The organism is Streptomyces prunicolor NBRC 13075, assembly GCF_000367365.1.
GTDB classification, from domain to species: domain Bacteria; phylum Actinomycetota; class Actinomycetes; order Streptomycetales; family Streptomycetaceae; genus Streptomyces; species Streptomyces prunicolor.
Genome location: NZ_BARF01000019.1, coordinates 1 through 42,420 on the forward strand (window position 1 = coordinate 1; position 42,420 = coordinate 42,420).

Annotated in this window: 33 protein-coding genes and 1 pseudogene; 19 read left to right on the plus strand and 15 right to left on the minus strand. The window is 69.4% G+C overall.

Going from position 1 to position 42,420, the window contains the following annotated elements; translation table 11 throughout:
* Both SPR02S_RS08655 and SPR02S_RS08660 read right to left on the minus strand, forming a co-directional pair.
* Window positions 1-1,054 (minus strand): esterase-like activity of phytase family protein (locus SPR02S_RS08655; RefSeq protein WP_019056552.1); only part of this gene is annotated, 1,054 nt, incomplete at its 3' end.
* Between the two features lie 70 nt (window positions 1,055-1,124).
* On the minus strand, window positions 1,125-1,976 hold the full coding sequence (locus SPR02S_RS08660; RefSeq protein ID WP_043258175.1) for a serine hydrolase: 852 nt from the start codon (window positions 1,974-1,976) through the stop codon (window positions 1,125-1,127).
* 145 nt (window positions 1,977-2,121) lie between these two features.
* On the opposite strand from SPR02S_RS08660, the gene SPR02S_RS08665 reads away from it, so the two are divergent.
* The 4 genes from SPR02S_RS08665 to SPR02S_RS08680 all read left to right on the plus strand — a co-directional run bounded on the left by SPR02S_RS08665 (window position 2,122) and on the right by SPR02S_RS08680 (window position 8,501).
* A complete protein-coding gene (locus SPR02S_RS08665; RefSeq protein WP_019056554.1) occupies window positions 2,122-4,440 on the plus strand; it encodes a mannosyltransferase YkcB-related protein in 2,319 nt (772 codons plus the stop codon).
* Between the two features lie 230 nt (window positions 4,441-4,670).
* Complete coding sequence (locus SPR02S_RS08670) at window positions 4,671-5,477, plus strand: endonuclease I family protein (RefSeq protein ID WP_026150351.1); 807 nt, start codon at window positions 4,671-4,673, stop codon at window positions 5,475-5,477.
* Window positions 5,478-5,621: 144 nt separating this feature from the next.
* Window positions 5,622-7,118 (plus strand): hypothetical protein, encoded by a 1,497-nt coding sequence (locus tag SPR02S_RS08675; protein ID WP_086021599.1) that lies wholly within the window; start codon window positions 5,622-5,624, stop codon window positions 7,116-7,118.
* Between the two features lie 594 nt (window positions 7,119-7,712).
* Window positions 7,713-8,501 (plus strand): VOC family protein, encoded by a 789-nt coding sequence (locus SPR02S_RS08680; protein WP_019056556.1) that lies wholly within the window; start codon window positions 7,713-7,715, stop codon window positions 8,499-8,501.
* Between the two features lie 25 nt (window positions 8,502-8,526).
* Here SPR02S_RS08680 and SPR02S_RS08685 read toward each other — a convergent pair.
* From SPR02S_RS08685 to SPR02S_RS08705, 5 genes and pseudogenes are all read right to left on the minus strand, one after another.
* Window positions 8,527-9,143: pseudogene (locus SPR02S_RS08685) on the minus strand (GntR family transcriptional regulator); the annotation flags it as partial.
* Window positions 9,144-9,308: 165 nt separating this feature from the next.
* Window positions 9,309-10,085 (minus strand): DUF6461 domain-containing protein, encoded by a 777-nt coding sequence (locus SPR02S_RS08690; protein WP_026150353.1) that lies wholly within the window; start codon window positions 10,083-10,085, stop codon window positions 9,309-9,311.
* Between the two features lie 50 nt (window positions 10,086-10,135).
* Window positions 10,136-11,821, minus strand: a complete 1,686-nt coding sequence (locus SPR02S_RS08695; RefSeq protein ID WP_019056559.1) for a thiamine pyrophosphate-binding protein — start codon at window positions 11,819-11,821, stop codon at window positions 10,136-10,138.
* The gene (gene speB / locus SPR02S_RS08700) at window positions 11,818-12,786 is read right to left on the minus strand and encodes an agmatinase (protein WP_019056560.1); all 969 of its coding nucleotides are present in this window, start codon (window positions 12,784-12,786) and stop codon (window positions 11,818-11,820) included. Before speB ends, SPR02S_RS08695 begins: the two co-directional genes overlap by 4 nt.
* Window positions 12,787-12,864: 78 nt before the next feature.
* Window positions 12,865-14,334: a sodium:solute symporter family protein gene (locus tag SPR02S_RS08705; protein ID WP_019056561.1), complete on the minus strand. Its 1,470-nt coding sequence runs from the start codon at window positions 14,332-14,334 to the stop codon at window positions 12,865-12,867.
* A gap of 156 nt (window positions 14,335-14,490) precedes the next feature.
* Here SPR02S_RS08705 and SPR02S_RS08710 point away from each other — a divergent pair, with 156 nt between their 5' ends.
* Both SPR02S_RS08710 and SPR02S_RS08715 read left to right on the plus strand, forming a co-directional pair.
* A complete protein-coding gene (locus SPR02S_RS08710) occupies window positions 14,491-16,047 on the plus strand; it encodes a PucR family transcriptional regulator (RefSeq protein WP_019056562.1) in 1,557 nt (518 codons plus the stop codon).
* 80 nt (window positions 16,048-16,127) lie between these two features.
* Window positions 16,128-16,919, plus strand: a complete 792-nt coding sequence (locus SPR02S_RS08715; protein ID WP_019056563.1) for a phosphatase — start codon at window positions 16,128-16,130, stop codon at window positions 16,917-16,919.
* 22 nt (window positions 16,920-16,941) lie between these two features.
* Here SPR02S_RS08715 and SPR02S_RS08720 read toward each other — a convergent pair whose 3' ends face one another.
* From SPR02S_RS08720 to SPR02S_RS08735, 4 genes are all read right to left on the minus strand, one after another.
* Window positions 16,942-17,913: a cation diffusion facilitator family transporter gene (locus SPR02S_RS08720; RefSeq protein WP_019056564.1), complete on the minus strand. Its 972-nt coding sequence runs from the start codon at window positions 17,911-17,913 to the stop codon at window positions 16,942-16,944.
* Window positions 17,914-17,917: 4 nt separating this feature from the next.
* Window positions 17,918-18,799: an acyl-CoA thioesterase gene (locus SPR02S_RS08725; RefSeq protein WP_019056565.1), complete on the minus strand. Its 882-nt coding sequence runs from the start codon at window positions 18,797-18,799 to the stop codon at window positions 17,918-17,920.
* Between the two features lie 35 nt (window positions 18,800-18,834).
* Complete coding sequence (locus tag SPR02S_RS08730; protein WP_019056566.1) at window positions 18,835-19,992, minus strand: acyl-CoA dehydrogenase family protein; 1,158 nt, start codon at window positions 19,990-19,992, stop codon at window positions 18,835-18,837.
* Window positions 19,993-20,101: 109 nt separating this feature from the next.
* On the minus strand, window positions 20,102-20,698 hold the full coding sequence (locus SPR02S_RS08735) for an SACE_7040 family transcriptional regulator (protein ID WP_019056567.1): 597 nt from the start codon (window positions 20,696-20,698) through the stop codon (window positions 20,102-20,104).
* A gap of 106 nt (window positions 20,699-20,804) precedes the next feature.
* Here SPR02S_RS08735 and SPR02S_RS08740 point away from each other — a divergent pair, with 106 nt between their 5' ends.
* From SPR02S_RS08740 to SPR02S_RS08755, 4 genes are all read left to right on the plus strand, one after another.
* Window positions 20,805-22,421, plus strand: coding sequence for a carboxyl transferase domain-containing protein (locus SPR02S_RS08740; RefSeq protein ID WP_019056568.1), 1,617 nt, complete (start codon window positions 20,805-20,807; stop codon window positions 22,419-22,421).
* A 77-nt stretch (window positions 22,422-22,498) separates the two neighbouring features.
* On the plus strand, window positions 22,499-24,427 hold the full coding sequence (locus tag SPR02S_RS08745; RefSeq protein WP_026150354.1) for an acetyl/propionyl/methylcrotonyl-CoA carboxylase subunit alpha: 1,929 nt from the start codon (window positions 22,499-22,501) through the stop codon (window positions 24,425-24,427).
* A gap of 38 nt (window positions 24,428-24,465) precedes the next feature.
* Entirely contained in the window at window positions 24,466-25,404 is a 939-nt protein-coding gene (locus tag SPR02S_RS08750) for a hydroxymethylglutaryl-CoA lyase (protein ID WP_019056570.1), read from the plus strand.
* Window positions 25,405-25,409: 5 nt separating this feature from the next.
* A complete protein-coding gene (locus tag SPR02S_RS08755; RefSeq protein WP_020684166.1) occupies window positions 25,410-26,570 on the plus strand; it encodes an acyl-CoA dehydrogenase family protein in 1,161 nt (386 codons plus the stop codon).
* 11 nt (window positions 26,571-26,581) lie between these two features.
* On the opposite strand, the gene SPR02S_RS08760 is transcribed toward SPR02S_RS08755, so the two are convergent.
* Together SPR02S_RS08760 and SPR02S_RS08765 are read right to left on the minus strand one after the other, a co-directional pair.
* Window positions 26,582-27,217, minus strand: coding sequence for a biliverdin-producing heme oxygenase (locus SPR02S_RS08760; RefSeq protein WP_019056572.1), 636 nt, complete (start codon window positions 27,215-27,217; stop codon window positions 26,582-26,584).
* Complete coding sequence (locus SPR02S_RS08765) at window positions 27,214-28,353, minus strand: polyprenyl synthetase family protein (RefSeq protein ID WP_245607529.1); 1,140 nt, start codon at window positions 28,351-28,353, stop codon at window positions 27,214-27,216. Before SPR02S_RS08765 ends, SPR02S_RS08760 begins: the two co-directional genes overlap by 4 nt.
* A 244-nt stretch (window positions 28,354-28,597) precedes the next feature.
* On the opposite strand from SPR02S_RS08765, the gene SPR02S_RS08770 reads away from it, so the two are divergent.
* From SPR02S_RS08770 to SPR02S_RS08795, 6 genes are all read left to right on the plus strand, one after another.
* Complete coding sequence (locus tag SPR02S_RS08770; protein ID WP_019056574.1) at window positions 28,598-29,647, plus strand: ABC transporter substrate-binding protein; 1,050 nt, start codon at window positions 28,598-28,600, stop codon at window positions 29,645-29,647.
* 135 nt (window positions 29,648-29,782) lie between these two features.
* On the plus strand, window positions 29,783-30,628 hold the full coding sequence (locus SPR02S_RS08775) for a siderophore-interacting protein (RefSeq protein WP_019056575.1): 846 nt from the start codon (window positions 29,783-29,785) through the stop codon (window positions 30,626-30,628).
* Between the two features lie 140 nt (window positions 30,629-30,768).
* Window positions 30,769-32,211, plus strand: a complete 1,443-nt coding sequence (desA, locus tag SPR02S_RS08780) for a lysine decarboxylase DesA (RefSeq protein ID WP_019056576.1) — start codon at window positions 30,769-30,771, stop codon at window positions 32,209-32,211.
* Window positions 32,195-33,478: a lysine N(6)-hydroxylase/L-ornithine N(5)-oxygenase family protein gene (locus SPR02S_RS08785; RefSeq protein WP_019056577.1), complete on the plus strand. Its 1,284-nt coding sequence runs from the start codon at window positions 32,195-32,197 to the stop codon at window positions 33,476-33,478. The genes desA and SPR02S_RS08785 overlap by 17 nt, the downstream gene beginning before the upstream one ends.
* A complete protein-coding gene (locus SPR02S_RS08790; RefSeq protein WP_019056578.1) occupies window positions 33,475-34,041 on the plus strand; it encodes a GNAT family N-acetyltransferase in 567 nt (188 codons plus the stop codon). Before SPR02S_RS08785 ends, SPR02S_RS08790 begins: the two co-directional genes overlap by 4 nt.
* Window positions 34,038-35,816 carry an IucA/IucC family protein gene (locus SPR02S_RS08795; RefSeq protein ID WP_019056579.1) on the plus strand — a complete coding sequence of 593 codons (1,779 nt, stop codon included), beginning with the start codon at window positions 34,038-34,040 and terminating at the stop codon, window positions 35,814-35,816. Before SPR02S_RS08790 ends, SPR02S_RS08795 begins: the two co-directional genes overlap by 4 nt.
* Before the next feature lie 82 nt (window positions 35,817-35,898).
* Here the strand turns inward: SPR02S_RS08795 and SPR02S_RS08800 are convergent, their stop codons facing one another.
* On the minus strand, window positions 35,899-37,488 hold the full coding sequence (locus SPR02S_RS08800; protein ID WP_019056580.1) for a beta-N-acetylhexosaminidase: 1,590 nt from the start codon (window positions 37,486-37,488) through the stop codon (window positions 35,899-35,901).
* Between the two features lie 95 nt (window positions 37,489-37,583).
* On the opposite strand from SPR02S_RS08800, the gene SPR02S_RS08805 reads away from it, so the two are divergent.
* Window positions 37,584-38,462 (plus strand): DUF4429 domain-containing protein, encoded by an 879-nt coding sequence (locus SPR02S_RS08805; RefSeq protein ID WP_019056581.1) that lies wholly within the window; start codon window positions 37,584-37,586, stop codon window positions 38,460-38,462.
* 71 nt (window positions 38,463-38,533) lie between these two features.
* On the opposite strand, the gene SPR02S_RS08810 is transcribed toward SPR02S_RS08805, so the two are convergent.
* Window positions 38,534-40,111: a purple acid phosphatase family protein gene (locus tag SPR02S_RS08810; RefSeq protein WP_019056582.1), complete on the minus strand. Its 1,578-nt coding sequence runs from the start codon at window positions 40,109-40,111 to the stop codon at window positions 38,534-38,536.
* Window positions 40,112-40,276: 165 nt separating this feature from the next.
* Between SPR02S_RS08810 and SPR02S_RS08815 the strand changes: the two genes are divergently transcribed.
* Entirely contained in the window at window positions 40,277-40,534 is a 258-nt protein-coding gene (locus SPR02S_RS08815) for a hypothetical protein (RefSeq protein WP_019056583.1), read from the plus strand.
* 14 nt (window positions 40,535-40,548) lie between these two features.
* Window positions 40,549-42,366: a glutamine--fructose-6-phosphate transaminase (isomerizing) gene (gene glmS / locus SPR02S_RS08820; protein WP_019056584.1), complete on the plus strand. Its 1,818-nt coding sequence runs from the start codon at window positions 40,549-40,551 to the stop codon at window positions 42,364-42,366.
* The last annotated feature ends 54 nt before the right edge of the window (window positions 42,367-42,420 follow it).

Below are 42,420 nucleotides of genomic sequence, written 5' to 3' on the forward strand. Positions count from 1 at the left end.
AGGGGGTTACTCGTACCCGGAGGTAATAGAAGCGGGTTGTCTGGACCTCGTTCTGGTTGTCGTCGCTGACCAGCAGCACCTTGTAGCGGCCCTTCTCCCTCCCCGTGATCACCATGCCCTCGATGTTGTCGAGGAGGGGGTTCGGCTGGGGTTGCTTCGCCGTCGCGCCCAGGGTCGGGCAGTCGGCGATGTCGGCCAGCAGGGTCTTTTTGATCAGGTGGACTCCGGGCTGGCCGGTGAGGGTGTCGATGCCGCTGGTGTTCGTCGCGTGGCGGGGGTCGGCCAGGTAGAGGCGGACGGTGTTGCCGACGCCGCTGGTGAAGCCGCGTTCCAGGACGAGGAGGCGGCCGTCGGGAAGGGCCTGCACCTCGGGGACGCCGAGGAACGTGGCGTCGGGCTTGTACGCGTACTGCGCGGCGAGCTTGAAGTGGTCGCCCTTGGTCCGGGTCCAGGTCTGGAAGCGGACAGCGCCCGAGGTGTCCCCGGCGATCGGGTACTCCATCGACGCGAGGAGGGTGTGGCCGCCGGGCAGCAGGGTCAGGCCCTCGAAGGTCTGGTTGGAGACGGCCCGGCCGGCCGGGGCGACCAGGAGCGAGGACGGGACCGGGAGTCGGTCGAGGATCTTGCCGTCGGCGGAGTAGCGGCGGATCGACGGCTCGGTCTCGGAGGTGATCAGGCGCGTGCCGTCGCGGTCGATGGCGAGGCCCTCGGAGTCGAGCGCGGCGCCGTTCTCGTCGGCGAGCGGGACGACGCGCTTCGGCTGGAGCGTCTTCGCGTTCAGGTCGAACAGCGAGGAGCGGTCCTCCAGGGCGGCGATCGAACCGTCCTTGTCCACGGCGAGCGCGGAGAAGTTGCCGACGAACGTGCCGTCGTACGTCGTCTTGTCGAGCGCGTCGGAGAAGCGGTCGATCGAGACGGAGGGCGAACAGGCGTTGGCGGTAAGGGAGTTGGTGGTGCCGGTGGTGCTGACGGCGGTCGCGGGCCCGGCGGCGGTGAGGCAGGTGGCCGCCGCCAGGCCGGCGGTCGTGGTCGCGAGTACGGTTCTCAGGCGCATGGGCGTCACCGTAGGACGGGTGGATGACGTGCGGGAGACCGCGTAGTAAAGCGCTTCCCCAGGACAGGACCTACGCGAGGTCCTTGTGGATCGCCTTCGCGACACCCTGGATCGTCGTGATGCCGTAGCTCATCGTGCTGTTGTCCTGGGTGAGCACGGACATCATGTAGTCGTGGCCGCCGCCGTTGAAGGTGCCCAGGCTGTGCACGCGCCAGCCGTGCGTGGAGCGCTGGAGCCAGCCGTTCTTGACGTGGACGGTGACACCGGAGGGGGCGCCGGACGGGGTTCCCCAGCGCTGGCTGGAGATGACCTGGTTCATCAACTTCAGGATGTACGCACGGGAGTTGTCGCTCAGCACCGTGTTCTTGGCGGTGACCAGCTTGAGCAGTTTCTGCTCGTCGGTCACGGTCTCCTGGGTCAGGCCCCAGTAGTTGTTCGCGCCGGGCTTGGTCTGGGTCATGCCGGCTGCGGACAGGAAGCCCTTGATCTTCGTCAGGCCCAGCTGCTTCCACAGGGTGGAGGTCGCGGTGTTGTCCGACTTGGTGATCATGGCCTTGGCGAGGGTCGACTCGCGCGTCGTCAGCGTGCGGTTGTGCTTCTTCGCGTCCCACAGCAGCGTGGCGAGGACGGTCACCTTGACGGTGCTGGCCGAGTCGTAGGCGCTCGTCGCCCGCAGGGTGCAGGTGGTCTTGGTGGTGCGGTCGTAGAGGCCGACGGCGACGGTCCCCTTGCGGTTCGCGAGCGCCGCGGTGATGTCCTTCTTCAGCTTGGCGGCGAGGCCGGCCTTGGCGGACGTACAGCTGACCGTCGGGGTGGCCGCGGCAGCGGGTGTCGCGGCGGCCAGCACGGGTATCAGGAGGCCGGCGCCCACGCCGACGGCCACCACTCTGGCTCGGCGGGATGTCCAATGAGACTGAGTCATGCATGAGTTGACTCACAGGAAGGCGTGAAAGGTTGTACGGGTTGGGGAACGGTTGTACGACGCGTTACCCGCCCCTTTGCGAATTCACAGCCGGTGGCAAGGTACGGCACAGCACTCTCCCACCCTGCCTTCGCACGATGCGTGGGTGACATCTGCCACCGATCCGTACCCCCACACCGACCCCGCGTCCGCCGACTGGCCGCCGCCGGCCCCACCCGTCGACGCGCCACCCGAGAAGGCGCCCCGCTGGTCGCTGCCCGCGCTCGTCGCGATCCTGGTCCTGGCGGCCGTGCTGTACTCCTGGAACCTCTCCGGCTCCAGCCTGAACAGCTTCTACAGCAGCGCCATCTACAGCGGCACGCAGAGCTGGAAGGCCTGGTTCTTCGGCTCGCTGGACGCGGGCAACTTCATCACGGTCGACAAGCCGCCCTTCGCCCTGATGGTGATGGGCCTGTCGTGCCGGATCTTCGGCTTCGGCACCTGGCAGATGATGCTGCCGGAGGTCGCCGCCGCGCTCGGCACGATCTGGATCCTGCACACCTCCGTGAAGCGGTACTTCGGGCACGTGGCCGCGACGATCGCCGCGCTGGTCATCGCCCTGACGCCGATCACGGTCGCCATCAACCGCGACAACAACCCCGACACCCTCCTCGTCCTGCTGATGGTGGGCGCCGCGGCCCTCGGCCTGCGCGCCGTGCGCACCGAGCGGCTGCTGCCGCTGATCGGCTCCGCGGTCTGCTTCGGCTTCGCCTTCAACACCAAGATGCTCCAGGGCTACATCGCCCTGCCGGCCGTCTTCGCCGTGTACGTGATCGCGTCGAAGCTGGGCTGGAAGAAGAAGCTCGTCCAACTCGCCCTGGCCACGGTCGCGTTGGCCGTCTCCAGCTTCTGGTGGGCCACGGCCGTCTCGCTCGTCCCCGCGGACGACCGCCCGTACATCGGCGGTTCGACCGACGGCAGCGCCTGGAACCTGATCATGGGCTACAACGGCCTGGGCCGGGTCCTCGGCGGCGAGGGCAACGGCGGAGGCGGCGGGGGTGGCGGAGGCGGCACGTTCGCCGGTACCGCGGGCCTCGGCCGGATGTTCAACGACATCCTCGGCGGCCAGATCTCCTGGCTGATCCCCTTCGCGGGCATCGCCCTGGTGGCCGGACTGGTCCTGGCCGGCCGCGCCCCGCGCACCGACCCGACGCGCGCCGCGCTGCTCATGTGGGGCGGCTGGCTCGTGCTGCACTACCTGACCTTCGCCATGGCCGAAGGCACCATGCACCCGTACTACACGACCGCGCTCGCCCCCGGCATCGCGGCCCTGTGCGGTGGCGGCGGCGTCATGCTGTGGCGCGCCTTCCGCAGCGGTGACGCCCGCTGGTCCTGGGTCCTGCCGGCCGGCCTCGCGGTCACCGGGATCTGGGCGATCGTCGTACTCCGCCGGGCCTCCGGCTGGAACACCTGGCTGTGGCCGACGATCGGCGTCCTCATGGTCCTCGCGATCGTGGGCCTGTTCGTGTTCCGCTCCGGCTCCGGCAACCGGGCCCGGCTGCTGACCGCGTCCATCGTGGCGGCGATCATCGCCGCGCTCGCCGGTCCGACGGCGTACGCCGTGACTCCGGCCGCGTCCAGCGGTACGGGCGGCGGCATGGGCGGCACCAACCCGACGGCCGGTCCGTCGACCGGCGGCGGCTTCGGCGGCGGCGGTATGGGCGGCGGCGGCAACCGGGGCGGCTTCGGCGGCCAGCGGGGCGGCGAGATGCCCGGCGGCACCCAGCAGGGTGGCGGCCAGGCGAGCGGGGAGGTGCCCGGTGAGATGACTCCGGGTGGCGGCGGCACGGGTGAGGTGCCGCAGGGCGGTGGCGCACCGAGTGGGGCGCCGACCGGCGGGACCGGCGGCACGTCCGGTGGTCAACAGGGCGGTACCAACAGGGAGTTCCCCGGCGGCGGTACGGCTCCTGGCGGCACCGGAACCGGCAGCGGTACGGCTCCGGGTGGCGGCACCGGCGGTACGCGCGGCGCCGGCGGTATGGGCGGCGGGGGCGGCATGGGCGGCACCACGTCCAGCGCGCTGATCTCGTACCTGGAGAAGCACCAGGACGGCGCCAAGTGGCTGCTCGCGGTGTCCAATTCGCAGGGCGCGGGCCAGCTGATCCTCAGCACCCACAAGCCCGTCATCTCCATGTGGGGCTTCACCGGCTCCGACAAGGCGATGACCCTCGCCAAGCTCAAGGAGCTGGTGAAGAAGGGCGAGTTGCACTACATCCAGCTCGGTGGCGGCGGGATGGGCGGCAACAGCACGCTCAACACCGCGATCACCGCGTGGGTGCAGAAGAACGCGACGGCGGTGAAGGAGAGCGCGTACGACAAGAGCGCGTCGACGGAGAAGAGTTCGAGCTCTTCGTCCTCCACGACCGGCACCTCGACGACCAACACGTCGACGATCTACCGGCTGGACCCGTCGGACGTGAAGTGACACCGACGTAGGTGACACGGACGTAGGTGACGACACCGACGTAGCCGAACGGCCAACGGCCCCCGACCTCACGGTCGGGGGTCGTTTTGGTACGTCAACTCGCGTAGACACGAGGCAAATTGTCGCGTCCGGTCACCTGATCGACACGTCTCGTTTATTTACAGGACCGCATGTGCATGTCACGCTCCCGATTGCCGCCCCATTCAACCCGCGTAGATGGGACACTCTTTATGCTTGGGACACGGATGCACCGCTGGAAATCGGTGGCGTTGGCCACCGCGGCCGTCCTGGTCGGCCTCACCGCGCCGACCCTGACCGCGACCCCGGCGTCGGCCACGACCACGGCGTACGACGCGACGTACTACAAGAACGCGGTCGGCAAGACGGGCACCAGCCTCAAGTCCTCGCTGCACACGATCATCAGCACCAACGTCACGAAGATCTCGTACGCGGCGGTCTGGAACGCCCTCATGGCCACCGACCAGGACCCGAACAACAGCAGCAACGTGATCCTGCTGTACAGCGGTGTCTCCCGCGCCAAGTCCCTCAACGGCGGCGACGTCGGCGACTGGAACCGTGAGCACACCTGGGCCAAGTCCCACGGCGACTTCGGCGAGGCGATCGGCCCCGGCACGGACCTGCACCACCTGCGTCCGGCCGACGTCCAGGTCAACAGCATCCGCGGCAACCTGGACTTCGACAACGGCGGCAGCGCGGTCACCAACGGCGGCGGCAGCACCGTCGACTCCGACTCCTTCGCGCCCCGCGCGGCGGACCGGGGCGATGTGGCCCGCATGATCCTCTACATGGCCGTGCGCTACGAGGGCGACGACGGCTTCGCCGACCTGGAGCCCAACGAGAAGGTCGGCAACGGCAGCAACCCCTACATGGGCAAGCTCTCCGTCCTCAAGGCCTGGAGCGAGGCGGACCCGCCGAGCGCCTTCGAGGAGAAGCGCAACCAGGTCATCTACGACACCTACCAGCACAACCGGAACCCGTTCATCGACCACCCGGAGTGGGTCGAGGCGATCTGGTAGGCAGCAGTGCCGGGTCGGGCTCCTCGCGATCCGCGGGGAGCCCGACCGTCGATACGTCTGTAGCGCCTCCCGCGCCGACGGCGACAACTGCCGTGCGGCAGGGCCGAGATGATGGCCGTCGACGCCCGCTGGCATAGTGCCCGCATGCTTCGACGGGTACTGATCACCAGACGCCTTTCCGCCCTGACGGCCTGCCTCGTCGCCGTTCTCGCCTCGGTGGCGACGCCCGCGATCCCCGCGGCGGCCGACGACTCCGGCCGGGTCTCCCTGCGGCCCGAAGTCCCGGCGGCCTTCCGGATGTACAGCGCCGACGAGGGTGCCAAGGCCGCGAACAGCGACTTCGGCGTCCCGGTCGCCGTGGAACGCAGTGACGCGGGTCCGGCCCGCAACGTCAGGGTCAGCGTGGACACCTCGGGGTTGGACGGCGTCGCCCGGGTGAGCAAGGGCAGCGGCGGGAACTGCACCCAGGACGGCCCGGTGTTCACCTGCGTCTACGGCGACGTGCAGAACGGTGACGGCGAGTCCAACAACCCCTTCACCCTCAACGGCGTGGACGGCGTCGAGCCGGGCGACAGCGGGACCTTGACGTACACCGTCGTCGCGGACAACGCGGCACCGGTGACCGGAACCACCCGGATGACCGTGGGCGGACCTTCGCTCCACACCCCGGCGCACGACGAGTCGGTGAAGGCGGTGGCACCGGGCACGTCCCGGAAAACGACGCCCCGGTTCGCGAACCACAGCCGTTTCACGGCGGAAAAGGGTGTCGCGCTCCATATCTCCGCGGACGACGGGCTGCTGCTGACCTCGCGCCCCGACAACTGCTACTTCGACACCTCCGCCACCTCGGCGTGGTGCGAGTTCTCCACCGAGGCGGCACCTCACACGGCCTACCGCACCAGTGCCCCGGTCCGCTACACGGCCGCCGCCGGAAAGCTGCTGGGCACCCTCTCCTACACCTGGTCGTCCGAACCCGAGCGCCCCGCCGAACTCACGGTGCGCGGCACCGAACCCCCGCTGACCCTGACCAGGACGGCGGACCGCGGCCTCACCGGCGACACCGGGTACGTCAAGGCCACGACCACCGTGCAGGTCGACTACCAGCCGGTGACCGCGACCGTCCGGGGCCGGGTCGGCCGCACGGTGACGGTCCAGCTGGGGGTGCGCGACAACGGACCCGGACGGCCGTTGAGCGCGGAGACCCTGGGCCGCTTCGAGGTGGTGCCGCCGGAAGGCACCACGGTGACCTCCATCCCGTACACCTTCGAGGACGACGGCGGCGACTGGGCGTGCACACGGCCGAAGAAGCGAGGCGGGGCGTTCGTCTGTGAGATCGGCTACGACGGGTTCTCCGAGGTACGGCACGAAGGAGGGACGACCGTCATCGGGTTCAAGATCCGCATCGACCGCCGGGTCCCCGGCGCGAAGGGCACCATACGCACGTCCAACCCGTTCGACCGGACCCCCGGGAACGACCAGGCGGTCATCCCGCTGGCCGCGTCCCCCGCGCTGCTGCCCCAACTGGCCCACGACAGCACGGCGATCTGGACCGCCGTGTCCGCCGCGGGGATCGCCGTGCTCGTCACCCTGGCGATCGTCCTCCGGCGCCGCCGCGACAGCGCCGCCGACGCGAACTCCTGACAGCGCCACACACCGTCCACGCCGACCTGCGCCGTACAGATCCGCTACTTGTCCTCGCTCCTGGGCAGCCGGGTCTCCGGCACCAGAACCCACTACGACCGCGGACCGAACAGCGCGCTCTCCGCCCTGACGCCAACATCCGCAGTACCGCGGGGAGTTCAACCACTCCGACCGATTCGGGACACCGTCCGCCCCGGCGCACCAACTGCCGCGCCACCACATGCGTCCCGACCGTGGCCGCCGCAGCAAGCGCCGGCCCCGTTGCCACATCACGCGGTCGCGCGGCACGCAGAACACCGGCCCGCCGCAACCGGCCCCGGGCCCAACCCGGCATCGCGGCCACCTCCTCCAGATCGTGCACGGCCCACGCGGCCAACAGCCCGAAGGTCACACCGACTTCGACCGCCCGGCCGCCCTCGCCCACCTCGTGTCCACCCATGGCGGGAAGTCTGTCAGCGCGTGCGGCGCCGGCACTGGCGAACGTTCGGCCGTTCGGTGGAAACCGGAGTCCTGTCAGTGCTCGTGCGCGGACGGTGCCGGTCGGGACGGCATCGTGGCTCCCGTCCCAACCCGCACCCCGCCCAGGAGGACTTCATGCTCGGCACCGACTTCACCACCGGATCGCCCAACTGGCTCGACCTCGGCAGCCCCGACACCGACGCGGCCGCCGCGTTCTACGGCGCCGTCCTCGACTGGCGGTTCGTCTCCGCCGGTCCCGACACCGGCGGATACGGCTTCTTCCAGGTGGACGGGAAGACCGTCGCCGCCCTCGGACCGCTCACCGAGGAAGGGGCGAACTCCGCCTGGATGATCCACTTCAAGACCGGCGACATCGCGGCCACCGTCCAGGCCGTCACGGCCGGCGGCGGAACCGTCCGCCTGGAGCCCCTGGACGTCATGGGCGAGGGCATGCTGGCCCAGGCCACCGACCCGCAGGGCGCCCAGTTCGCGCTCTGGCAGCCCGGCCGGACCGCGGGCCTGGAACTCACGTCCGCCCCGAACGCCCTGCTCTGGGCGGAACTGCACGCCCCCGACCCGGAGGCGGACATCGCCTTCTACCAGGGCCTGTTCGGCTGGCGCAGCCAGGAGATGCAGGCGCCCGGTATGACGTACCGGGTACTGAGCACCGCCGAAGGCGACCAGCAGGACGCTTCCTTCGGCGGGGTCGCACCGCTGAGCGACGGCGCGGGCACGGGCGAACTCCCGCGCTGGGTACCGTACTTCCACTCGACGGACGTCGACGCCACGATCACGGCGGCACAGTCCAACGGCGGTTCCGTACTGATGCCGGCGACGGATGTACCGGAGGTCGGCCGGATGGCGTGGCTCGGGGACCCGTCCGGAGCGGTGTTCGCGCTGCTGACGCCGGATCCGCGGATGTGACGCCGACCGCGGGAGGAGCTCCGGATCAGGCGTCGAAGGCGAACTCCAGCACATACGCGGACGAGTCCAGCACCATGTTGTTCGCCTCGACGGCAACGCCCGTGGCGTCAAAGGCAGTTCGCGCGATCAACATGACCGGCACACCCGTCGGCAACGCCAGTCGCTCGGCCTCGTCGCCGCTCGGCATACGGGAACGGACCTCTTCCCGGAAGTGGACCGACTTTCGCCCGAGTTCCCCCAGCCTCGCGTAGATGCCGCCGGGACCGGTGTCGGGTCGAGCGACAGCTGCACCCGACACCAGGTCCGCCGCGAGGAACGAGGCGGCCGGCAACACCGGCTTGCCGTCAAGAACGTACCGGCGACGACGCACACAGACCCGTGCCCCTTCGTCGCTCAGGCCCAGCACTCCCGCGATCGCGGGCGGGGCGTCCTCCTCGCCCACCTCCACCGACTCCACGACGAGTTCGCGGTCCCCGGCATCGGTCGCCCAGATGGAACGCCCCTCGCCCCACTGCGCGTGCGCGAGGCGTTCGAGCCCGCGCCGCCGGATCGACTTGAAGTCCCGGACGAACACGCCGCGCCCTTGCGTGCCTCGACGAGCCCCTCAGCCTGCAGCACACCAAGGGCTTGCCTGGCAGTCATACTGTTCTTGATGGCGACGACCGTGACGTGTCCGGTCACCGGATGTGAATGCAGGCCGACGGCATACCCACAGCGCGGGAACCCGCCCACGAGCCCACCCCGGCATCGCGGCCACCTCCTCCAGATCGTGCACCGCCCACGCGGCCAACAACCCGAAGGTCACGCCTACTCAGGACGCGGGACGTTCGCCCGAGCGCGGGCCGAAGCGTCCTCGACCTCTTCGCGGGTGACTTCCTTGTAGAGACGTTCCCCGTGCGCGTCGGTGATGTCGATGACGATGCCGGTCCACTCCTCCGCGGGCTCCTCGGGGACAAACCCGAGTTGGTATTCGGCGTCCTGGAGCAGTTCCTCCGTCACCCGAACCCCGGTCAGGCGCTCGGCGAGGGCGAAGGCCGCCGCCTTCGTGTCGACACGCTCGCTCGTCTCGCCCTCGTCGTCCGACAGTACGTAACCGACTTCACGCATCGCCGAGTTGAGGGCATCGGGAGTGCTGCCGCTCCTGGTGGTGTGCCACTCGAAGGTGGTCCGGAGTTCCCCGTCCTCGTACCAATGGAAGAAGTGCATGGGCTTGCCGCCGTTGCTGGAGTGCACCACGGCGCGCCCGCCGTCCGACAGGGCTTCCAGGAAGCGCGGCTGCATCCCCATGCCTCCCTCTCCGACGTGCAGGACGAGCGTCCAGTCACCGCCGTCGCCCGGGACGGTGAACGCTCCCGCGATGAAGGACGCGTCCGAGTAGTCCTCCGGGTCGCGCAGTTCGTCCTGCTGCTCGATCAACTCGTCCGTCCCCACGCACGTGCCCTGCGGGTCCGCCTCCATCACCCGCAGCACCTCGCTCGGGGCGACGCCCCGCACCAGGGTCAGGGTGTACCCGACCCCCAGCGCGTAGCGGAACAACCGAGCGGAACGTATCCAGGCATAGTCATGTGCGGTCACCGAAGTCATGCGGCACAGTCTGCCCGCCGCCACTGACAACGCGGTCGACTGACGGACCGTCACCCCAAGTGCGTAGCCGCGAACATCCGCAACACAGCCGGGAGTACGACCACAGAAGGTCCGGGTTCCGTCAACGCCTTCGCCAGGTCCGACTCCAGCGCCTCCGGCGAAGTCCGCACCCCCCGCACCCCGAACGACTCCGCCAACGCCACGTAATCCGGCCGGGTCAGTTCAGTCGCCGTCGCCTCCCCGAACGCGTCCGTCATGTACTCGCGGAGGATGCCGTAGCCGCCGTCGTCGACGATGAGCCAAGTGACGTTCAGGTCGTACTGCTTGGCCGTCGCCAGCTCCGCGATCGAGTACAGCGCACCCCCGTCCCCCGACACCGCCAGCACCGGACGCGTCGGGTCCGCGGCGGCCGCGCCGAGCGCCGCCGGGAAGCCGTAGCCGAGGCCGCCCGCGCCCTGGGCGGAGTGGAGATGATTGGGGCCCTTCGCGTCGAAGGCGGACCAGGCCCAGTACGCAAGGATCGTCATGTCCCAGAAGGACGGGGAGTTGGCCGGTAGCGCCCTTCGTACCGACTCCAACACGCCCTGTTCCAGGGTCAGTTCCTGCGAGTCGATACGCTCCCGCACCCGGCCGAGCAGCTCGGCCACCCGTCCCTCCGCCGTCTCGTCCGCCCGCTCCGTCACCGTCTCCAGCAGCGCCTGAAGCCCGTGCCACGCATCCGCGTGGATGCCCAACGCCGGGTGGTTCGACTCCAGTTTGCCGAGGTCCGCCTCGATCTGGATGACTCGGCCGCGCGGAGCGAACGTGTGGTAGTTCGAGGACAGTTCGCCCAATCCCGAACCCACCACCAGTACTACGTCCGCGTCCTCCAGGAAGTCGGTCGTATAGCGGTCCTCCAGCCAGGACTGGAGGGAGAGCGGGTGCGTCCACGGGAACGCGCCCTTGCCGCCCGGCGTCGTCACCACCGGTGCCCGGAGTTTCTCCGCCAGTTGCCGCAGCTTCTTCGACGCGTCCGCCCGTACGACTCCCCCGCCCGCGATGATCGCCGTGCGGGCCGCGTTCGACAGCAAGTGGGCTGCTACGGCGGTCAGTTCGGGGCGTGGCAGGACGTCCTCCGGGGTCGCGTCCACCGCCGTCACCACCGGGAGGAGGGTCTCGGCCAGTAGTACGTCCTGGGGGATCTCCACCCACACCGGGCCGTGCGGAGCCGTCAGCGCCGACTTCCAGGCCTCCGCGATCGCGGACGGGATCTGCGACTGGGTGCGGACGGTGTGGACCGACTTCACCACGCCCCTGAACGAGGCGGACTGGTCGGGCAGTTCATGCAAATACCCGTGCCTGCCACCACCCAGGCCCGCGGTCGGGATCTGGCTGCTGATCGCCAACACCGGGGCCGAAGCCGCCCGCGCCTCCTGGAGCGCGGCCAGTGACGTCAGCGCCCCGGGGCCCGTCGACAGCAGCAGCGGAGCCGCCTCGCCCGTGATGCGGCCGTACGCGTCCGCCGCGAACCCGGCGTTGTTCTCCACCCGTAGGCCGATGTAGCGGAGGTCGGAGCGGCGCAGCGCGTCGAACATGCCGAGCGCGTGCTGGCCCGGCAGGCCGAACACCGTCGTCGCGCCGAGGCCCGCCAGGGTCTCCACGACCAGGTCACCGCCGTTGCGGCCGGGGGGAGGATTCAGCGCGGCCTCCGTCTGAGCCGCCGTCGGACGGAGTTCCAGGTCGTGGTCGTGGGTCACTTCGAACGAGCCTCGGCAATCTGACGGGACATGATCGTGATCAGGTCGTACGCGGTGTGCGACGCGGCCACCGACGTGATCTCGGCGTGGTCGTACGCCGGCGCCACCTCGACGACGTCCGCCGACACCAGGTTGCAGGATGCCAGGCCGCGCAGGATCTCCAGAAGTTCGCGGGAGGTCAGGCCGCCGGCCTCGGGCGTGCCGGTGCCGGGCGCGTGGGCCGGGTCGAGGCAGTCGATGTCGATGGAGATGTAGAGGGGACGGTCGCCGATGCGCTGGCGCAGCTGGTCGGCGACCTCGTCGGCGCCCCGGCGGTACACGTCCGCCGACGTGACGATGCCGAAGCCCATCTTCTCGTCGTCCTTGAGGTCCTGCTTGCCGTACAGCGGACCGCGGATGCCGACGTGCGAGAGCGCCTCCGTGTCGAGGATGCCCTCCTCGACTGCCCTGCGGAACGGCGTCCCGTGCGTGTACTCGGCGCCGAAGTACGTGTCCCAGGTGTCGAGATGGGCGTCGAAGTGCAGCAGCGCCACCGGGCCGTGCTTCTTCGCCACGGACCGGAGTAGCGGCAGCGCGATGGTGTGGTCGCCGCCCAGGGTCATCAACCGCGCGCCGGTGCCCAGGAGTTGGTCCGCGGCCTCCTCGATCGTCTCGACGGCCTCGTTGATGTTGAACGGGTTCGCCGCGATGTCACCGGCGTCCGCGACCTGCGCCAGCGCGAACGGGGACGCGTCCTGTGCCGGGTTGTAGGGGCGCAGCAGGCGGGACGCCTCGCGGATCGCGTTGCCGCCGAAGCGAGCGCCCGGCCGGTACGAGACCCCGGCGTCGAACGGCACCCCGACCACCGCCACGTCCGCGGTGCCGACCTCGTCCAGGCGCGGCAGCCGGGCGTAGGTCGCGGGTCCGGCGTACCGCGGGGTGCGGGAGGAGTCGACCGGGCCGCGGGGCGTCTCGTTGCTGGTCATGGGCACTGCCTTCTTTCCTACGCTTCATCGCGTATGGGTTTTTCCTGCGGTTTTGTACGCCTGACTACGACTTTGACTTTACTGGGGAGCCGCCACCGGCTCGGACACTCGTTCGGGTGCGCCGCGCCCCGCCAGCCGGTCCCGCCACGCGGCGAGTACGGCCGCGTCGGTCGCGGGCGTCGCGAGAGAGACGGTCACATAGGCGGCCAGAGACGACAACAGGCCGTAGTACACAGGCTCGTTGGCGAGGATGCCGTAGGTCGCCATCAGGCCGACGACCGCGAGGCCGCCGACGATCACCGAGGCGAGCGCGCCCTGTGCGGTGCCGCGTTTCCACAGCAGACCGCCGAGGATCGGGACGAGCAGGCCGCCGACGAGGAGGTTGTAGGCGACTGTCAACGCCTCCACGACGTTGTTCAGCGCGATCGCCGTGCCGATCACCGCGACGCCCATGACGAGGATGAAGGCGCGGTTGCCCCGGACCTCGTCATGCTCCTCCTCGTCGTCCTCCCGTCGTACGGCGCCGCGCAGCTTCGACCAGATGTCGTTGTTGGCGACCGTGGCGCAGGCGATCAGCGCGCCGGAGGATGTGGACATGACGGCGGCGAGGGCGGCGGCCAGCACCAACCCCCGTACGCCGACCGGGAGTTCGTCCTTGACTATGGTCGCGAAGGCGTCGTCCGGGCTGCCCAGGTTCGGGTAGAGGACCTTGGCCGCGGTGCCGATGACGGCGCCGGCGAGGGCGTAGACGAGGCAGTAGGTGCCCGCGACCGTGCCGCCCCACTTGGCCGTCTTGTCGCTGCCCGCCGTGAACACCCGCTGCCAGATGTCCTGGCCGATGAGCATGCCGAACGTGTAGATCAGGACGTAGGTGAAGATCGTCTCGCCGCCGATGCCCAGCGGGTCGAAGTACCCGGTGGGCAGCTTCGCCTTCATCTCGCTGAAGCCGCCGGCCTTGACGACCGCGATGGGCAGCAGGAGCAGGAGTACGCCGATCGTCTTCACCACGAACTGCACCATGTCCGTCAGCGTGATCGACCACATGCCGCCGAGCGTCGAGTACGCGACGACGATCGAGCCGCCGAGGACGATCGCGAGGGTGCGGTTCATGTCGAAGAGGACGTCGAAGATCGTGGCGTAGGCGATCGTCGAGGTGACGGCCAGCATCAGGGTGTAGGCCCACATGACTACGCCGGAGATGACGCCCGCCCGGCCGCCATACCTGAGATCGAGCATCTCCGACACCGTGTACACCTTGAGGCGGGCGATGCGGGCGGAGAAGAAGACGGAGAGGGCGAGCAGGCCGAGGCCGATGGTGAAGACCATCCAGGCGCCGGACAGGCCGTACTGGTAGCCCAGGCCCACCCCACCGATGGTGGACGCGCCGCCGAGGACGATCGCGGCCATGGTGCCGGAGTACATGACGGGGCCCAGGCGGCGGCCCGCGACCAGGAAGTCGCTCTTCGACTTGGCGCGGCGCATGCCCCACCAGCCCATGGCCAGCATGCCGGCCAGGTAGACGACGATGACGGTGTAGTCGACGGCCATACGGGGGCCTCCTTACGCACGTGCTCGGAGTCTCGGGGAGTCCCGGGGAGTCTCGGGGGACGGCTTGCGCCGCGACCGACCCTAGGTGGCCGGAAAGCGGCTGCGAAGTGTACGTTTCATCCATCCGAGCCCGAGGTGATGGAGGAAACGTCCACCATGCCGGACCTCACGGTTCCGCCCACTCCACCCGTGTATCTCTCCGCCCTCCTGGCCCGCGAGGACCTGGGGCTGCGGCAGATCGCCGGGCCGTCCGACCCCGACACCGCGATCCACTGGGCGCATGTGTCGGAGATGCCGGACCCGTATCCGTATCTGCTGGGCGGCGAGCTGCTGTTGACGGCCGGCGTCCACATCCCGGAGGCGGCCGGCTCCGGCACGTACTTCGCCGACTACGTCTCCCGGATCGTCGAGGCGGGCGGCGTGGCCCTCGGCTTCGGCGTCGCGCCCGTCCACGACACCGTGCCGAGAGCCCTGGTCGCGGCCTGCGACGACTACGACCTCCCCCTCCTGGAGGTCCCGCCCCCGACCCCGTTCACCCGGGTGGCCCGCGCGGTCTGGCAGCTGATGGCGCAGGCCCGCCTCGCCGAACTCCGCCGCGTCACCGAGGCCCAGCAGAGCCTGGCCGCAGCGGCCTCCCGCCCCGACCCGGTCCCTTCGGTCCTACGCCAACTCGCCCAGCGGGTAAGCGGTCGCGCGGTGCTGTACGGACCCGACGGCACGGAGATCGCGGCGGCGGGGCGGGGAGCGTCGGGGGTGGAGACGCGGGAGACACGGGAGGCGTTGGCGGGGCTGGCGCGGGTGGTACGACCGCCCGCGGCTTCGGCCTCATCCCCTACGCCCCCTAGTTCCTCTACGTCTGCATCCCCTACATCCCCTACATCCCCTACGTCCCCCACCTCCGCCACGGACACCGTCCCCGGCGCCCATCTCGCCGCGTACGCCCTCGGTACCGGTCAGGGTTTCGTCCTAGGGGTCGCCGCCCCGGACCGCGCCCCCGGCGACCACACCATCGCCTCGGTCGCCGCCGTACTCCTCTCCCTCCTCACCGGCGAACACCAGAGCCGCACGGGAGCGGACCGGTCCTCGGCACTCGTACGGCTGCTGCTGGGCGCCCCTCCGGAAGACGTCGCGTCGCTGCTCGGCGGCGACCGGTGGCTCGTCGTGCACGCGACGCCCGGCACTGGGACAACCACCGCCCCCGACCCCGTCGCCGCGTCCGCGCTGGGCGCCGCCCTCGGCTCCGCGCTGATCGACCTGGCGCCGGAGGTCGTACGGGTACTGGTCCCCGCCGATCGCGAACCAGCCCCGCAACCCGGCTGGACCCTAGGGGTCAGCGCCGCCGTCACCCCCGAGGACTGGCCCGCCGCCGACACCCACGCGGCCCGCGCCCTGGCCCGCGCCCGCGCGACCCGTACCCCGCTGGTACGACACGGTTCCTCGGGCCGCGCCGGTCTCGCCGAACTGCTCCCCCACGACGAGGCCGAGGCACACGCCCGTACCCTCCTCGCGCCGCTCGCCGCCCACCCCGCGCTCGTCGAGACGCTGCGCACCTGGCTCTCCCTGCACGGGAGTTGGGACCGTACGGCGGTTGCCCTCGCCGTGCACCGCAACACCGTGCGGCAGCGGATCGCCCGGTGCGCGGCACTGCTGGAGACGGACCTGGACGATCCGGACGTACGGATGGAGCTCTGGTTCGGCCTGCGTCACCTGTGAACGGCCAGGTACGAGTGATCCACATCCCAGCGGGCGGGACGCCGGGCACGCGCACAGTCCTCTGCTCCACAATGGGGAGCATGCCGATATCCGGGACCCTCAGCCGCGCCGAGCTCGTCGATCACCTTGTGAAGACCCGTATCGCGGGCGACGTAGCCACCCCCCGCGAGAACAACCTCTCCCACTACCGCAAGCTCGCGAACGGCGACCGCCACTACTGGTTCGGCCTGGAGCTCGGCAGCCGTTGGACCGACGAGCAGGACGTGCTCGCCGTGATGGCGGAGCGGGTGGGTGTGAACGACGATCCCCAGTACCGCTACGGCCAGGACACCATCGACCCGGAGCTGACCGTCGAGGGGCTCGACCGGCTGGCGGCGCGGCTGCGCAAGGCGGCCGACGGGCAGCAGCGGGTGCTCTTCGCGACCGGTCACCCGGGCGGTCTGCTCGATGTGCACCGTGCCACGGCCGCCGCCCTGCGCACGGCCGGCTGCGAGATCCTCGTGATCCCGGAGGGGCTGCAGACGGAGGAGGGGTACGTCATGCAGTTCGCGGACGTGGCCGTCCTGGAGCACGGGGCGACGCTGTGGCACACGCACTCCGGTGAGCCGATGAAGGCGATCCTCACCGCCCTGGAGCGCGAGGGCCGCCCGCTGCCCGACCTGGTCGTCGCCGACCACGGCTGGGCGGGCTACGCGGGGCGGCACGGGGTCGACTCCGTCGGGTACGCCGACTCGAACGACCCGGCGCTCTTCCTCGCCGAGTCCGAGGGGACCGTACAGGTCGCGGTCCCCCTCGATGACCATGTCGTCAGCCCCAGGTACTACGACCCGATGACGGCGTATCTGCTGGCGGAGGCCGGACTGTCGTCCTGAACGGCCGGGCTCAACTCCCCTGTCACGGCCAGGGGTTGAGCCCCTCCGCCCGGCGCTGCGCGTACCCCGGTGTCGGGTCCAGATAGACCCGGTTCACCGAGGGGAACGCCTCCCGCAGCCGCTGCTCGGCCTGTTCGCAGGCCCACTCGATCTGCGCGGCGCTCGACCGGTCCCGGAAGTCGATCTTCGCGGCGACCAGCGCCTCGCGCGGACCCTGCACGAGGGTCGTCAACTCCAGTACGGCCTCGATGTGTTCGACCCCGAGCAGCTCCTCCCGGATACGGTCCCGCATGGCCTTGGGGAGCGGCCGTCCGATGAGGAGTTCGGCGTTGGAGCGGCCGAGCACCCAGGCGACGTAGAGCAGCAGGGCGCCGATGCAGAGTGAGGCGATGCCGTCCCAGACACCGGAGCCCGTGAGCTGGCCGCCGAGCAGGCCGCCGGCCGCGAGGACCAGGCCGACCAGGGCGGCGGAGTCCTCAAGGACTACGGCCTTGACTGCGGTGTCAGGGGTGTAGCGGAGGTAGCGCTTGAAGCTGGCGTCGAAGCGGGCCGCCTCGCCGCGCGCCTGGCGTACGCCCGTCCGCAGGGAGTAGCCCTCCAGGAGGAACGCGACGCCGAGCACGATGTACGAGATGAGCGGGTCGCCGAGGTCCTCGCCGGCGACGAGGGTGTGGATGCCGTCGTAGATCGAGAAGACCGCGCCGCCGACGAAGGTGGCGACGGCGGCGAGCATCGCCCAGATGTAGCGCTCGGGGCCGTAGCCGAGGGGGTGTTCCTCGTCGGCGGGCTTGCCGCTGCGTTTGAGGGCGGTGAGGAGGAGGAGTTCGGTGACCGTGTCGGCGACCGAGTGCGCGGCCTCCGACAGCATCGCGCTGGAGCCGCTGATGACGCCGGCGACCGCCTTCGCGAGCGCGATGCCCAGGTTGGCGACGGCGGCGACGATCACCGTGACGGTGGACTCGCCGCCGCCGTCACCTTCCTCTGTTTCTGCCATGCCCTCAGTGTTCCCGAGGAACCCGGACCACGCCCTCCTGAATGACGGAGATGGCCAGTTGGCCGTCCTGCGTGTAGATCCGCGCCTGCCCGAGCCCGCGCCCGCCGGACGCCGACGGCGACTCCTGGTCGTAGAGCAGCCACTCGTCCGCGCGGAACGGCCGGTGGAACCACATCGCGTGGTCGAGGGAGGCCCCGACCACATCTCCTACGGCCCAGCCGCCGCGGCCGTGCGCGAGGAGGACGGAGTCGAGGAGGGTCATGTCGGAGACGTAGGTCGCGAGTACTACGTGGAGGAGGGGATCGTCGATGGGGCCTTCGAGCTTGCCGTTGGTGCGGAACCACACCTGGGAGTGCGGTTCGCGCGGTGCGCCGAACTTGCCGTACGGCGGCTCCTCGACGTAGCGCAGGTCGATGGCCTCGCGGGCCTCGATGAACTTCTCGACGACCTCGGGGGCGATGTGGTCGTAGCCGCGCAGCCGGTCCTGGGAGGTGGGCAGGGTGGCCGGGTCGGGGGCGGACGGCATGGGGGCCTGGTGTTCGAGGCCGTCCTCGTGGCGCTGGAAGGACGCGGAGAGGGCGAAGATCGGCTGGCCGTGCTGGACCGCGACGACGCGGCGCGCGGTGAAGGAACGGCCGTCGTTCATGCGCTCGACGGTGTAGACGATGGGCGCGCCGGGGTCGCCGGGGCGCAGGAAGTACGCGTGGAGGGAGTGGGCGAGACGGTCGGCGGAGACCGTCCGGCCGGCGGCGACCAGCGCCTGGGCCGCCACCTGCCCGCCGAAGACGCGGGGGACGACGGCGGACTGGGACTGGCCGCGGAAGATGTTCTCCTCGATCTGCTCAAGGTCGAGCAGATCGAGGAGACCCTGAAGTGCCTTGCTCATGGCACCTTTTCTACTGGCCGGTAATTTCGGGGACCTTACAGGCCCATGTCCTTTGCGATGATCGTCTTCATGATCTCGCTGGTGCCGCCGTAGATGCGGTTGACGCGGTTGTCCGCGTACAGGCGGGCGATCGGGTACTCGTTCATGAAGCCGTAGCCGCCGTGCAGCTGGAGGCAGCGGTCGATCACGCGGTGGGCGACCTCGGTGGTGAACAGCTTGGCGCTGGCCGCCTCGGCGGGGGTCAGCTCACCGGCGTCCAGGGCCTCGGTCGCGCGGTCGACGACGGCCTCGGCGGCGTCCACCTCGGCCTGACAGGCGGCCAGTTCGAACTTGGTGTTCTGGAACGCGGCGACGGGCTGGCCGAAGACCACGCGCTCCTGGACGTACTGCTTCGCGAACCGGACGGCGGCCTTGGCCTGCGCGTACGCGCCGAAGGCGATGCCCCAGCGCTCGGAGGCGAGGTTGTGGCCGAGGTAGTAGAAGCCCTTGTTCTCCTCGCCGAGGAGGTCCTCGGCCGGGACCTTCACGTCGACGAACGCCAGCTCGGCGGTGTCGGAGGTCTTCAGGCCGAGCTTGTCGAGCTTGCGGCCGACCGAGTAGCCCTCGGCCTTGGTGTCCACCACGAAGAGGGAGATGCCGTGGCGGCGGTCCTCCTTGGTGGAGGGGGCGGTGCGGGCGCAGACGATCATGCGGTCGGCGTGCACGCCACCGGTGATGAAGGTCTTGGCGCCGTTGAGGACGTAGTGCGTGCCGTCCTCGGAGAGCTTGGCGGTGGTCTTCATGCCCGCGAGGTCGGAGCCGGTGCCCGGCTCGGTCATCGCGATGGCCCACATCTCCTCGCCGGAGACGAACTTCGGCAGGTACTTCTTCTTCTGCTCGTCGTTGGCGAGCAGCTTGATGTAGGGCAGGCCGAGCAGCACGTGCACACCGGAGCCGCCGAAGGAGACACCCGCGCGCGCGGTCTCCTCGTAGAGGACGGCCTCGAACTTGTACGAGTCGATGCCCGCGCCGCCGTACTCCTCGTCCACGCGGATACCGAAGACGCCGAGCTCGGCGAGCTTGTAGTAGAAGTCGCGCGGCGCCTGGCCGGCCGCGAACCACTCGTCGTAGACGGGGACGACCTCGGCCTCGATGAAGGCGCGCAGGGTCTCCCGGAACGCCTCGTGGTCCTCGTCAAACACCGTACGGCGCACCTGCCGCCACCTCCAGCTACGTCAAGAGTCCATGTCTAAGCGCTTGCTCAGAACATCACGGTACCGGCGAGTAGGGGGAGCGTCCAGCGGAACGGACACGTAACGCTCGTCACGCTCCCGCCGCCGCGAACGCCCCCCTCGCCATCCGGTGCAGCAGTTCCGCCGTCGCGCCACGGCCGGGCAGGGAGCCGGGGCGGCCCAGGTGCGGGGTGGAGTTCAGTAGGCCGAACACCGAGTGGACCGCCGACCGCGCGCTGGGTTCGGCCAGCTCCGGGTACACCTCTCGTACGACCTCGACCCACAACTCCACATACTGGCGCTGGAGTTGACGCACCAGCTTGCGGTCGGTGTCCCGCAGGCGGTCCAGCTCCCGGTCGTGCAGCGTGATCAGCGGGCGGTCGTCGAGGGCGAAGTCGATGTGGCCCTCGATGAGGGAGTCGAGGAGCGGCTCCGCGGAGGTCACGCCCTGCGCCTCCGCCAGGCGGCGCTTCGCGCCCGTGAGGAGCTGGCCGCTGATGCCGACCAGCAGCTCCGCGAGCATCGCGTCCTTGCCCGGGAAGTGGCGGTACAGGCCAGGTCCGCTGATGCCGACCGCCGCGCCTATCTCGTCGACACCGACGCCGTGGAATCCCCGCTCGGCGAAGAGCCGCGCGGCCTCCTTGAGGATCTGCTCGCGGCGGGTGGGGGCGTCGGTTCTCGTGGTCATGGAAGCAATTCTAGACAGGGAGGTTAGCGGTCGTTAACCTGAAGGAAATGGTTAACGCTCATTAACAGCCGAGAGCGGCCGATCGCTGTGCGAGGGGACCCACAGAATGCAAGAGGCACCGGAGCTGACGAGCGCGGCCGATCCCGCGTCGGAGGCGTGGCGGGCCAACGAGGCGGCGCACCGCGCGCTGGGCGAGGAGCTGCGGCAGAAGCTCGCCGCGGCCCGGCTCGGCGGCGGTGAGCGGGCCCGGGACCGGCACACCGCGCGCGGCAAGCTGCTCCCCCGCGACCGCGTCGACACGCTGCTCGACCCGGGCTCGCCCTTCCTGGAGCTGGCTCCCCTCGCCGCCGACGGGATGTACGACGGGGCCGCCCCTGCCGCCGGTGTCATCGCCGGGATCGGGCGGGTGAGCGGGCGCGAGTGCGTGATCGTCGCGAACGACGCCACGGTCAAGGGCGGGACCTACTACCCGATGACCGTGAAGAAGCATCTGCGCGCCCAGGAGATCGCCCTCGAGAACAGGCTCCCCTGTATCTATCTCGTCGACTCCGGGGGCGCCTTCCTGCCCATGCAGGACGAGGTGTTCCCGGACCGGGACCACTTCGGGCGGATCTTCTTCAACCAGGCCCGGATGTCGGGGGCCGGGATTCCGCAGATCGCCGCCGTGCTGGGGTCCTGTACCGCCGGGGGCGCCTACGTCCCCGCCATGAGCGACGAGGCCGTCATCGTCCGGAATCAGGGGACGATCTTCCTGGGCGGGCCGCCCCTCGTGAAGGCCGCCACCGGCGAGGTGGTCACCGCCGAGGAGCTGGGCGGCGGCGACGTCCACGCACGCGTGTCGGGCGTCACCGACCATCTCGCGGAGGACGACGCCCATGCGCTGCGGATCGTCCGGAACATCGCCGCCACGCTCCCCGCGCGCGGGGCCCTGCCCTGGGAGGTCACCGAGTCGGTGGAGCCGAAGGTCGACCCGTACGGGATCTACGGCTCCGTCCCCGTCGACTCCCGTACCCCCTACGACGTACGGGAGATCATCGCGCGCGTGGTCGACGGCTCCCGGTTCGCCGAGTTCAAGGCCGAGTTCGGGCAGACCCTGGTCACCGGCTTCGCCCGCATCCACGGCCACCCGGTCGGCATCGTCGCCAACAACGGCATCCTGTTCTCCGAATCCGCCCAGAAGGGCGCCCACTTCATCGAACTGTGCGACCAGCGCGGCATCCCCCTGGTGTTCCTCCAGAACATCTCGGGGTTCATGGTCGGCAAGGACTACGAAGCGGGCGGGATCGCCAAGCACGGCGCCAAGATGGTCACCGCCGTCGCCTGCGCGCGCGTGCCGAAGCTGACGGTCGTGGTCGGCGGCTCGTACGGCGCGGGCAACTACTCGATGTGCGGCCGGGCGTACTCCCCCCGCTTCCTGTGGATGTGGCCCGGCGCCAAGATCTCCGTCATGGGCGGCGAGCAGGCCGCGTCCGTCCTCGCGACCGTGAAGCGGGACCAGTTGGAGGGGCGCGGGGAGGAGTGGCCGGCCGAGGACGAGGACGCCTTCAAGGACCCGATCCGGCAGCAGTACGAGCGCCAGGGCAACGCCTACTACGCCACCGCCCGGCTCTGGGACGACGGGGTCATCGACCCGACGGAGACCCGCCAGGTGCTGGGTCTGGCCCTGACCGCCTGTGCCAACGCGCCCCTGGGAGAACCCCAGTTCGGCGTCTTCCGGATGTGATGAGGATGCCCGAGATGGTCGACACATTCGAGAATCCCGAGACACCCAAGGTTCCCGAGACGCCCGAGGTCCCCGAGATGTTCGAGACGGTCCTCGTGGCCAACCGGGGTGAGATCGCGGTCCGTGTCATCCGCACCCTGCGCTCCCTCGGCGTGCGCTCGGTGGCCGTCTTCTCCGACGCCGACGCGGACGCCCGGCACGTCCGCGAGGCCGACACGGCGGTACGGCTCGGACCGGCACCGGCCGCCGAGAGCTATCTGTCGGTGGAACGGCTCCTGGAGGCGGCGGCCCGCTCCGGCGCGCAGGCGGTGCACCCGGGCTACGGCTTCCTCGCCGAGAACGCGGCCTTCGCGCGCGCGTGCGCCGACGCCGGGCTCGTCTTCATCGGTCCCCCGGCCGACGCGATCGCCCTCATGGGCGACAAGATCCGCGCCAAGGAGACCGTGCAGGCGGCCGGTGTCCCGGTCGTCCCCGGCGGCCGCGACCCCGAACTCTCCAAGGCCGCCCATGAGTTGGGTGCACCCGTACTCCTCAAGCCCTCAGCCGGCGGTGGCGGCAAGGGCATGCGCCTCGTCCGCGACCTCACCCTCCTCGACGACGAGATCGCCGCCGCCCGCCGCGAGGCCCGCGCCTCCTTCGGCGACGACACCCTCCTGGTCGAGCGCTGGGTCGACCGCCCCCGCCACATCGAGATCCAGATCCTGGCCGACGGCCACGGCAACGTCGTCCACCTCGGCGAACGCGAGTGCTCCTTGCAGCGCCGGCACCAGAAGGTCGTCGAGGAGGCCCCGAGCGTGCTCCTCGACTCCGGCACCCGCGCGGCGATGGGCGAGGCCGCGGTGCAGGCGGCCCGCTCGTGCGGGTACGCGGGCGCGGGCACGGTGGAGTTCATCGTGCCGGGCAGCGACCCCTCGTCGTACTACTTCATGGAGATGAACACCCGCCTCCAAGTGGAGCACCCGGTAACGGAGTTGGTGACCGGCCTCGACCTCGTGGAGTGGCAGCTGCGGGTGGCGGCGGGCGAGCGACTGCCCTTCGCGCAGGAGGACATCGCGCTCACCGGGCACGCCATCGAGGCCCGCATCTGCGCCGAAACTGTGTCCAATAAAGAGGGCGCGCGCGGATTCCTCCCCTCCGGCGGCACCGTCCTGAAGCTGAACGAGCCCTCGGGCAACGGCATCCGCACCGACTCCGGCCTCTCCGAAGGCACCGAGGTCGGCAGTCTCTACGACCCGATGCTCTCCAAGGTCATCGCCTACGGCCCCGACCGCGCGACCGCGCTCAGGAAGCTCCGGGCCGCCCTCGCGGACACGGTGACCTTGGGCGTGCCGACGAACGCGGGGTTCCTGCGCAGGCTCCTCGCCCATCCGGCGGTCGTAGCGGGCGAGTTGGACACCGGGCTCGTCGAGCGGGAGGCGGACTCGCTCATCCCCGACGAGGTGCCCATGGAGGTGTACGAGGCGGCAGCGGCCGTACGGCTGGAGGCTCTCCGCCCCAAGGACGACGGGTGGACCGACCCCTTCTCGGTGCCGGACGGGTGGCGGCTGGGCGGCACTCCTAAGCCGGTCGGGTTCCACCTGAGGGTGACCGAGCCCGTGGAGTACGTCCCGCGCGGAGCCCACACCGTCACCGCCGACCAGGTCGCCGTCACCCTCGACGGGGTCCGGCACACCTTTCACCGGGCCGGTGACTGGCTGGGCCGGGACGGGGACGCCTGGCAGGTGCGGGACCACGATCCGGTGGCCGCCTCGCTGAGCGGGGCCGACCGGTCCGGTGCTGGTTCACTGACCGCGCCGATGCCGGGGACGGTGACCGTGGTGAAGGTCGCCGTGGGGGATCAAGTGGCCGCGGGGCAGAGCCTGTTGGTGGTGGAGGCGATGAAGATGGAGCACGTCGTCTCCGCGCCGCACGCCGGCACCGTCGCCGAACTCGACGTGACGCCCGGCGCGACGGTCGCCATGGACCAGGTGCTGGCGGTCGTCACGCCCGTGGAGGAGGACCAGTGACACTCGGACCAGCGACGCTCGGACCAGCGACACTCCCGATGGTCGTACCGGCCCCCGATCTGCCCGCCCGGGTGCGCATCCACGAGGTGGGGGCGCGGGACGGGCTGCAGAACGAGAAGGCGACCGTGCCGACGGAGGTGAAGGCCGAGTTCGTGCGGCGGCTGGCCGACGCGGGCCTGACCACGATCGAGGCGACCAGCTTCGTGCACCCCAAGTGGGTGCCCCAACTGGCCGACGCGGAGCAGCTGTTCCCGCTCGTGCGCGACCTGCCGGGCGTACACCTCCCCGTCCTGGTGCCGAACGCCCGCGGGCTCGACCGGGCCCTGTCCCTGAAGGCGACCCGCGTCGCCGTCTTCGCCAGCGCCACCGAGTCCTTCGCCAAGGCCAACCTCAACCGCACGGTGGACGAGTCGCTGGCCGTGTTCGCCCCGGTCGTGGCCCGCGCCAAGGACGAGGGCGCCCATGTGCGCGGATATGTCTCCATGTGCTTCGGCGACCCCTGGGAGGGCGCGGTCCCGATCGCTCAAGTGGTGCGTGTCTGCCGGGCGTTGGTCGACATGGGCTGCGACGAGCTGAGCCTCGGCGACACGATCGGGGTGGCAACTCCCGGCCATGTGCTGGAGTTGCTGGCCGCGCTCAATGAACAAGGCGTCCCCACCCCTCTGTTGGGCGTGCACTTCCACGACACCTACGGCCAGGCCCTCTCCAACACCCTGGCCGCCCTCCAGCACGGCGTCACCACCGTGGACGCCTCCGCGGGCGGCCTCGGCGGCTGCCCGTTCGCCAAGTCCGCGACCGGCAACCTCGCGACCGAGGACCTGGTGTGGATGCTCCAGGGTCTCGGCATCGATTCCGGAGTCGACCTCGCCCGTCTCACCGCCACCAGCGTGTGGATGGCCGAACAACTGGGCCGACCCAGCCCGTCCCGCACCGTCCGCGCACTCGGTAAAACAGCGCAGCCCCACAAGGAGCAGTGACCGCCATGGACCACCGTCTCTCCCCCGAGCTGGAAGAACTCCGCCATACGGTAGAGGAGTTCGCGCACGACGTCGTCGCACCGAAGATCGGCGACTTCTACGAGCGGCACGAGTTCCCGTACGAGATCGTCCGCGAGATGGGCCGCATGGGCCTGTTCGGACTCCCGTTCCCCGAGGAGTACGGCGGGATGGGCGGCGACTATCTGGCGCTCGGCCTCGTCCTTGAGGAACTGGCCCGGGTCGACTCGTCGGTCGCCATCACCCTGGAGGCCGGGGTGTCGCTGGGCGCGATGCCCATCCACCTCTTCGGCACCGACGCGCAGAAGGCCGAGTGGCTGCCCCGGCTCTGCTCCGGCGAGATCCTCGGCGCCTTCGGGCTGACCGAGCCGGACGGCGGCTCCGACGCGGGGGCGACGCGGACGACGGCCCGGCTCGACCCGGACACCGATGAGTGGGTGATCAACGGTTCCAAGTGCTTCATCACCAACTCCGGTACGGACATCACCGGTCTGGTGACGGTCACCGCGGTGACGGGACGCAAGCCCGACGGCAAGCCGCTGATCTCGTCGATCATCGTGCCGTCCGGGACGCCCGGCTTCACGGTCGCGGCGCCGTACTCGAAGGTCGGCTGGAACGCCTCCGACACCCGTGAGCTGTCCTTCGCGGATGTGCGGGTCCCGGCGGCGAACCTGCTGGGTGAACTCGGCCGCGGCTACGCCCAGTTCCTGCGCATCCTGGACGAGGGCCGTATCGCCATCGCGGCGCTCGCGACCGGTCTCGCGCAGGGCTGTGTCGACGAGTCGGTGAAGTACGCCAAGGAACGGCACGCGTTCGGGCGGCCGATCGGCGCGAACCAGGCCATCCAGTTCAAGATCGCCGACATGGAGATGAAGGCCCACACCTCTCGGCTGTCCTGGCGCGACGCGGCCTCCCGGCTGGTCGCGGGCGAGCCCTTCAAGAAGGAGGCCGCCCTCGCCAAGCTGTACTCCTCGACCATCGCCGTCGACAACGCCCGTGACGCCACCCAGGTGCACGGCGGGTACGGCTTCATGAACGAGTACCCGGTGGCCCGGATGTGGCGCGACTCCAAGATCCTGGAGATCGGCGAGGGCACCAGTGAGGTCCAACGGATGCTGATCGCCCGCGAGTTGGGCCTCACGGGCTGACAGTCGGCCTTCTACACCGGTTCGGGAGCGGGGCTGGGGCTGCCCAGACCCACCGACAACTCCCCCGAGATCAGGGCGACATGGCGGTAGGCCCGGTCGGCGGCGGCCAACACGCGGTCCTGTACGGCGGGTTCGCCGAACGCCCGGTCCAGGCGCTCGGTGAAGGCCGCCCAGCGGGTGCGGTCGCCGCTGCCGTAGTACGAGGCGCCGTTCCCGTCCGTGAGCCGGTACGCCTCGGTGACGTATCGGAGCAGGAACATCGCGCCGAGGGTGGAGCCCTCCAACACGTAGAGGAAGCCGAGGAGTTCGCGAGGTTCGGCGGTGCGGCGTATCTCCCGTGCGAACTCCTCGGCGGACGGGCCGGGTCGAGGGGCGGTGCCGAGGGCGGCGAAGTGGTGCAGGTCGCGTTCGATGAGGGGCAGCTTCACGAGGTCGGGTGACCACACCGAGGCGACGGCTGGGCAGGTGACACGAGTGAGTTCGCCCTCCAATACCTCCAACACCACGCGGTAGGCGGCGAGTTGGCCGACGTAGCGGTCGAGGGGGAGGGTGCCGGCGAGCATCGCCGTGGCGAACCCGGTGGTCTCCAGAGCTTGGTGCCAGGCGCGGGTGCCGTTCCTCAGGCGTCCGCTCAGCTGGTCCGTCATACGCCGCTCCGCTGCCGGACCGCCGCGAGCAGACGGTCGATGAGGTGGCCCTTGCGTTCGATCGTCACGTCGAAGTAGGCGGCGCTGCGCTCGGAGCGGCACACGCCGTGCACGGCGTTCTTCGCGGCGCGCTTCAGCGCCACGGCCTCCTCGGCGAGCGCGAGGAGTGTGCGCTCCAGTCGGGGGTGACCGAGAACGTACGGTTTGAAGTCCTCGCGTGGGCTTCCGGCCGGCAGGTCGTCGAGGAGTTCCAGGAAGACCCGGTTGCCCAGGCCGTCGAAGTCCTCGTGGGTGTTGGCCCCGCCGAACTCGGGCACGAAGTCGGTCAGATCGTTGAACAGCTGGCTGGCGAGGCCCAGTTGACGCATCGCGCCGTCCAGGGCCACCCGGTCGTCCTCGACCACCCGCAGCCCGGCGACCGCCGCGTCGAGCGGCATCCAGAACAGGGTGCCGGTCTTGAGGGCGGCCGTCGCCTCCCAGAAGCCGACCCGTGCGGCACGCGGCGCGGCCAGCAACTCCGCGCGCGTGAGCGCCGTACGCGAGGACATGTCGACGGCCTGCCCGGTGAAGCCGCTGCCGACCGAGCGCACCAGGCTGTCCACGACGGCCGGGTCGGCCGCGTGCCGCAGCGCGGACATGATCAGCCAGGCGCCGGTGTTGAGGGCGAGCGGGGTGCCGTGGGTGCTGTGGAGCGCGGGTTCGCCGTAGCGGACCTCGCTGCCGTCCTGGATGTCGTCGAGGGCGACGGCCGCCTTCAGCAGAATCCTTACGGCAACTGCCGTGCGGCGGATCACCGCGAGGTCGGAGGCGGTCTCCGACTCCCCTGAGAAACCTCGGTAGTTGCGGTACGCCCAGTACACCATCGAGGGCCGCAGCGGGGCCCGGCCGCCCGGTGCCCCGGGTGTGGGGGGCAGCGCCTGCTGGCCGACCTTCGAGCCGAGGGCGTCCGCGACCGGTTCATACAGGACGCGGCGCAGGGCCGTGTCGTAGACGGAGACCGCCGCCGTCCGCGCCGGGGCGGTCAGCGCGTCGAGGAACTCGGCCAGGTCGTCCTCCAACAGTGCCGCGTCGGCACGCACCACCGCTTCCACGTCCGTCATGTCCGTCGTACCCGTGACACCCACCGTGATAGCCACTCCACCTCCGAAGGCGACCGAACAACAGTGCGCAGGCCGTTCTAGGAACGAGCGTGATCACAACGGCCGGACGAGACAAGGCGGTTGAAAGCCAAATCGCCTGGGGCATCGGCCCACAAGCCGGGCACAGGGTGGACACAGGTCCGGGCGGCCGACACCCGCCCACTGGACACTCAGTGAGGTTAGGCTAACCTACCTTCGAATTGTCCGGCGGGCGCTCCGCCCTGTTCGAAAGCAGCCACACATGTCCAACGCCCGTGCCACTCACCTCTCCCGCCGCGGCATCCTCGCCGCGGGCGGCGCCCTCGGCCTCGGTGCCGTGCTCGCGGCCTGCGGCGACGACGACGCGAAAAGCGGTGGCTCGGACAAGGAGACGGCGGCCGCGAAGTCCGGCCCCTGGACCTTCAAGGACGACCGCGGCACCACCGCGAAGGCCGACAAGATCCCGGCGAACATCGTCTCGTTCATCGGTGTCGCCGCCGCGCTGCACGACTACGGCATCGAGTCGAAGGGCGTCTTCGGACCGACCGAGCTGAAGAACGGCAAGCCCGACGTCCAGGCCGGCGACCTGGACATCAGCAAGGTCACGATCCTCGGCAACACCTGGGGCCAGTTCAACATCGAGAAGTACGCGGCGCTCTCCCCCGACGTCCTCATCACCACGATGTTCGACGCGGTCGGCACGCTCTGGTACGTCCCGGAGGAGTCGAAGAAGAAGATCCTCGCGGTGGGGGCGCCGACCGTCGGCATCTCGGTGTACGACATCCAGCTGCCCACGCCGCTCGCGCGCATGCTGGAACTCGCCAAGTCCCTTGGCGCGGACACCACTTCTTCTACGATCACCGCGGCCAAGAAGCGCTTCGAGGACGCCGCCGCACGGCTGCGCGCCGCGGCGAAGGCCAAGCCGGACATCAAGGTCCTCGCGGGTTCCGCGAGCGACTCCATCTTCTACGTCTCCGGCTCCAACCTCTCCGCCGACCTTGAGTACTACAAGTCCCTCGGTGTGAACTTCGTCGAGCCGCCGGCGTCCGCGTTGAAGGCGAGCGGTGGGTGGTTCGAGAACCTGAGCTGGGAGAACGTCGACAAGTACGGGGCGGACATCATCATGATGGACAACCGGACTTCGGCGATTCAGCCCGCTGACATTACTGAGGGCACGTGGAAGAAGTTGTCGGCGGTGAAGGCGAACCAGGTGATCGCGCGGAACCCTGAGCCGATCCTGTCGTATGCCAAGTGCGCGCCGTTGCTTGAGGATCTGGCGAAGGCGATCGAGAACGCGAAGAAGGTCAGTTGATTTAGGGGTGGTTTCGCTTTGTGGGGAGCTGCGGGCCGTATGTGGCTGGTCGCGCCCACGCGGCGGAGCCGCAAATTAGATGCAGCCCCGCGCCCCTAGGGAGTTGCCCCTCACCTCCGATTTAGGAGTTGCCCCATGACTACGGCCGTTGCCGCCCCGTTCCGCTTCTTCTCACTCCACGTCATGCGGACGGAGCGGCTCGGGCCGTCTCTGGTCCGGGTGACCTTCGCCGGGGACGATCTGGCGTACTTCTTCTCCGACGGGTGTGATCAGTCCCTGTCGCTTTTCCTCCCCCAACCCGGTCAGCTGGAGCCCGCCGTTCCGTACGAGCTCGGGGACGGGTGGTGGCAGGGGTGGCGTGAACTGCCTGATGACGTACGGGCCGTGATGCGCTCGTACACTCTGCGCGCCCTGCGCCGCGACGCCCAAGGCGGCACGAGCGAGATCGATATCGACTTCGTGTTGCACGAACCGGCCGGGCCCGCCTCCCGTTGGGCCTCTCTCGCCTCAGCCGGTGATCGGGTCGCGTTGCTCGGGCCCGCGATCGCGGACAATCGGGCGATCCGGTTCCGGCCGCCGGAGGATGCCGATCTCGTGGTCGTGTGGGGGGACGAGACCGCCGTACCGGCCGCTTCGGCGATTCTCGAGGCGCTGCCTGCCGGTACCCGTGCGCGGGTCTGGCTCGAAGTACAACACCCCGGCGACATCCAGGACTTGGCCACCGAGGCCGATGCCGAAGTCACCTGGCTGGTGCGTGAGAACCAGGGCGTCGAGGGGTCCCCCATGGCCCTCGGCGCCCTTCGGGATGCCCAACTGCCGCCTGCCGAGCGGCCGTACGTGTGGATCGCGGGCGAGGCCGGTCAAGTGAAGGCGTTGCGGCGGCACTTCGTGGGTGAGCGGGGGTTCGACCGGCGCCGGGTGACCTTTGTCGGGTACTGGCGGCAGGGGCTCAGCGAGGAGCAGTTGCGCGAAGGCGGGTGACCGGCGGCCGATACGGGAGTGACAGCGGTCACGGATGAGACGGGTTTCGCGAACGTTAAGTTAGGTTAGGCTTACCTAAGTTAATGCGGATCCCGCCACTCTCCTGTCCCGCACGGACTGCCCCACCGGAGGACCCCCACATGCGCTCGCACCTGCTCAATGACACGACTGCGGAGCACTACCGCCGCTCCGTGACGGAAGGCGTGGAGCGGGTGGCGGCCAAACTCGCCACCACGGAACGACCGTTCACCGGCGTCTCGGTCGACGCCCTCTCCCCCCTCATCGACCGGATCGACCTCGACCGCCCGCTCCACGACACCGGCGCGGTGCTCGACGAACTGGACGAGGTCTATCTGCGTGACGCGATCTACTTCCACCACCCCCGCTATCTCGCCCACCTCAACTGCCCGGTCGTCATCCCGGCCGTGCTCGGCGAGGCGGTGCTCTCCGCCGTCAACTCCTCCCTGGACACCTGGGACCAGTCGGCCGGCGGCACCCTCATCGAGCGCAAACTGATCGACTGGACGAACGAGCGAATCGGCCTCGGGCCGCACGCCGACGGCGTGTTCACCTCCGGCGGCAGCCAGTCCAACCTTCAGGCGCTGCTGCTGGCCCGCGAGGAGGCCAAGACCGACAGCCTGGCCAAACTGCGGATCTTCGCCTCCGAGGTCAGCCACTTCAGCGTGAAGAAGTCGGCGAAACTGCTCGGCCTCGGGCAGGACTCCGTCGTGTCGATACCCGTCGGCGCCGACCAGCGCATGCAAACGGTCGCGCTGGCCCGCGAGTTGGAGCGCTGCAAGAGCGCCGGGCTCATCCCCATGGCCGTCGTCGCCACCGCCGGCACCACCGACTTCGGCTCCATCGACCCGCTGCCCGAAGTCGCCGCCCTGTGCGAGCAGTTCGGGGTGTGGATGCACGTGGACGCGGCCTACGGCTGCGGTCTGCTCGCCTCGCTGAAGTACCGGGGCCGGATCGACGGCATCGAGCGCGCCGACTCGGTCACCGTGGACTACCACAAGTCCTTCTTCCAGCCGGTGAGTTCGTCCGCCCTGCTGGTCCGCGACGCCGACACCCTGCGCCACGCGACCTACCACGCGGAGTACCTCAACCCGCGCCGCGCGGTGCAGGAGCGCATCCCCAACCAGGTCGACAAGTCCCTCCAGACCACCCGCCGCTTCGACGCGCTCAAGCTGTGGATGACCCTGCGTGTGATGGGCGCCGACGGCATCGGCCAACTCTTCGACGAGGTCTGCGACTTGGCCGTAGAAGGGTGGCGACTCCTCGCCGCCGACCCGCGGTTCGACGTCGTCGTGGAGCCCTCGCTCTCCACCCTCGTCTACCGCTACATCCCGGCCGCCGTCACCGACCCGGCCGAGATCGACCGCGCCAACCTGTACGCCCGCAAGGCCCTGTTCGCCTCCGGTGCCGCGGTGGTCGCGGGCACCAAGGTCGCGGGCCGCCACTACCTGAAGTTCACCCTGCTCAACCCCGAGACGACGACCGACGACATCGCCGCCGTCCTCGACCTGATCGCCGGCCATGCCGAGCAGTACCTGGGAGAGTCCCTTGACCGCGCTTCCTGAAGCCTCGAACAAGACCTACGACTTCGTGGGGATCGGGCTCGGGCCCTTCAACCTCGGCCTCGCCTGCCTCACCGAGCCGATCGCCGAACTCGACGGAATCTTCCTGGACTCGAAGCCCGACTTCGAGTGGCACGCCGGCATGTTCCTCGACGGCGCCCACCTCCAGACGCCGTTCATGTCGGACCTGGTCACCCTCGCCGACCCGACCTCGCCGTACTCCTTCCTCAACTACCTGAAGGAGAAGGGGCGTCTGTACCCCTTCTACATCCGCGAGAACTTCTACCCGCTGCGCGTCGAGTACGACGACTACTGCCGCTGGGCCGCAGGCAAGCTCACCAACGTGCGCTTCAGTACGACGGTCAGCGAAGTGGCATACGAGGAACAGGGCGAGGTCTACGTCGTCCGGACCGAGGGCGGTGACGTGTTCCGCGCCCGGCAGCTGGTCCTGGGCACCGGTACCCCGCCGTATCTCCCGGAGGCCGTCGCGGGGTTGGGCGGCGACTTCATCCACAACTCCCGTTACGTGCAGCACAAAGCGGAGTTGCAGGCCAAGGAGTCGATCACGCTGGTCGGCAGCGGGCAGTCCGCCGCCGAGATCTACTACGACCTGCTCGCCGAGATCGACGTGCACGGCTACGAGTTGAACTGGGTGACGCGCTCGCCGCGCTTCTTCCCGCTGGAGTACACGAAACTCACGCTGGAGATGACCTCCCCGGAGTACATCGACTACTTCCACGCGCTGCCGGAACAGACCCGCTACCGCCTCACGGCCGAGCAGAAGGGCCTGTTCAAGGGCATCGACGGCGACCTGGTCAACGAGATCTTCGACCTGCTGTACCAGAAGAAGGTCGGCGGGCCCGTTCCCACCCGGCTGCTCACCAACTCCTCGCTGGACAGCGCCAGTTACCGCGACGGCGTCTACGAACTCGGCCTCCGTCAGGAGGAGCAGGAGAAGGACTACACCCTGCGCTCCCAGGGCCTGATCCTCGCCACCGGCTACAAGTACGCCGAGCCGGAGTTCCTCAAGCCCGTCCACGAGCGGCTGCGCTACGACAGTCGGGGCAACTTCGACATCGCGCGCAACTACTCGATCGACACCACGGGCCGGGGCGTCTTCCTCCAGAACGCCGGCGTCCACGCGCACAGCATCACGTCCCCGGACCTGGGCATGGGCGCGTACCGCAACTCGTACATCATCCGTGAGCTGCTCGGCACCGAGTACTACCCGGTCGAACAGACCATCGCGTTCCAGGAGTTCGCCGCATGAGCGCCCTCACCGACACAGGCACCTTCACCTTCCGCCCCCTCGACCCGCTCCAGGACGCCGAGTTGCTGCACCGGTGGCTCACGCACCCCAAGGCCGCGTTCTGGATGATGCAGGACGCGAAGCTGGAGGACGTCGAGCGCGCGTACATGGAGATCGCGGCCGACGAGCACCAGCACGCGCTGCTCGGGCTCCAGGACGGCGTCCCCGTCTTCCTGATGGAGTACTACGACCCCCGTCACCGCGAACTGGTCGGCCTGTACGAGCCGTTGCCCGGTGACGTCGGCATGCACTTCCTGACGCCGGCCACCGAAGCGCCCGTCCACGGCTTCACCCGTGCGGTGATCACCGCCGTGCTGGCCCGCCTCTTCGAGGACCCCGCCGTCGAACGCGTCGTCGTGGAGCCGGACGTGTCCAACACCGCCGTCCACGCACTGAACGAGGCGGTCGGGTTCGTACCCGAGCGCGAGATCCAAAAGCCGGAGAAAATGGCCTTGTTGAGCTTCTGCACACGCGACCGTTTCTTTAAAAGGCACAGCCTGTCGGCTACGGCGGTGTCCGCATGAGCCTCGCCGACGCCGTCGCCCATCTCTCCCCCGAACGCTGGGAGAAGGCCAACCGCCTCCTCATCCGCAAGGCCCTCGCCGAGTTCGCGCACGAGCGGCTGCTCACGCCCGAACTCGTCGAGCAGGACGGTGACTTGTACGTCGTCCGCAGCGACGACGGCCTGACCCGCTACCGGTTCACCGCCGCCCAATACGCCCTCGACCACTGGCAGGTCGACGCCGACTCGATCACCCGTCACCGCGACGGCGTCGAACTCCCCCTCGCCGCCCTGGAGTTCTTCATCGAGCTGAAGCAGGCGCTCGGGCTGACCGAGGAGATCCTGCCGGTCTACCTGGAGGAGATCTCCTCCACCCTCTCCGGCACCTGCTACAAGCTCACCAAGCCGCAGCTCCCGGTCGCCGAGCTGGTGAAAAGCGACTTCCAGGCCATCGAGACCGGGATGACCGAGGGCCACCCCTGCTTCGTCGCCAACAACGGCCGGCTCGGCTTCGGCATCCACGAGTACCTCTCGTACGCCCCCGAGACCGCGAACCCGGTCCGCCTGGTGTGGCTGGCCGCGCACCGCTCACGGGCCGCGTTCACCGCGGGCGTGGGCATCGAGTACGAGTCGTTCATGCGGCGGGAGTTGGGCGCCGAGACGGTCGAGCGGTTCGGGCTGACCCTCGTCGACCGGGGTCTCGATCCCGACGACTTCCTCCTCATCCCGGTCCACCCCTGGCAGTGGTGGAACAAGCTCAGCGTCACCTTCGCCGCCGAGATCGCCCGCGGCCACCTCGTGTGCCTCGGCGAGGCCGACGACGAGTACCTCGCCCAGCAGTCCATCCGGACCTTCTTCAACAAGTCCCACCCCGAGAAGCACTACGTGAAGACGGCCCTGTCCGTCATCAACATGGGCTTCATGCGCGGACTTTCGGCCGCCTACATGGAGGCGACCCCGGCGATCAACGACTGGCTCGCCCAACTCATCGACAACGACCCGGTGTTGAAGTCCACCGGCCTGTCGATCATCCGTGAGCAGGCGGCCGTCGGCTACCGGCACCTGGAGTACGAGGCGGCGACCGACCGCTACTCGCCGTACCGCAAAATGCTCGCCGCGCTCTGGCGAGAGAGCCCAGTCTCCTCGCTCCAGGACGGCGAGTCCCTCGCCACGATGGCCTCGCTGGTGCACCTGGACCACGAGGGCGCGTCCTTCGCCGGCGCGCTGATCGAGCGGTCGGGGCTCGCCCCGGTGGAGTGGCTGCGGCGGTATCTGCGGGCGTACTTCACCCCGTTGCTGCACAGCTTCTACGCCTACGACCTGGTGTTCATGCCGCACGGCGAGAACGTCATCCTCGTCCTGAAGGACGGTGTCGTCGAGCGCGCGATCTACAAGGACATCGCCGAGGAGATCGCCGTCATGGACCCGGACGCGGTGCTGCCGCCGACGGTCGAACGACTGCGGGTCGAGGTCCCCGAGGACAAGAAGCTGCTGTCGATCTTCACCGACGTCTTCGACTGCTTCTTCCGCTTCCTCGCCGCCGGTCTGGCCGCCGAGGGCGTCCTGGAGGAGGACGACTTCTGGCGTACGGTCGCGGACGTCACCCGCGAGTACCAGGACGCGGCACCCGAACTCGCCGACAAGTTCCGGCAGTACGACATGTTCGCGCCCGAGTTCTCGCTGTCCTGCCTCAACCGTCTCCAACTGCGCAACAACAAGCAGATGGTGGACCTGGCGGACCCGGCCGGCGCGCTCCAACTCGTCGGCACCCTGAAGAACCCGATCGCCGGGTTCTGACCCCACAAGCAGGCGGGCACCCCGGGGTACGGTCCCCGGGGTGCCCGTCCTTTTGCCGTGGCTCAGCAGCCTTCGGCGTCAACTAGCTCGCGGGCCAAGGGACTTGGGGCGACCGGTAGTAGTCGATCCCGAGCGCGTCCCACCTCGGCGCCTGTGCCGCGAGCCGCACCTTGTACGTGTCCCAGTCGTGCGTCGAGGCCGGCGACCAGCCCAGCTCGGCCACGCCCGGCAGCCTGGGGAACGCCATGTACTGGATGTTGGCGTCCGTCACGATGGTCTCCGACCACAGCGGCGCCTCGACACCCTTGATCGCCGAACTCGGCACCCCGGCAAGGTAGTTGCCCGGGTCCCAGCCGTAGGACCGCTTCACCTCGACGAGCCCTGCCCAGTCCTGGCCGAGCGGGGTGTCCTCGGTGTACTTCATGTCGAGGTAGACCCGGTCGGCGGGCGAGAGGATCAGCCCGGTGCCGTTCTTCGCGGCCTCGGCGACCTGTGCCTTCTCGGCGGCGTCAGTGTCGTCGAGCCCCCAGTACTGGGCGAGGGCGCCCTTCACCGGGTGGGCGCCGGTGATCTGGTGCCAGGCGATCACCGTCTTGCCGTACTTGGTGACGATCGGCTGCACCCGGTCCATGAACTTGACGTAGTCCTCATGGCTGGTGGAGTGCGCCTCGTCGCCGCCGATGTGGAGATAGCGGCCCGGGGTGAGCGCGGCCAGTTCGCGGATCACGTCGTCCACGAAGCTGTAGGTGAGGTCCTTGCCGACGCACAGCGAACTGAAGCCGACGTCCGTGCCCGTGTAGAGCGGGGGCGCGACGCCGTCGCAGTTCAGATCGGCGTAGGAGGCGAGGGCCGCGTTCGTGTGGCCCGGCATGTCGATCTCGGGGACCACTTCGAGGAAGCGCGAGGAGGCGTAGCGGACGATCTCCTTGTAGTCGTCCTTCGTGTAGTAGCCGCCGGTGCCGCCGCCCACCTCGGTCGAGCCGCCGTAAGTCGCCAGGCGGGGCCAGGAGTTGATGGCGATGCGCCAGCCCTGGTCGTCGCTGAGGTGCAGATGCAGCTCGTTGATCTTGTAGAGCGCCAACTCGTCGATGTAACGCTTGACTTGGTCGACGGTGAAGAAGTGCCGGGAGACGTCGAGCATCGCGCCGCGGTAGGCGTAGCGCGGGGAGTCCTCGATGGTGCCGCCCGCGATCTGCCAGGGGCCGCGCTGCACGGAGCTCTTCTCGACGGCGGCGGGCAGGAGTTGGCGCAGGGTCTGCACGCCGTGGAAGAGCCCGGCAGGCCTGCTCGCGGTGATGGTGACCCCCGAGACCCCACTGACGATCCGGTAGCCCTCGGCGCCGAACGTACCCTTGGCCAGGCGGAGTTGGATGCCGCCCTTTCCCCGCGAGGTGACCGGCAGCCGGTAGCCGGTGGAGGGGCGCAGGATGCCCGCGAGGTACGCGCCGATCCGGCGCGACTCACGGGTGTCGTCGACGCGGATACGGGTGCTGCTCGTGATCTTGTACGGGTGCCCCGCGGGGGTGACCTTGGCGGGCGCCGGGACCACCCGGCCCAGCGGGGTGGCAGTGACGGGCGCGGCGGAGGGTGCGGCGCCGACGACGGACACGCTCGCGGCGGCGACGAGCAGCAGCGAGCCGAGGAGGCGGGTCGTTCTGTGGCGCTGTCTCACAAGGCGTCTCACGAGCGGTCCCTTCCTTTGAACTTCCTTTGAGCCCGGACAGGTACAGACCATTCTGTCGCCTGACCGGTGGAAGAATCCCTCCCATGGCGGAAATCATCCAGAAGGACGGCACCTGGATCTTCGACGGCGACGCCCTGCGGCTGACTCCCGGACGGGACAAGAACGTCGGCCTGTTCCGCAAGACACTCGGCGAACTCGTCGTCCCCTTGGGCGCGTTGGCGGGCGTCTCGTTCGAGCAGGGCCGTAAGTCGGGCCGGCTGAGACTGCGGCTGCGCGACGGCGCCGACCCGCTGCTGCACGCCACCGGCGGCCGGCTCACCGAGGGCGACGACCCCTACCAACTCCCCGTCGAGTCTGACCGGTACGGCGTCGCCGAGTACTTCGTGGACGAGGTGCGCAACGCCCTGCTGCTCGACGAGGTCCCGGCCGACCCGGTGGACACGTACCTGCTGCCGGGCCCGGCCGTGCCGCTCTCGGTGTCCGCCGGGGACGGCACGGCGAGCTTCGACGGCGAGCGCGTCCGGCTGGAGTGGAACTGGAAGACCGAGGACGCCAAGTCCGCCGCCGGCGCCCGCACCCTCGCCGTCACCGACCTCGTCGGCGTGGAGTGGCGCCCGTCGGCCGGTCTGGAGAACGGCTACATCCGCTTCTCGGTGCGCAACGCGCCGACCAAGGCACCGCCCAAGTACGACCCCAACTCCGTGGAGCTGTGGGGCTTCAAGAAGGACCCGCTGATGGCCCTGGTCGCCGCGGCCGTACAGGCCCGCCTCCCGCACCCGGCCGCCGAGACGGACGTACGACCTGAACAGCCTGCACCCGAACGGCAGTTGACGGCCGCGGCGGAGGACGGCCACGACGCGCTGCTGCGGCGGTTGCGGGAACTCGGGGAGCTGCACCGGGACGGGGTGCTCACGGACGAGGAGTTCGCGATGGCCAAACAGGCGGTCCTCAAACGGATGTGACCATCCAGGGAGGACCGCCTGCGGGATGAGTGGCGCCCTGCCTTCCGGGCGTAACTCGGTCTACTTCAGGGCTACTTGGCCTTGCGGGCGACCGTGAAGCGGTCGATCTCGGCGCCGGTCTCGGCGATGCCGCGGACCGTCAGGGTGGTCGTACGGCCCTTCGAGGCGGGCTGGACGTCCACGCGCAGGAACGAGTAGTTGAGGTAGCGGACGCGCGACCAGGCGACCGTCTCGTTGACCTTGCCGTCCTTCGTGTTGACGAAGGCGGCGACCGAGTCGAGGTCGGCGACGTGACCCTCGTAGGAGTCCGGGGCGGAGAACGCGTACAGGCTGCGGCCTGCCGCGCCCGCCGTCACGTAGACGACACCCTCGGTCTCCGGGTACGCCGTGCCACCGATCGGCAGCTTCTTGACGACCGCGTTCTTCTTGATGACGTCGGTGCGCTCGTACTGGTGGTTGTGGCCGTTGATGACCAGGTCCACCGTGTACTTCTCGAACAGCGGCACCCACTCGCCCCGCACTCCCCCCTCCGAGGAGTGCGCGGTGGAGGTGCAGTAGGCGCAGTGGTGGAAGAAGACGACGACGAAGTCGATGTCGTGCGCCGCGCGGTACTTCTTGAGCTGCGCCTCCAGCCACTTGGTCTGCGTGCCGCCGGAGATGCCGAGGTTGGCCGGGATCTCGAAGGACACGTCGTTGGCGTCCAGCGAGATGATCGCCGTGTTGCCGTAGACGAAGGAGTAGACGCCCGGCAGGTTCTTCTTGTCGGGGCCGTTGTCCGGCAGGTTCCAGCGGGCGTCCTCGCCGCCGTAGCCGTTGGGCGAGTACCAGGCCTCCATGTCGTGGTTGCCGTAGGCGGGCATCCACGGCACGGACTTGGCGACCGACTCGGTCTGCGCGAGGAACTGGTCCCAGGTGCGCGAGTCGAAACCGGCGTCGGCGGTCTGGCCCGCGCCCGCCGGGTCGGCGTAGCAGATGTCGCCGGCGTGCAGGTGGAAGGCCGGGTTCTGGCCCAGCAGCAGGCTGTTGTTGGCCAGGCCGTGGTAGCCGACGCCCTCGTCGCCGAAGGCCGTGAAGGTGAACGGCTTCTTGTGGTCGGGGGCGGTGGTGAAGGTGCCCAGCGTGCCGAGCAGGTGGGCCTCGGCCGGGTCGAAGCCCGCGTGGCCGACGCCGTAGTAGTAGGTCTTGCCCGGGCGCAGGTGGGTCAGCTTGGCGTGCAGGTAGTACTGGGTGTGGTCGCCGCTCGCGCCGACGCCCGCCGGGGTGTAGAGGGTGCGCACCTCGGCCTCGATCTTGCGGGAGAGGTCCCAGGGGTGCGCGCCGATCCGGACGAACGGTTTCTTGACGTTGATCGGGACCTGCCAGGAGACCGTCACCTCCGTGCTCGGGTCGTTGCCGAAGGCGAGGTGCCGGCCGAACGGGGAGACGAGGGCCCCGTCGACGGACTCGCCGGAGGTGGCGGCGTAGGTGGCCGAAGCCTGGCTGGGGACGGCCGCCTGGGCGACCGCGCCCGGCACGAACACGCCACCCGCGATGGCGCCGAGCGTCACGGCACCGCCCCTGACCATCGTGCGCCGCGAGAATCTCGCGCGCAGGTACTCGTGCTGCTCCGCCATGCTCATGCGCTCTGCGAGCTCCGCGGGTACTCCCATACGAGGAATGTCCATGACGTCTGAAACTCGTCGACATGAGCAACGGTGCGCAAGACACAGGATGGACAGCTTGCGAACAGAGCCCCATAAGACTTTCAACAGGCCGTTGCCCGATATCGGGCAGGATTCTTGCAAACCTCCCTTCGGTACCCCAGGATCAACCGGGTGCACGACGAACTCGTTGATCATCTGACGCGCTCCTCACCCCTCAACCGGGGCGAGGCACTGCGGGTGATCCAGGACGTGCTCGCCTACTTCGACGAGACGACCGAGCAGTACGTCCGTCGCCGCCACCGCGAGCTCCAGGCCCAGGGCCTGGTCAACGCGACGATCTTCGACCGGATCGAGGCGGACCTGAAATACCGGGCCGTGGCCCCGCCGGAGCTCACCCTCCGACAGCTGCGCCGGATCGTCTACGGCTAGGAATACGTATATATATGTGCGGAATCGTCGGATACATCGGCAAGCGTGACGTCGCTCCGCTGCTGCTGGAGGGCCTGCAGCGGCTGGAGTACCGCGGCTACGACTCCGCGGGCATCGTCGTGACGACCCCCAAGGCGGCCGGCCTGAAGATGGTCAAGGCCAAGGGCCGGGTCCGTGACCTGGAGGCCAAGGTCCCGGCGCGCTTCAAGGGCACCACCGGAATCGCCCACACCCGCTGGGCCACCCACGGCGCCCCCTCCGATGTGAACGCCCACCCGCACCTGTCCGCCGACAGCAAGGTCGCCGTAGTCCACAACGGCATCATCGACAACGCGTCCGACCTCCGGAAGAAGCTCGAAGCGGACGGCGTCGAGTTCCTCTCCGAGACCGACACCGAGGTCCTCACCCACCTCATCGCCCGCTCCCAGCAGGAGAAGCTGGAGGACAAGGTCCGCGACGCGCTCCGGGTGATCGAGGGGACGTACGGCATCGCCGTCCTGCACGCCGACTTCCCCGACCGCATCGTGGTGGCTCGAAACGGCTCCCCGGTGGTCCTCGGGATCGGCGAGAAGGAGATGTTCGTAGCCTCGGACATCGCCGCGCTGGTGACGCACACGCGCCAGATAGTGACGCTGGACGACGGCGAGATGGCGACCCTCAAGGCCGACGACTTCCGGACATACACGACCGAGGGCACGCGGACCACGTCCGAGCCGACCACCGTCGAGTGGGAGGCCGCCTCCTACGACATGGGCGGCCACGACACCTACATGCACAAGGAGATCTTCGAGCAGGCCGACGCCGTGGACCGCGTGCTGCGCGGCCGTATCGACGACCGCTTCTCCACCGTGCACCTCGGCGGCCTGAACCTGGACGCCCGCGAGGCCCGGCAGATCCGCCGCGTGAAGATCCTCGGCTGCGGCACCTCGTACCACGCGGGCATGATCGGCGCCCAGATGATCGAGGAGCTGGCCCGCATCCCCGCGGACGCCGAGCCGGCCTCCGAATTCCGGTACCGCAACGCGGTAGTTGACCCCGACACCCTGTACATCGCGGTCTCGCAGTCGGGTGAGACGTACGACGTGCTGGCGGCGGTACAGGAGTTGAAGCGCAAGGGCGCCCGCGTCCTCGGCGTGGTGAACGTCGTCGGCTCAGCGATCGCCCGCGAGGCGGACGGCGGCATGTACGTGCACGCGGGCCCCGAGGTCTGTGTCGTCTCGACCAAGTGCTTCACCAACACCACAGTCGCGTTCGCCCTGTTGGCCCTGCACCTGGGCCGCACCCGCGACCTCTCGGTCCGCGACGGCAAGCGCATCATCGAGGGCCTGCGCAAGCTGCCGGCCCAGATCTCCGAGATCCTCGACCAGGAGGAGGAGATCAAGAAGCTGGCGGCCGAGTACGCCGAGGCCCACTCGATGCTCTTCATCGGCCGGGTCCGCGGCTACCCGGTGGCCCGCGAGGCTTCGTTGAAGCTCAAGGAGGTCTCGTACATCCACGCCGAGGCCTACCCCGCCTCGGAGTTGAAGCACGGCCCCCTCGCCCTGATCGAGCCCGCCCTCCCCACGGTGGCGATCGTCCCCAACGACGACCTGTTGGAGAAGAACCGCGCCGCCCTGGAGGAGATCAAGGCCCGCAGCGGCCGCATCCTCGCGGTGGCCCACCAGCACCAGGAGAAGGCCGACCAGACGATCGTCGTCCCGAAGAACGAGGACGAGTTGGACCCGATCCTGATGGGGATTCCTCTTCAACTCCTGGCGTACCACACGGCGTTGGCGCTCGGGCGGGACATCGACAAGCCGCGCAACCTCGCCAAGTCAGTCACGGTCGAGTAGACGTCTTTGGTCTTCTGTCTTTAGGGGCGCGGGGCTGTATCAATTTGCGGCTCC

Bases quoted from the DNA above. Each gene is read 5' to 3' on its own strand.
- SPR02S_RS08670 (WP_026150351.1), top strand. From the start codon at position 4,671: ATGCTTGGGACACGGATGCACCGCTGGAAATCGGTGGCGTTGGCCACC.
- SPR02S_RS08740 (WP_019056568.1), top strand. From the start codon at position 20,805: ATGCAAGAGGCACCGGAGCTGACGAGCGCGGCCGATCCCGCGTCGGAG.
- SPR02S_RS08680 (WP_019056556.1), top strand. From the start codon at position 7,713: ATGCTCGGCACCGACTTCACCACCGGATCGCCCAACTGGCTCGACCTC.
- SPR02S_RS08775 (WP_019056575.1), top strand. From the start codon at position 29,783: ATGACTACGGCCGTTGCCGCCCCGTTCCGCTTCTTCTCACTCCACGTC.
- glmS (WP_019056584.1), top strand. From the start codon at position 40,549: ATGTGCGGAATCGTCGGATACATCGGCAAGCGTGACGTCGCTCCGCTG.
- speB (WP_019056560.1), bottom strand. From the start codon at position 12,786: ATGACCAGCAACGAGACGCCCCGCGGCCCGGTCGACTCCTCCCGCACC.
- SPR02S_RS08675 (WP_086021599.1), top strand. From the start codon at position 5,622: ATGCTTCGACGGGTACTGATCACCAGACGCCTTTCCGCCCTGACGGCC.
- SPR02S_RS08735 (WP_019056567.1), bottom strand. From the start codon at position 20,698: ATGACCACGAGAACCGACGCCCCCACCCGCCGCGAGCAGATCCTCAAG.
- SPR02S_RS08805 (WP_019056581.1), top strand. From the start codon at position 37,584: ATGGCGGAAATCATCCAGAAGGACGGCACCTGGATCTTCGACGGCGAC.
- SPR02S_RS08720 (WP_019056564.1), bottom strand. From the start codon at position 17,913: ATGGCAGAAACAGAGGAAGGTGACGGCGGCGGCGAGTCCACCGTCACG.
- desA (WP_019056576.1), top strand. From the start codon at position 30,769: ATGCGCTCGCACCTGCTCAATGACACGACTGCGGAGCACTACCGCCGC.
- SPR02S_RS08750 (WP_019056570.1), top strand. From the start codon at position 24,466: ATGGTCGTACCGGCCCCCGATCTGCCCGCCCGGGTGCGCATCCACGAG.
- SPR02S_RS08755 (WP_020684166.1), top strand. From the start codon at position 25,410: ATGGACCACCGTCTCTCCCCCGAGCTGGAAGAACTCCGCCATACGGTA.
- SPR02S_RS08770 (WP_019056574.1), top strand. From the start codon at position 28,598: ATGTCCAACGCCCGTGCCACTCACCTCTCCCGCCGCGGCATCCTCGCC.
- SPR02S_RS08660 (WP_043258175.1), bottom strand. From the start codon at position 1,976: ATGACTCAGTCTCATTGGACATCCCGCCGAGCCAGAGTGGTGGCCGTC.
- SPR02S_RS08760 (WP_019056572.1), bottom strand. From the start codon at position 27,217: ATGACGGACCAGCTGAGCGGACGCCTGAGGAACGGCACCCGCGCCTGG.
- SPR02S_RS08790 (WP_019056578.1), top strand. From the start codon at position 33,475: ATGAGCGCCCTCACCGACACAGGCACCTTCACCTTCCGCCCCCTCGAC.
- SPR02S_RS08710 (WP_019056562.1), top strand. From the start codon at position 14,491: ATGCCGGACCTCACGGTTCCGCCCACTCCACCCGTGTATCTCTCCGCC.
- SPR02S_RS08745 (WP_026150354.1), top strand. From the start codon at position 22,499: ATGTTCGAGACGGTCCTCGTGGCCAACCGGGGTGAGATCGCGGTCCGT.
- SPR02S_RS08690 (WP_026150353.1), bottom strand. From the start codon at position 10,085: ATGACTTCGGTGACCGCACATGACTATGCCTGGATACGTTCCGCTCGG.
- SPR02S_RS08725 (WP_019056565.1), bottom strand. From the start codon at position 18,799: ATGAGCAAGGCACTTCAGGGTCTCCTCGATCTGCTCGACCTTGAGCAG.
- SPR02S_RS08705 (WP_019056561.1), bottom strand. From the start codon at position 14,334: ATGGCCGTCGACTACACCGTCATCGTCGTCTACCTGGCCGGCATGCTG.
- SPR02S_RS08715 (WP_019056563.1), top strand. From the start codon at position 16,128: ATGCCGATATCCGGGACCCTCAGCCGCGCCGAGCTCGTCGATCACCTT.
- SPR02S_RS08810 (WP_019056582.1), bottom strand. From the start codon at position 40,111: ATGGGAGTACCCGCGGAGCTCGCAGAGCGCATGAGCATGGCGGAGCAG.
- SPR02S_RS08795 (WP_019056579.1), top strand. From the start codon at position 34,038: ATGAGCCTCGCCGACGCCGTCGCCCATCTCTCCCCCGAACGCTGGGAG.